The organism is Bradyrhizobium sp. Kon58, assembly GCF_055807455.1.
This window is the reverse complement of record NZ_JBVVOT010000011.1, coordinates 113,548-171,218: the sequence shown is the minus strand read 5'-3', so window position 1 is coordinate 171,218 and position 57,671 is coordinate 113,548. Positions and strand designations below refer to the sequence as shown.

Here is a 57,671-nt window from a genome sequence, read left to right as displayed (position 1 = left end):
GCAACAACGCGGTGGTGGCGAGCACGGAGGATGCCGACCTGAAAGACACAAAACGCATTTGTTTTCCCCAAAATTCTCGACAGGAACGCCAGCAGGACAGGTTAAGAAAGAAGCAAGTTGCGCGCCAGTCTCATGATGCGCTCTTGCGGACGCTTTGTCGCGGCGGCGCATGGACAATCATCGCGATTCCTCCATGTTTCGCGCTGGCCGCGTGACCACGGCCTGCGGCACGTCATAGGCGCGGAGCGAGGCCCAGTGCCGTTCGACATCGGCGCGGAACAGGCCGCGCGTCAGGCCATTGACCAGCTTCGGCACCGCGGTCGTCATCGCGTTGATCGACGATCCCGACGGACCGAAACTCATGGTGGAGGCGATGGCGAAGAGATGGATGTCTGCGATCCACGGCGTCTCGCCCGCGACACACTCGGTGAAGGCGTAGTCGTCGGCGAGATAGGGAAAGCGGCCGAGCCGCGCGCTGCGTTCGCTCTCCGGGGGCTGGTAGCGGTCGGCCCAGGTTGCGATATTGCCGGCAAATGTGCGCAGCTCGCCACGTCCGGAAAAATCCATGTCGACGCCGGTGCCGCAGATGACGAAATCCGCTGCGACGACGCCGCGCGGCGTCCGCAATTCGATGGCCTTGCCGGTCTCGCGCGCGGCCTCAAGCGGCGCGCCCTCGTGCAATGTGAAATTGGCATGGCGCGCGCAGCGATCATAGGTCGGCTGTGGAAAGCCTTCGCGCATCTGGAGGATGGTGCGCATGAAGCGCCAGCGCCAGGCATCGTCGAGATCGCTGAGATGGCGGAGGAAGCCGCGAAATGTCAGCCAGCGATAGGGCTGGATCAGCTGGATCTGCGCCCGACGACACAGCAGATGCACCTCCGCTGCGCCCGCTTCCAGCGCGGTTGCCGCATTATCGAAGGCGGATGCGCCGGCGCCGATCACGGCGACGCGCTTGCCGCGAAGCTTTTCGAAATCGATGTCGTCGGCGACGGTTGCGACCGAGCCGGCCGGCAGTTCGCGCAGCGGCTCGGGGATCATCCAGTTCCCCATCCCCTCCTGCCCCGTCGCCAGCACGATCTTGCGCGCATAGAGCGTCTCGACGCCCTCGCCACGTTTCACGCGTGCAGCCAGTAGACCATCTGCCGCCGGAAGGATTTCCAGAAGCTCGCTGCCGTTGCGCACCGGCAATGCAATCGTACGTCGCAGCCAGAGCAAATACTCGGCCCAGTGCTCCCTCAGGATCAGATTCAGCGTCTGCCAGCTTTCCTTACCGAAGCGGGCTTCGTGCCAGGATTGATAGGTCAAGCTCGGAATGTCGAGGTCAGGTCCCGTATAGTCCTTCGGGCTGCGCAGCGTCGGCATGCGGGCATAGGTGAGCCATGGCCCCTCCTTCCCCTCCTCGGCCTTGTCCAATAGCAGGACATTGCTGACGCGGGACCGCATCAGGCCGAAGCCGATGGCGATGCCGGATTGGCCGGCGCCGATCACGAGCACATCCAGCGCCGGCTTGCCGTCCGGTCCCTGCTTCGGTTCGAGCCAGGCGGCACCGGGATGCGAGATCCGTACGAGATCGGCGCGAACGTTCACTTCGAGCTCTGTCAGCGCATCACTCATGCCGCGAGCCAGCCTCCGTCGACCACCATCACGGTGCCGGTCGTGAACGAGGATGCATCGCTGGCGAGATGCAGCGCGGTCTGCGCGATCTCCTCGGCCTGGCCGAACCGCTTCATGGCATGGCGGTTGCGGGAGGTTTCCCGCACCTCGTCCGCATTGGCGTGACGGGCAAAACTGCGGCGAAGCATCGGCGTGTCGATCGCACCAGGCGCGATCGCGTTGACGCGAATGCCATCGGTCGCGAAATCCACCGCCATCGTCCGCGTCAGGCTGACGATCGCGCCCTTGGCCGCGATATAGGCGCTGTTGCCCTTGCCGCCGGCAATCGCAAGCTGCGACGCCAGCGTGATAATCGAGCCCTTCTTCTGCCGCTGCATCTGCGGCACGGCCGCCCGCGCCCACAGCCAGGTGCCGCCGACATTGGTGCGGAACACCGCATCCCAGTCTGCCGGATGGGTGGTCAGCACCGTGCCGCCACAGGAGAAGCCAGCCGCGGTCATGAGAATGTCGAGCCGGCCGTGCCGTGCTACCACATCATTTGCCACGGCCTCGGCGAAATCGGCATCGCCGACGTCACCGACATAGGTCGTTGCCTCGCCCACCAGGATCAGCGTCTCCTCAAGCCCTGCGACATCGCGATCCACCAGAGCGAGATGCGCGCCTTCGTCGGCAAACAGCTTCGCGCTGGCGCGGCCGATGCCGGAGCCTGCGCCCGTGATGATGGCCGTACGTCCCTGCAGCCGCATCAGAGACTCTCCTTGTGCTGCGTCCACCAGGCGCTCATGGCTGCGGCGGACTCGGTACACCCGAACCGCGCGCGCCAGCCGAATTCCTCCGCCATCCGCGCGACCGAGAGCGGCGCACGATCCGGCCCATGGAGCTTGATGAAGGTGTTCTCTCCCGGTGCCGCCAGCCGGCATTGCAGGCCGGGATGCAACGCCGCAAAGGCCTCGCCCCATTGCAGCGCGGACCACGTTCCGCCGCTGGAGATGTTGTAGAGCCGATGGCGCGGCCGCTCGGCTTCGATCAAGACGGCCACGGCTTCAGCGGCATCGAGGGCGTAAATCCAGTCCTTGACGCCCGCGCCCGGCATGAGCGCCAGCCCGCAGCGGGCGAACTCGGCCAGGATTTGAAACTGAAGGCTTGGCGTATCCCGCACCTTGCCGATCCGCTCCCACGGACCGAACACGGCGCTCAAACGCACACTGAGAAAGTCACCATCCCACAACTCGGCGAGCCGAGCCACCGATCGTTCCGAGGTGAATTTGCTGATCGCGTAGAAGGAGACGGGATCGCAGGGCGTCTCCTCGTCCAGCACTGCATGACGCTGCCCCGCAGCGCCATAGGCGGAAGCGGATGAAAGATTAATCACGCGCCGAGTGCCACGACGGACCGCCGCGCTCAAGATCGGGATCTGAGCCATCACGTTGATCTCGAGGATACTCGAGGTGGCGGTTCGTTCGAGCTGATCCCCGGCCGTTATGGCGGCGCCGAGAACGATCGTGTCAAAACCCTGCTTTAGAAGTGCGTCGATCCTTTCGACGTCAGTGATCTCACCCTGAACAACCGTGCACCGCTCACCATAGTCGGCAAACGATCGCTCCGCTCCCGCCGGCAATTGCTTACGGTCATACAGCGTCACTTCGTGCCCACGCGCCAGCAGCGCCTCCGCAACATTGAGGCCGACAAAGCCGGCACCGCCGAAGATGACGATCTTCATCGCGCGCGATCCGCCGTCACAGCAGTTTTGCCCCGAAATTCCGCTCCGGATCCATGTCGGCGACAAGCCGCCCGGTCGGCTTGGCCGCCTCGCCGCCACTGCGTGCCAGGAACTGGCCGCTGCCGGCGCTGGCGAGGCACTTGTTACCGTCGATGATCACCCGGCCGCGCGACAGCACCGACACCGGCCAACCCTTCAGCTTCCGTCCCGCAAACGGCGTGTAGCCGGCGAGGTCGTGCATCATCTCATCGGCGATCACGGTCTCGCGATCGGGATCCCAGATCGCGATATCGGCATCGGCGCCGACCGCGATCGAGCCCTTGCGCGGATGCAGATTGTAGATCTTGGCCGGCGCGGTCGAGGTCAGCTCGACGAATTTTTCCAGGCCCAGCCGTCCTTTCGACACCATGGCGTCGAACAGCAGCGGCAGGCGCAGCTCCAGTCCCGGCAGGCCGTTGGCGACCTGCTTGAAGTTGGGATTGGGACCGGCGCGCAGCTTGCCGGTCTCGTCGTAACGATAAGGCGCGTGATCCGACGAGATGGTCTGGAGATCGCCGAGCGACAGCGCCTGCCACAGCGCCTCCTGGTCGGCATGCGTCCGCGGTGGCGGGCTGCACATCCACTTGGCGCCCTCGGCACCCGGCTTGTCGAGATCGGCAGCGGTCAGGAACAGATATTGCGGACAGGTCTCGGCAAACACCTTCAACCCCTGCCCGCGCGAATCCCGGATCACCTTGGCGCCCTCGGCGGTCGAGACGTGGAAGATCATGATGGGCTGGTCGATCAGCGCCGCCATGCCGATCAGCCGGGTAAAGGCTTCCGCCTCCGACACGCGGGCGTGGCTGACGGCGTGGTATTTCGGCATCGTATAGCCGCGCGCGAGCAGGCGCTTCACCATCCAGGCGATGATGCCGTGGTTTTCGGCGTGGGCGCACAGCATCGCGCCGGACTGGCGCGCGGCGAGAAGGATGTCCAGCAGCGGCTCGTCGTCCACCTTGAGCCGGTCGTAGGTCATGAAGATCTTGATCGACGCGTGGCCCTGCTTCACCAGCGCCGGAATGTGCTCCTCGACCGTTTCCCTGGTCGCATCCGCAATGATCATGTGAAAGGCGTAGTCGATCACGGCGCCCTTCTTGGCGAGGGCGTGATAATCCTCGACCACCTGCGGCAGCTTCATGCCGACATGCTGGGCGGCAAACGGGATCACCGTGGTCGTGCCGCCAAAGGCGGCCGAGACGGTCGCGCTCTCGAAGGTGTCGGCGTTCATGATGCCGGCAGCGGACAATTGCTCGATATGGGCGTGGCTATCGACGCCGCCGGGCAGAACGAGTTTCCCGCGCGCATCGATTTCCCGCTTCGCGGACGGAAGCCCGCGCCCGATCGCGGCGATGGTCTCACCGGAGATGGCGACATCGGCTTCAAAGACGTCGGTCGTCGTCGCGACGCGCCCACCGCGAATGATCAGGTCGTAAGCGGGTTCAGTCATGAGGCACTCCATGATAGGCTCAAGCCAGGTGATCGAAATTTTGCAGGAAGACCAGCATGTCCCGACCGCGCATCCTCGTCATCAATCCAAATTCCAACCCTGCGGTCACGCAGGGGTTGGAGGACGCGCTGAAGCCGCTCGGCTTCGAAGGCGGGCCGGATCTGGTCTGCCAGACGCTGGCCGAGGGTCCGTTCGGCATTGAAAGCCAGGCCGATGTCGATGGCGTCGCGATGCCGCTGCGGCGGCTGGTCGAGGGCGACAACAGCTCGGCTGCCTTTGTCATCGCCTGCTACAGCGATCCCGGGCTTCAGGTCTGCCGCGAAGGCACCGACCGCCCCGTGTTCGGCATTGCCGAATGCGGCGTGCTGACAGCGCTGGCCCGCGCCGAGACCTTTGGCGTCATCGCGATCGCCCAGCGCTCGATCCCGCGTCACATGCGCTATCTCAGGCAGATGGGACTGACCGAACGGCTTGCCGGCGAGCGGCCGCTCAACATGAGCGTCGCGGAAACTGCCTCGGGCGAAGGCACGCTGGCCAGGATGATCGACATCGGCCGCGCGTTGCGCGACGAGGACGGCGCCCGCGCCATCGTGATGGGCTGCGCCGGCATGGCGCGCCATCGCCGTCCCCTCGAAGACGCGCTCGGCATCGCCGTGATCGACCCGACACAGGCGGCTGTCACCATGGCGCTGGGTACGGTGCAGTTCTCCAATCACTAGGCGTCCTTCAACTCTTTGGCGTCCTGCCGCGCGAGCCATTGTGCGTGGCTCTCGCGGACAAGCGCAAACGTATCCCGCTGCGTCGTGTAGAGATTGCCGAACATGCGGCCGATCGGCCGGTAGGCGTCGAGATCGACATACATGTTGGCTTCGTCGACGAGGCCCTCGCGGGCATGAATCCGGAGCACTTCGCCGACCAGCAGCTCGCGATCGGGCGAAAAGTTCAGCGCGACATGGCGCCGGCATTCGAGCGCAAAGGGTGCCGCAGCGAGGCGCGGCACCTTCACGTCGATTGAGGGAAGGGTCGCGAGGCCTGCCGCAGCGACCTCGCTGTCACCGGACGGAAAATCGACCGCGCAGTCGTTCATCGCCACCGACAACGCCTCGTCCACCATGTGAACGACGAACTCGCCGTCGCGATGGATGTTGCGGGTGGTGTCCTTCGGGCTGTGATCCGGCTTGTGCTGAAGCCCCAGCACGATCAGCGCCGGGCTCTCCGAGAACACGTTGAAGAAGCTGAAGGGCGCGGCGTTGACCGCCCCGTTGGCATCGAGCGTCGTCACCAGCGCAATCGGCCGCGGCACCACCACGCCGCAAAGCAGCTTGTAGCGGTCGCGCGGATCGAGCTCGCGCAAGGATATGCCGGATGTGCTCTGGCCAGTCATCGACGTCACGTCTCCGGCGGCGGCACAGCGCCGGTACGGCTGGTGATCAGGCCGTAATGCTCGATGCGGCGGTGCTGCGCGAAATTGAAGATCGTGGTCTTGCCGAAGGTGGTGGCATCGAGGTCGCAAGCGTGGACCAGCAGTTCGTCCTCCTCCGTCTTCGCTTCGGCGGCGATTTCGCCATTGGGATCGACGATCAGGCTGCCGCCGAAAAGCGGGTGTCCGTCCTCGTTGCCGGCCTTGGCCACCGCGACCACCCAGGTCGCGTTCTGATAGGCGCCGGCCTGCGCCGAGAGGCGGTTGTGGAACAGGCGTTTCTCGACGCCCTCATCGCTCCTCTCCGCATTCACGGACGGCGTGTTGTAGCCGATCAGCACCATCTCGACGCCCTGCAAGCCCATCACGCGATAGGTCTCGGGCCAGCGCCGGTCGTTGCAGATGGCCATGCCGATGATGCCGCCGAGCTCGCGCCAGACATTGAAGCCGAGATCGCCTGGCTCGAAATAGCGTTTCTCCAGATGCTGATGCGAGCGCTTGGTGTCGTATTCCACATGGCCGGGCAAATGGATCTTGCGATATTTGCCGACGATCTTGCCGGATTTGTCGGTCAGGATCGCGGTGTTGAAGTGATGCCCGTCGGGCGTCAGCTCCGCATAGCCGAAATTCATCGCCATCTGGTGCTGCGCCGCGCGCTCGAACAGCGGTTTCGTCGCCACGTTCGGCATCTCGCGCTCGAACCAATTGTCGAACTCGGCCCGATCCTCCACGTACCAGCGTGGGAAGAAGGTGGTGAGCGCCAGCTCCGGATAGACGATCAGGTCGGCGCCCCTGCTTTTGGCCTCGTCCATCAGCGCAATCATGCGCTTGACCACGGCTTCGCGGCTGTCTGCTTTCTGGATCGGACCCATCTGGGCGGCGGCAACATTGACGATACGCATCAGCGATTTCCTGGTGATGTCCTAGGCCAAGCTAAATTTCAATAATGTGCCGGCGCGCGGCAGCATAACGCAGCATCGCCCGGACTTTCCAGCCGGCGCTTGCCGATCGGCATAGTGTGCGTTGCACGATCCACCCTCATGTCTGCTCCTCATCTGCAACATCGAGACCGTGGTCCAGCGCGTCCAGAAGTTGCCCGGCCTCATGCTCGGAGATCACGAGCGGCGGTGCGAGGAACAGCGAGGTCTGCTCGCCGCTGGTTCCGATCACGGCGCCTGCCTCCAAGGCCCGCTCCGCGACGCGCGAGGCAATCGGCACCTCGGTGGTGTCGGCGTGCCAGGAGCGCCAGTCCGGCCCGTGCAACTCCACGGTCCAGTGCAGCCCCTGCCCAGCCACCCGCTGCACGCTCGGATGTTTCTGCGCGATGGCGAGCAGGCGCCGGGTGAACAGTTTTTCGAGGCCCCTCACGTGCCCCAAAATCTTGTCATCGTTGACGACCTTCAGATATGCGCTGACCGCAGCCATGCTGATGGGATGCCCGCGCAGCGTGCCGTAATTCTGCCAGCTCGTGCCCTTGAGCCGCTCGACGATGTCCTTCGACACCACGACCGCGGCAACCGCCGCCGCGCCGCCGCCGAGCGATTTTCCGAGCGTCACGATGTCAGGACGGCTCTCGGCGCCCTGGAACGCGAACCAGCGCCCGGCGCGGCCTGCTCCGGTCACCACTTCGTCGGCGATCCAGTATGAGCCAACCTGCCGCGCGCACCGCGCCACCTCGTCCTGATAGGCGCCGTCGTAGTAGATGCCGCCTTGCGTGTAGTCGATGATCGTCGCTGCGGTATCCGAAAGCAGGCGCGTGGCATGGGCCAGATATTCGCTGGGGGGAACATTGTTGGCCGGCGCGCCGTAGATCGCGCCATCTGGCGCCGGCAATATCCGCACAGGCGCCATCGGCGCCGGCAGCTTTGAGCCGCCTGAGTGCACCGCAAGGCCGCCATGCCATTGCGGCTGCACCGTCATGCTGCGCGACAGGCCCGTAATGCCGTGATAGGCGCGTTCGCGCGTCGCCAGCGCGGACCGCTGCGTCAGGGCCTGACAGAGCGACAGCGCCATGTCGTTGGCCTCGCTGCCGCTGATGCAGAAGCGCACCGCACCGACCCAATCCTCTTCGCCTTTGAACGCGGTGACCATCAAATCGTCAGCGGCCTGCTCGCGGCCGTCCCAGGTCCAGCCCTCGTTCACGACGGGCGTATCCGCGGCGCGGCGGATCGCCTCCACCATCGCGGGATGACGATGTCCGAGGCCGCCGCCGGTGTTGCTGCCGTCGATGAGCTTGCGACCATCCGACAGATGGAAATAGACGCCCTCGCCGCCGACCACGGCCATGGGCGCGCTGTCGCCGGCATTCAGCCCGGTTCGCAACAATCTGCTCATTGCAATCCCTTCATTCCGCAGCCTCGGCACCGTAGCCACCGCCGCCGCAGGTCTCGATCGTGACGAGATCGCCTTCCTGCAGCACCAGGTTCGACTTGCCGTCGATCGCGACGCTCGTACCCTGCCGGATCAGCGAGATGCGGCAGGCCTTGCCGGGTTCGCCGCCCTGCATGCCGAACGGCGCGATCACCATGCGCTCGATGCAGGTGGTCAGATGCATCGACGGCGCCAGGATGCGATAGGTACGAATGACGCCGTCCCCGCCGCGATGGGCGCCGGCGCCGCCGGACTGCCGGCGAATGGCCTGCTGCTCGATTTGGATCGCGTAATTCGCCTCGATCACCTCGACCGGCGTGTTCGAGGTGTTGGACAGATGCACCCGCGTCGCCGAGATGCCGGCCCGATCATGCCGCGCGCCCTCGCCACCGCCGTGGACCTCGTAGAGCATCTTCCATGAACCGTTCTGTCGCGGCTCCGCGAAGAACAGGACACCCGCCGTGGTCGCCCCGCCGGCCGACAGACGTTCGGGAATGGTGTGCTGCATGGCGCGGAAGATCGCATCGACGATGCGCATCGAGGTCTCGTGGTTGCCGGCCGCAACCGAGGCATTCCACCCCGGCTCCAGGATCGAGCCCGGGCGTGTGATGATGGTCAGCGGCCGCAGCGCGCCCGCGTTCTGGTTCATGTCGCGCCCGCTCATGATGCGCGCGGCATAGGCGACCGCCGAACGCGCCATGAACGGCGTGGTGTTGCAGAAATTCGAGACGCGGTCGCAGCTTTCTGAAAGATCGAAGGTCGCTTCGTCGCCTGCGATGGTGATCTTGACATGAATGCGCGCGGGCGCGTCGTCGACGCCGCCGTCGTCCAGGTAATCCTCGCCCTCGTAGACGCCATCAGGCAGATCGCGCAACGCCTCACGCATCTCGATTTCGGAGAGATCGTGCAGGCGCGACTGCGCCGCCGTGAAGACCGCCTTGCCGTGCTCGCGGCAGAGCTCGACGATGCGCTTCTCGCCGGCTTTCGTTGCGGCGATCTGGGCGAGAAGATCGCCCTCGCAGGATTCGGGATCCCGAACATTGGCCTTGAGCAGCTGCACGATCGGCGTGTTGACGCCGCCTGCCGTGGCGATCAGCACCGGCGGAATGCGCATCGCCTCCTGGAAGGTGTCGATGGCTTTCGCAAAATAGCTGCCGGGCCAGGTGCCGCCGATATCGGGCCAATGCGCGAGGCTGACCGCGAACGCGACGATCTCGCCGTCGACGAAGACGGGGCGCACGACCTTGACGTCGTTGAGATGATTGCCGCCGAGCGGGCCGACATTGTAGATCAGTGCGTCGCCGTCGTTCAGGCTGTCCCGCGGCACCACTTTCAGCAATTCGAGAACCGTGTAGGCCATCGCGCCGAGATGGATCGGGATGTCGCGGCCCTGCCCGACCAGGTCGCCGCGGGCGTCCGTGATCGCCGACGACAGGTCGCCGGCCTCACGCAGCAGCGGCGAACGCGCCGAGCGCGTCATCACCAGGCTCATCTCCTCGGCCGCGGCCGAGAGCCCGTGCCTGATGACCTCAACGACGAACGGATCGAGCTTCATGCGGCCCTCCGCGTCAGGAATAGATTGCCTGAAACATCCGGCCTCGCCTGCCAGCCGGGGGGGACCACCACGGTCGACCATGCGTCTTCAATGATGGCCGGGCCGCTGACGATCTCGGTCAGCGAGGCGCGGTCGATGATGCGTGTGGCAATGTCGTGAAAGCCGTTGAACGAGCAGGTGCGCTCGCCTTTGGATACCGTTCTGACCGCGACGGCCGGCCGGCTCACGACGGTCGTCGATGGACGGCGTGCCTGCACCCGCACGGACTCGATGACGCAGCTCTCGCCCGTCGCGTAGCCGAACAGCTCGTGGTGCCGGGCCAGAAAATCCTTCTTCAGCTTGATAACGTCGAGCGGTCGCGCGAACGGCACCGGAATGGCGTCGTTCTGCGCGGCGTAGCGCATCAAGGCTACCAGCTCGACCTGAATCTCGGTCGTGGCCACGCCGTTGGCGACGAGCGGCGCCGAGGCATCGTCAACCAGCACCCCGATCCGCTCCGACACGCGGACGAGGTCGATGCCGTCAAGCGCAGCACGCAAGGTTTGCTGCTGGAGGAAGCTGAAGTCGGCGGTGAGACAGCCCAGCGCCGAAAACGCACTCGACGCGCTGGGAACGACGACCTCGGCAATCCCGTAGAGATCGGCAAGGCCCGCGGCGTGCATCGGGCCGCCACCGCCAAAGGGGAGCAGCGTGCAGTCGCGTCCGTCGATGCCGCGCTCGACGGTGACGCGGCGGAGCGCACGCGCCATTGTCGCATTCGCGACCTTGATGATGCCGAGCGCGGTTTCGGTCAGGCTCAGCCCCAAGGCGCGCGCGATCGGCCCGATGACATCAGTCGCTGCCTTGATGTCGATTCCGATCCGGTCGCCAAGTTTGGTTTCGGGATTGAGATAGCCGAGCACGGCATTGGCGTCGGTGATGGTCGGCTCCGTGCCGCCGCGGCCGTAGCAGGCCGGTCCCGGCTCGGAGCCGGCGCTTTCCGGTCCGACGGTCAGGCCGCCGGGACCATGGCGCACGATCGATCCGCCGCCCGCCCCGATGGAATGAACCGCAAGCATCGGCTGACGCAGCGGCTTGTCACCGAGCATGCGGCCGTCGGTCATCTCGGCCTGGCCGTCAACGATCAGGCAGACGTCGGTCGTGGTGCCGCCCATGTCGAACGTCAGCATGCGCGATGTGCCGAGCTGACGCGCGATGCTGACCGATGCCGAGACTCCGGCCGCAGGGCCCGACATCGCCATCACCAGCGGCCGCCGCTTCACCGCCGAGATCGGCACCATGGCGCCGGCCGAATGAAACACCTGCAGGCCGGGGCCGATCGGCAACCGCTGCTCCAACTCGCTGAGATATTCCACCGCGATCGGCATGGCGGCCGCGTTGAACACGGTCGCCGAAGTCCGTTCGTATTCGCGCGCCTCGGGATTGACCTCGTGCGACAGCGAGACGTGGGCAACGACGCCCTTGAGCCGCTCGCCGAGCATTTTCTCGTGGATGGGATTGGCGTAGGCGTGAAGCAGTGCGACCGCGACGCTCTGCACGCCGGTCGTTTTCAGCCACGCCACCAGGCGCTCGATCTCCGCTTCATCCAGCGCCTTCAGTACCTGCCCCTCGTGATCGAGGCGCTCGGCAAGGCCAAAACATCGTTCCGGCGGCACCAGCGGCGGCGATTTCGGCGGGATGTCGAGACGGTAGAGATCGCGGCGGCGATAGCGCGCGATCTCCAGCACGTCGGCAAAGCCTTCGGTCGCGACCAGCGCCACTTTCGGCAGCCGTCCTTCGACGATGGCGTTGGTCACGCGCGTGGTGCCGTGGACGAAGCGCTTGACCTCGCTCTTGCGCAGGCCCACCGCCTCGATCGCCTCCAGCATCGCCTGAACCGGAGCCTGCGGGCGCGATGGCACTTTCGCGATCCGTGCCTCCGCGGGGGAGTGTCGGATCGCGATGATGTCGGTGAAGGTGCCGCCGATATCGGTGCCGACTTCCCAGTGATTTTCGTCAGCGCTCATGTGTGGGTCAGCTGCGGACGACATTCGAACCGGACGCCGGGTGGTTCCCGTCCGTCGCGAAATTCAATCCCAAGCCGAGAGCGCTCATCATCATCCCCTGTCATGCCACCGCTTGCGAGCGTGCGACAGAGCGATGGGCTCGGGATAGGGTCAGCGTTGTCGCAACGCACTGGAGCAGCCCGCGACCGGCGCAGCCCGCCGAGGCACATTTTAGTGCAGCACTGCCCGCATGGAGAGCAGGTCCGCGTGGATCGTTCCACGCGAGATAAGTGCAGCGCACCACGAGTTTTCCCGGACGAAACGCCACGTCCGCTGCACCGCAATCCATGCGCCGCGCACGGACTGTCTAATTTGCAGGCGATCGACCGGCGCTACGGGTCATGCGATTGCTCATGAGCTATGCATGGCAGTCGGCTCAGCCTCTCTTTATTGTACGATCAGTAAGCGGTGTTTTGCCTGCTCAACGCATCGCGAGCAGGCGACGCGAGCCAATGGCGATGCCTGTGATGGAGAACAGAAAGCCGAGGGTGCAGAGCCCGACGACCAAGCCGTCGCGCAGCAGCGGACGCGCGACGAGGACCGGAAAATCCAGCGTGTGCAGCGCGCCGTAGAACCAGCGATAAGCCCGCCGCGACGAATCCAGCCTTTGCAGCAAATTGCCGTCGGCGCCGTCGATGTCGAACCAGAGGTCGCCGCAGTAGGAGCGGTAGACCGGGGCGCCCGGGACATTGGACCGCGCGGGATAGTCGTCGTTGTCGGCAAGTACGGACGGACCGCTGCAGCCGGCCGCGAGGCGCGCGGTCAGCCCCTGGACCTCGTGCACATCCAGAGATCCCGTCGGTCCATCGCGGGGCGCATCCCCTGCCTCGATCAAGGTCTGACCGGCAAGGGCCGTGCGATCCCGCCGATAGAGAGTGCCGTTGAAGGAGAACCATTCGATCTCACGGGCCGACGGCGACACAGGCTGCCGATCGAGCGATGCAGCCGCCGCCCAGTTCGGTGAAGCGTTCATCACGCTGGATTCAGTGGGGGTCAATTGCCCACGCGAGAACAGCCGTCCGTGATCCATGGAGAGCCAGCCGCTGAAAATCCAGCTCAGTACGAACACCGTGGCCGCGAGGCCGATGAGATGATGCAGCGCATGCCAGCCACGATAGGGCGAGCCGATCAGACCTCCTCGAGGTTTGATCCGCGCAAGCCCGAGCACAGCGCCAAGCAAAGCTGCGATCAGGGCCAGCAGCGACAAGGTCCAGACCACGCGATCCCACAACGACCAATTGGTTCGCAGGACCGTTGGATAGATCCAGTGCAGCACACTCCCGACGAGATTCCAGGTCCGCTCGCTGCGCGTCGTATCCAGAACGATCTCGCCCGTGAGCGAGGAGACATAGACCTCCGTTCCGGCGGAATCGCCCAGGGCAGCCCGAAACAAGGGCCGATGGCGGTCAAAGCCGTTCGGCACGCTCCATTGGTCGTAGTCCGAGCGCGCAACGATCGCGGCCTGCGCGGCATCGAGCCCGCGGCTGCGGGCGTGATCTCGCGCGATGGCCAGCGCGACGTCGGAAGACGCGACCGACGCGTCGGCCCCATCGGAGGCGCGGACTGCGCCCGCGCGCGACGGCCCCGAGACGACATAGACCAGTCCATCGCTGCGCTGGATCAGGCGAATGCGCGTCGCATCCGCGATGCCGCTTGCGGCCACGGCATCGGCGACCGCAAGCTGCCTCGTCTCAGCGCGATCGATCGGCAGGAGCCCGGCAAAGCGTTCCGCTTCCGTCAACGACGGAAACGGAACGAAGTGCATCACGATTCCCGTCGCGAACCACATCGCGAACAGCAGGCAGAACGCGATCCCGAGCCATCGATGCAGCAGGACGATCGCGCGCATCATCGGTCAGCGTCCTACCATTTGAACGCGGCCGAGACTTCATAGGTCCTGGGCGCGCCCAGCAGGATCTGGTCGGGATAGAACGGATCGCCCCAGATCGCATAACGCTTGTCGGCGATGTTGCGCACCCGGAAGGTCAGGCGGGCCTGGTCGACTGCGTTGAATACGGTCTTGGGGATGTCGACGAAGGCGTAGACATCGGCCACAGTGTAGGCCTTCAGCGTCACGGTGTTGGCATCGGCCTTGTAGCGGTCGCCGACGTGGCGGCCGGTGATGCCGAGCTCGACCGCCCAGGGCGTGAAGAACCGGTAGGACGCACCGGCATTGGCGACGACGCGCGGCACGTTCGGCGGCGTGTTGCCGGAGAACGAGCCGCCGACGAAATCATAGTCGGCGTAGCGCGCATCGACATAAGCGATGTTGCCCCAGAGACGCAGGGGATCGATCGGCCGCACGGACGCGGCGAGCTCCACGCCCTTTGATTCCTGCCGCCCGGCGAGGTTGAGCTGCATGCCGCCCGCCGCGGCATAGACGTTCTTGCGCAGGATGTCATAGACCGAGAACGACCATTCCGCCCGATTGTCCCAGAACAGGTGCTTGACACCGGTCTCGTAGGTGCGCGCGGTCGTCAGGTTGAGCGGATCGGTCGGATTGAGCAGGAAGATGTTGTTGGCCGCGATGTCGGCGCCGGTTGCATATTGGCTGAAGAAGGTCAGGCCCGGAACGGCTTCCCAGGTGTAACCGATGCGCCCCGTCGTCGGGACCCAGGATTGCGAGAACGGGAAGTTCGCCTTCTCCAGACCGAACTTGTCGGTCGAATTACGGTCGAGCCCGATATGCTCGACGCGCAGGCCGCCAACCAGCGCAAAGCTGCGCGTGAGCTTCAGCCGGTCCTCGAATGAAAGCGCCTCATTATCGATGCGCGCAGTCTGCTGCTGGATGGTGAGCAGGCCGTAGTACCCGCGAGGCGGATCGACCAGCGGAACGGAATCGCCGGGAAAATTTGCGGCGCCCGGCCGCACGAAATCAAGGTAGCTTGAGGACAGCGTCGTGACCAAGCGGTTGTCAAAGCCGGCGATATTCGCATCCCAGATCAAGTCGGTGATGTTGCCGACCAAGCGTTGGCTGTGTGCGACATAGAAGCGTTCACGGTCCACCATGTTCGTGCCGGAATTGAACGCCTCGACCTCGTTGTTGAGCCACGTGCGCTCTGCGCCATAACCATAGGCCTGGCTCTTCAGCGTCAGGTCGGGCGCCAGCTTCAGCTCGAAACCGCCGCGCAGCCACACTTCCTGTGCGACATTGCGATTGTCGAGAACGTTGTAGTTGGTGTTGAAGGTGCGATCGTCGATCGTGACCGCACCGAGATTGGTTTTGTTGTAGTTCGAGACGTAATTTCCGGACACGATCCCCGTCGTCGCATGCGAACCGCTGAAGGCGATCGGCACCAGCGGCGCACCCCAATAGGCTTTCGAGCGATCCTCGCGGTATTCGATCGCGCCCCAGACCTTGAGGCTATCGGAGATGCGATAGTTGAGCTGGCCCGAGACGTCGAGCGTCTTGGTGTTGGTGTCGTCGGCAAAGCCGTTGAGCGAGGAACGGCTGACATCGAAGCGGTAATCCAGCCCCTGCACATTGGTGCTGCCGCCCGAGCCGTAATGCGCCCGGAACGAGTTCAGCGAATCCCAGGAGAAATCCGCCTCGTTCCGGATCGGACCGGTGTGCGGCTGCTTGGTGACGAAGTTGATCGCGCCGCCGGCGGCGCCCTCGCCCGACATCAGCGACGCCGGTCCCTTCAGGAATTCGACAGCCTCCAGGTTGGCCGTGTCGGTGATCCGCGAGGTCATGTTTTGCGGACCGATCTTGATGCCGTTGTAGAGCGTGTTGATCTGGCTGTTGGTGAAGCCGCGCATGGAGAAAGCCGAGGGCTCGGCCGGATTGTCGCCGGCTGTGACGCCCACCGCTCCCTGGGCGACGTCGGACACGGTGCGATAGCCCTGCTCGCGCATGGTTGCGGCCGAGATCACCTCCACGGTCGCGGGCGTTTCGCGCACGGTCAGGCCAAGGCGCGAGGCGCTTTCGGCGACGGCATTGGTATTGAGCGGCGTCTGTGCTGCCGCAGTCGGCACGACAGGCTTGGGCACTGCGGATGCAGTCTCCGGCCGGCGCGCTGCTGCGCGGCGTGAGCTCTGCATGTCCCGTCCGGCCGGCCTGGCCTGCCTGCGGGATTGTGGCGCCGACACCTCGACGGGCGGCAGTGGCTCGCGGGCCTGCTGCGCCAAGGCCGCTGGCATGTCGATGGCGACGAAAGATGTGAGAGCGGCGGATGCCAGTAGGAAACGGCGTGGTCGTACGATACGAAGGGAATACACGGTCTTGGACCTCGGAGTGACGTCAGTGGCACGTCACCGCGAACCAGGGTCCCATCTTCCGGCTTATAAGCCTTCCGATGAAGCCGAATGTCTGTACTCCCCGACCGACATCTTCGCGTGTGACCACGGCTGACGGCAGGTCTCCTGGCTCGCGGGTCAATACCTTGCGTCGCCTTCCCGGGACCGAGATACCCAGTGGCATGTGATGCAAGATTCGCCGCTTACAGTTGCGGGGGCAGCCACGGCATTGGGGACAATGTCCCCGCACCGCATTCCCTTTTCATCCCCTCTCGGGGAAACCGTCACGAGCATCTAGGATTACGATCCAGACAGAGTCAATGTGCCAGTTGCGGCGTTATTGCCACAACGACCAGTTTCCTTGGAGATAAGCATGGGAGGCGAGACCTTCCTCTGGCTGATACGGCACGCGCCCGTCGATGGCGTCGCGGGGACGATCCATGCAGCCGACGCACCGGCCGATCTCGGCGCTCGGGCGCAGCTGGAGGCGCTGCGGCAGCGCCTGCCGCGCGACGCCGCGAGCTATGCGAGTCCGTCGCGGCGCACGGTCGAGACGGCCCGCGCGCTGGGGCTCGAGCCGCTGCAGCTGGACGAATTCAGCGAGCAGAACTTTGGCGACTGGACCGGCCGTCGGCACGACGAGCTCGCCGCGACCGGTGGCGAGGCCTATGCACGGTTCTGGAGCGATCCTGCGCGCGGACGGCCGCCGGGCGGCGAAAGCTTTGAGGAACAGGTCGCGCGCGTCCGGCTGGGTCTGTCAAGGATCGGCGCCGGGGCCGCGACGCTCGTCGTGCATTCCGGCACGATCCGCGCGGCGCTGTGCATCGCGCTCGATCTGACCCCACAAGCCGCCCTGCGCTTTGTGATCGATCCGCTGTCGCTGACCCGGATCGACCGGCTCGCGACCGGCTGGCGCGTCGTCTGCGTCAATCAGCCGATGATTTGATCAGGCCGGACGATCAGGCACATTGGCCTGCGCAAAGGTCGCCATGCCGTTGTGGAGCGCGCAGGCCGACCGCACCAGCGGCAGCGCGATGGCCGCGCCCGATCCTTCGCCGAGCCTGAGATCGAGGCTGATCAGCGGCTGCACGTTCAGCGCGCGAAGCACCAGCCGATGCCCCTGCTCCGCCGACTGGTGCGAAGCCAGCAGGAACGGCTGGCACGAGGGGTTGAGCCGCGCCGCCGCCAGCGCCGCCACCGACACGATAAAGCCGTCGATCAACACGGGGATGCGGCGCTGTGCAGCCGCGATAGTTGCACCGCAGATGGCCGCGATCTCGAGACCGCCGACGGCGCACAGGATCTTTTCCGGCGAAGCGCCCGCAATGCCATGGCGTGCAATCGCAGCGTCGATCACCCGCGCCTTGTGCGCACGGCCGGCCGCGTCGATGCCGGTCCCGCTGCCCGCGATCTCCTCAGCGCTCACGCCGAGCAAGCCGGCCGCGATCGCCGCCGATGTCGTGGTGTTGCCGATGCCCATCTCCCCGAAGATCAGAAGATCGGGCTGCCCGGCCTGCGCGCGCGTCACCGCACGTCGGCCGGCTTCGAACGCAAATGCCAGCTCTGTGGGGGTAAGCGCAGCTCCAATGCTGAAATCGCGCGTGCCGCTGCGCGGCTTGTCGGTCACGATTCCAGCCATCTCCTCCTGCGCCAGCGTGCCGGCATCGACGACCTCCAGACTGGAGCCCAGCTCACGCGCGAGCACCGAGATCGCGGCACCGCCGGAGGCGAAATTCGCCAGCATTGCGATGGTCACTTCCTGCGGATAGGCCGAGACGCCCTGCGCGACGATGCCGTGATCGCCGGCGAAGATGATGATCGGCACCCGCGCCGCGCGCGGTTGTTCGGTTGCTTGGAGGCCCGCGAGTTCGATCGCGAGCTGCTCGAGCCGACCGAGCGCGCCGGTCGGCTTCGTCAGTTGCGCCTGCCGCGCCACCGCCGCCTCGCGATGGACTGCGGAGATGTCGGGGCATTGTTGGGTGACCCATTCGGGGAGCATGCTGCCTCGCTTGCCTCACAGCCTGCGCTTGAGGATGTAACTGTCCATGATCCAACCGTGCCGGTCGCGCGCCTCTTGCCGCACCGCGACGATACGCGGGCCGATCTCGGCCAGCGCGCCGGACATGATGATCTGATCGGGCATGCCGAGATAGGCCCCCCACCAGATGTGCAGGCCTGCCGGATCAAGCGGCTGGAACGCGGTGCCGCCGTCGAGCATCACCACCACCGTATCGACGCCTTGCGGCCAGCCGCCATCGCGCAAGCGACGTCCCGTCGTGACGAGAAAAGGCTCGCCGATGTCGTTGAGCGGCAGCGCATGCGCCGCGCACAGCGCCTGGATCGAGGTGATGCCGGGCACGACCTCGATCTTTGGCGAGGGATTGAGCCGCCGCGCAATGCGCAGCGAGGAATCATAAAGCGACGGATCGCCCCAGATCAGCAGCGCGACCTTGCCCTCGCCTTCGAGATGATCTGCGATCGTCTGCGACCAGGCAGCGGCGACGGCGTCGTGCCAATCGTCCACGCCCTTGCGATAATCGGCTTCAGCGGCGTCGCGGACGGGCAGATCGAACTCGGCAATGCGGGTCGTGTCACTGGCGAGCACATCCGCGCAGATCGTCCGCCTGAGATCGGCGAGATCGGATTTTGCGGTTCCCTTGCGCGGGATCAGGACGAGATCGGCCGCGTTGATGGCAGTGATCGCGGCGCGCGTGAGCTGCTCGGGATCGCCGCAACCGATGCCTATCAAGGAGAGCGTGAGCATCTTGGCTGCGAAGGGCGGCCACAGCGGCCGCCCTTTCGCTTGTCTCTAGGCCGCGTTGTGCAAACGCGGCGTGACGAGGCCGGCCGCGGTGACGCCGCGCAGCGACTTCGCCAGCGCCAGCACGCCGAGATCGGCGAGCGGCTCGATCACGATGACGAGCGCATAGGACGCCGCGAATGTCGCGATGTTGCCGAGGTTGGTCGCACCGAAGCCCGATCCATAAATCGCCCAGAACGCCACCCAGGCGATGACGCCGGCCTGATAGGTCGTCGAAAGCGCCAGCGCCTGGCGGTACTTCAGATCGACATAGGCCGTGTTGCTCGAAATGATCCGCGTGGCGATCGCCTGGATCCCGAACAGCGGCACCAGCAGCGTGGTGACGTTCATGCCATATTGCGGCAGGTCGGGCGGCTCGAAGAAGATGCCCTGGAACAGCAGGCCGAACGCGAGGCCAAAGGCCGCTGGCGCAGCTCCGAACAGCAGGAACAAGGTCGAGCCGAGGATGAAGTGCACTTCGGAGACGCCGACCGGGAAGTGCGGCAGGATCTCGAAGAAGATAAACACGAGTCCCGTGGTGGCGAGCGTGCGCGCCGCGAACGAAATGATGCCCTGCTCGCGCACGGTCTCGACCGCGAGCTTCAAGGCAACACCGCCCACGGCGATGCCGGTTGCGTAACTCAGCACGAGCTTGGCGTCCGAGACTAGTCCGGGTTCGATATGCATGGCTCAGATCCTTCTTGCCGTCACACCCGACGGCCTTGGCCTCAAAACGTGCACGGCCGGTCTCCTGGCTCGCGGTTCACTGGGAGTCTCCGGCCTTCCCGAACCTTGCGGCCCAGTGGCTGATCGAAGTCCCTCACCGCTGACAGTCGCGGGGGCGGCTGGGGTTTTGGGCGCCGCAACTGGGTCCGCCCATCCCCATTCCCGATTATGCTCCGGCGCTTTGCGCCGCGTCGAGCACCATGCGTCCCCTGTGTGCCCCTTTCGCCAGCCGGGCGTCAAGGGGCGAAGGGCGGACGAGGCGGTCATGACCGATAATCCCCCGCCAGCGCGCCGAACAGGATGACGGCCGCCGTGGAGGCCGCCCCGCCCCGCGCAAGCTGCTCGGCAAGTTCCGAAATGGTGGTGCGGACCAGCCGCTCATCGGGACGGCCGAGCGATTCGGCAAACAACGCCGGCGTGGTTGGGGCGAGCCTCTGCTCGATCAATTTGACGACAAGCGCCGGAAACGTCCGCCGGCCCATATAGACCACGGTCGTCGCCTCCGGATCGGCCAGCGCCGCCCAATTGAGGTCTGGTGGCAGCTCGCCGGTGACGTCCGCCCCGGTCACGAACTGCACGCGGCGCGAGGTGTGACGCCGGGTCAGCGGAATGCCGGCTTGCGCGGCGGCGACACAGGCCGACGTGACGCCGGGAATGATCTCGTAGCCGATGCCGGCCTCGCGCAGCGTCTCGAGCTCCTCCTCGAGCCGGCCAAAGATGCCGGCATCGCCCGACTTCAATCGCACCACGCGCGCGCCTGTTGCGGCGTAGTCGACCAGCAATCGATTGACGTGGTGCTGCTTGGTCGAGGCCCGTCCTGCCCGCTTTCCCACCGCGACGAGATTGGCGCCGGGCCGGGCCAGATCGAGGATCGCGCCTGAAGCAAGGTCGTCATAGAGCACGACGTCGGCCTCGCGCAGCCGCGCGGCGCCCTTGAGCGTGAGCAGCTCGGGATCGCCGGGGCCGGCGGAGACAAAGGAGACAAAACCGCTCACCGGTCCTCCGCGATCAGGTGGAAGAACGTACCGGTGGCTTGCCCCCGCCGCGAGCCGGTCTCGGCGATGACCGCGCCTGTCGCGTCGTGCACGACCGCCAGCGGCGTATCGGGCTGCGCGAGGATCGTCGAATAGTGGAATTCGTGGCCACGCAGGCGTGCACCGGCTTGATGACCCGGCATCGGCGCGGCGAGCTCGGCCAGACGATAGCCCAGATGCATGCGGCGTTTGGCGAAGCTCGTCTCCAGGCCGAGCAGGCCCGTCATCTCGTGGCGGATGCCGTCGGCGTCGGTCAAAGCGGTGCCCAGCACCATATAGCCTCCGCATTCGCCATGCACCGGGCGCGTTTCGGCGAAGGCGCGCAATCCGCCGCGGAAGCGCGCATTGGCAGCGATCTTGCCGGCCTGCAGCTCGGGATAGCCGCCAGGCAGCCAGCACACATCGGCACCCGGATCAGGACCTTCGTCAGCCAGCGGCGAGAATGTCGAGATCTCCGCACCCGCCGCGCGCCACGCTTCCAGCATATGCGGATAGACGAAGGAGAATGCAGCGTCACGGGCGAGCGCAATGCGCTGGCCGGGCGGCGTTACGTTCACGCCGCTTGCGGCAGGTTGCGGCGACCAGGTGGCAGCCGAACGAAGCACCGCGTCGAGATCGACATGCTCGGCAACGAAGCGTGCGGCCTCGTCGATCAGCTTGCCGATTTCCGCCTGCTCCTCGGCCTGGACCAGCCCGAGATGCCGCTTCGGCAGGCTGATCTCGGCATGGCGCGGCAGCGCGCCGAACACGGCGATGCCGGCATCCAACAGCGCGCGCCGCACGAGGGCTTCGTGGCGCGGGCTGGCAACGCGATTGAGCACGACGCCCGCAAGGCGCACACCGGGACGGTAGTCGCGAAGGCCCGCGACAATCGCCGCCGCCGTTTGGGCCTGTCCTGAGGGATCGATCACCAGCAGCACCGGCCAGTCCAGCATCTCCGCGATGTCGGCGGTCGCCCCGGTGCCGCAGACGCCACGCGCGGCGACGCCGTCGAACAGACCCATCGAGCCTTCGGCCAGCACGACATCGGCGTCAGTGCCGCGACTGACGAGATGCGAGATCGTCCCGCGATTCATCGCCCAGCTGTCGACGTTGACCGAGGCGCGTCCGGTCGCGGCGGCATGAAACGCGGGATCGATGTAATCGGGGCCGCTCTTGAAGCACTGCACCCGCAATCCGCTATTGCACCAGGCGCGGGCGAGCGCCAGCGTCAGCGTGGTCTTGCCGACGCCGGAGGCCGGCGCGGAGATGACGAGCCCCGCTGCCATCACGACACCTCCGGAAAGCGCGGCTCGGCGCCCACGGGGCGATAGCGGCGGTCGTAATCGCCGGCATAGAGACGGCTTTCGGAAAAATCCGCCGCGCCCAGCGTCCTGCCGACCAGGATGAGCGCGGTGCGCTCCATCTCGCTGCCGACAGCAACGTCGAGCGTTGCGAGCGTGGCGCGGATGATGCGCTGGTCGGGCCAGCTCGCGCGCCAGACGATCGCGACCGGGCAGTCCGCGCCGTAATGCGGCGTCAGCTCGGCGACGACCTTGTCGAGCAGATGGATCGACAAATGAATCGCGAGCACCGCGCCGGTGGCGGCGAAGGCGGCGAGCTTCTCGCCTTCCGGCATCGCGCTGGCGCGGCCCGGCGTGCGCGTCAGCACCACCGTCTGGGCAAGGCCGGGCAGCGTCAGCTCAGCCTCCAGCGCAGCCGCGGCGGCCGAGAAAGAGGGAACGCCGGGCGTGACCGTGTAGGGAATGTCGAGCGCGCGCAGGCGGCGAAGCTGTTCGCCCATCGCTGACCAGATCGAGAGATCGCCCGAGTGCAGCCGCGCAACGTCCTTGCCGTCAGCATGTGCGGCGGCGATCTCCGCGACGATCTCATCGAGCGACAGTGGTGCGGTGTTGACGATCCGCGCCCCGGGCGGGCAATGCGCCAGCACGCCTTCGGGGACAAGCGAGCCGGCATAGAGGCAGACCGGACAAGCGGCGATGAGGTCTCGGCCGCGCAACGTCAGCAGGTCAGGAGCGCCCGGCCCGGCACCGATGAAATGCACCGTCATGCGCCGTCTCCTTCCGCGATCGCCGCGGTCGCGGTGCGATCCAGCGAGACCACCCGCGTCGCGATCAACCGCGCGCCAGGTCCAGCTGCCGCGAGTGCTGCGGCCTCGGCGACCGATCCTGTTCCGAATTTTTCGGCGACGAGTTTTGATTTTGTCGGCGTGTCGATGCTAACAAGCATTTCGGCGGCGATCGCCTTGATCGGCACGCCGCATTCGCGCGCAAGCTGCTTCAGCACCTCCGCGTCGGCCTTGTCGCTAACGGTTGCCACCGCTGTGAGGCCTTCGGAGCCGCCGGCCGCCAGCAGCGCCTGACGCAGCGAGGCCAGCGTGACGTCCCGCTTGAATCCGAGCCCGGCGACCTTCATCGGACCGCACTCCATTGCACCACGGGCCGCGCCGCCTCCCAGGACCGGTAGCGGCCGAGCGGAGTGGCATGCGCAATCTCGACCCGCATCAAGTCGCCGCCGTGGCACTGGTGCAGTTCGCCCAGCACCGCTTCCGTCTCCAGCGTCACGGCATGGGCAACCAGCCGCGTTCCGGATCCGAGCCGCGACCAGACCGCGTCGAACATCGCGATGTCGAGACCGCCCCCGATGAAAACGGCGTCAGGTGCGTCCAGCGCAGCAAGGGCTTCAGGCGCTTCGCCTGTAACGATGGTGATCCGATGTGCCAATCCGAACGCCGCTGCATTGCTGCGAATGTTCGCTGCGCGATCCTCGCGCGCTTCGATGGCGATCGCCGTCCCGCCGCACAGCGCCCACTCAACCGAGATCGAACCGGAGCCGGCGCCGATGTCCCACAGCTGTTCGCCGGGACGCGGCGCCAGCGCCGAGAGCGCCAGCGCACGGACCGGACGCTTGGTGATCTGACCGTCATGGACGAAGAGTTCGTCCGGCAGTCCCGAACTGCGGGGAAGGCCCTGCGCTCCTCTCGCCTCCACGGCCACCGTGACCAAGCTCCCGGCAAGATCGCCTGCAAAACTGTCGGCGCGATGCGCGTTGATACTTTCGCGCGGTCCGCCAAGCGCGGTGAGTGTCCAGAATGTCGAGGCACCCCATCCGCGCGCCGTCAGCCATTTCGCAAGGTCACGGACCGCCTTGCCATCGCGCACGAGGCAAATGATGCGTGCATCGTGCGCCAGATGCGGCACGAGACGCTCGAATGGCGCGGCGTGCAGGCCAAGGCACGCCACGGACTCAAGGCGCCAGCCCAAGCGCGCGGCTGCGAGCGAAAACGTTGACGGCGCGGAATGCGCAATCCACTCGCCGGCATCCAGCTTTTCGGCAAGGCTCGCGCCGGCGCCAAACCAGAACGGATCGCCGGAGGCGAGCACCGCCGTCGGGCGACCACGGCAGTTCAGCACCACATCTGCATCGAACGGCACTGGCCATGGACGGCCGCGCCCGGTTATGCCGGCAAGCGCAAGATGCCGTTCACCGCCAAAGACAGTTTCGGCATCATCGAGCGCCTTTCGGCTTGCCTCGGACAGCCCGGCAAGGCCATCTTCGCCGATACCGATGATGGTCAGCCAGGGATCAGCCATGACGCACGCCCTCATTCTGGGCGGGACGGCCGACGCGAGCCTGCTCGCGGCGGAGATCGCGCGCTGCGGCATCGACGCCGTGTATTCCTATGGCGGCCGTACCCGCGCGCCAGCCGGTCAGCCGTTGCCGACCCGTATCGGCGGTTTTGGCGGCGTCAGCGGTCTTGCCGATTACATTCGCCGGGAAGACATCACGCATGTGATCGACGCGACGCATCCCTTTGCCGCCGAGATGAGCCGCAATGCGGTCGCGGCATGCGCGGAAACCGGCACGCCGCTGATCGCTCTCGAGCGTGCGCCCTGGACCAAAGCGCCCGGCGACGACTGGATCGAAATATTTGATGTCGACGCCGCGGTCGCCGCACTGCCCGAGGCGCCGGCAAATGTGTTCCTCGCCATCGGCCGCCAGCACATCGCGCCGTTCGCGACCAGGCCGCAACACGCCTACACGCTGAGATTCGTCGATCCGCCCGAAGCGCCCCTGCCCTTCGCCGCGGACGTGATCGTCTCGCGTGGGCCGTTCACGCTCGAGGGCGAGCTGGAGATGCTGCGCGCGCGAGGCATCACCCGGATCGTCGCCCGCAATTCGGGTGGTGACGGCGCGCGCGCCAAGATCGACGCAGCCCGCAGGCTCGGCCTGCCCGTGATCATGATCGCACGACCGCAACTGCCGGAACGATTGCGGGTCGAGAGCGTGGCCGAGATCATGCAGTGGCTCGGTCATCGCACCTGCCTCGGCGCATAGACCCAGCGGCCGACGCGGCGCGTCTGCGAGTTGCCGACGATCACCAGCGTGCGCATGTCGGCCATTTCAGGTGTCGCTTCCTTCAGCCTGACGGTCTCGATCTTTTCATCGGCGGCGCTGATCGCGCGCGCGAAGATCACGAGGCGCTCGCCGCAGCCGGCCTCCTTCAGCACCGCGAGCGCACGGCCAAATCCTTCCGGCCGGCTCACTGAGCGCGGATTATACATCGCAATGGCAAAGTCCGCTTCCGCGGCGAGCCGCAGGCGCTTCTCGATCACCGCCCACGGCTTGAGATTGTCGGAGAGATTGATCGCACAGAAATCATGGCCGAGAGGCGCGCCGGCGCGCGCGGCAGCCGCCAACATCGCAGTGATGCCGGGCAGCACACGGATCGGCAGCTCCTGCCATTGCGGCGCCTGCTCGAGCGCCTCGAACACGGCGGACGCCATCGCGAAGACGCCGGGGTCGCCCGAGGACACGATGACGATCTGACCGCCTTCGGCCGCGAGCCGCAGCGCCTCGCTCGCGCGCTGCAGCTCTTCGCGATTGTCGGAGGGATGCAGCTTGAGTCCCGATCGCGGCGGCACGCGCGCGACATAGGGCGCATAGCCCAGAATGTCGGTCGCGGCGGCAAGCGCGGCGGAGACTTCGGGCGTCACCAGCGCATCGCTGCCCGGCCCGAGGCCTGCAATGGTCAGCGTGCCCGTCATTCGGCGGCGTCCGGATGCCGGCCCTTGCCGTGCACGAGCACGATCGCGAAATAGGGGCAGTCGGCGGCATCGATCTCCGCGAGCCGCACCACGCGCTCGCCGGGCATGGTGCCGCGCTCGACCAGCCAGGCATCGTCCAGCCGTCCGGCGGCAGCGAGCGCGCGGCGCACCTTGGCGAGATTGCGCCCGGTCTTCATGATCACGAGCGCATCGGAATCGCACATGCGGCGTTCGAGCTCGTCTTCAGCGAGCGTGCCCATGAGCACCGTCGTCACGTCATCACCGAGCGCAATCGGCTGTCCCACGCCATTCCAGCAGCCGACCATGCCGGGAATGCCGGCGATCACCTCGATCTCGACGCGGCCTTGCAGGCGCGTGTGCAGATGCATGAAGGAGCCGTAGAAGTAAGGATCGCCCTCGCAGAGCACGACGACGTCGACCGCGCGCGCCAGCCGCGCCAGACGTTCGGACCATTCGTCGTAGAAGCCGGCAAGCAGCTGGACATATTCAGGCGTGTCGAAGGCGATCTCTGTGGTGACCGGATATTCCATCGGATATTCGGTGGCGTCGGCAGCCAACATGCCCTCAACAATACGGCGCGCCTGGCCGGGCCGGCCCTTCTTGCGGAAATACGCGACATGCCTCGCGCCGCGCACCGTGCGGTCGGCGCGCACGCTCATCAGATCGGGATCACCGGGGCCGAGACCGCAGCAAATGATGCGTCCCATCGCTATTCGCTCCGGCTCGCCAACGCGTTCACGGCGGCGACCGTGATCGCGGACCCACCGAGGCGGCCTTCGACTGTGAGCGCGGGGACCTTCGGATCTGCCATCAGCGCCGCCTTGGACTCCGCGGCGCCGACGAAGCCGACAGGACAGCCGATGATCGCCGCGGGCCGTGGGCAGCTCCGGTCCTCCAGCATGTTGAGGAGATAAAACAACGCGGTCGGCGCGTTGCCGATCGCCACGATCGCGCCGTCGAGATGCGGGCGCCATAGCTCCAGGGCCGCAGCCGAACGGGTGTTGCGCATGGACTGCGCGAGCGCGGGAACAGCCTCGTCGCCCAACGTGCAGATGACAGCGTTGGCGGCGGGAAGCCGCGCCCGCGTAATTCCTTCGGAGACCATGCGCGCGTCGCACAGGATCGGTGCGCCCTTCTGCAGGGCCGCGCGCGCGGCGACCGCCATGCCTGATGTGAAGCGGATATGCGCTTCGAGGCCCACCATGCCGGCCGCATGGATCATCCGCACCACCACCTGCTCCTCGTCCGGCGTGAAGCGCGCAAGATCGGCTTCAGCCCGGATGGTCGCAAAGGACTGCCGGTAGATCGCCGCGCCGTCGGTCTCGTAAATGTGCGGCATCAGTGCCCTCCCATCAGGATGGAGGGATCTTTGACGATGTCGTCGCGGTTCAACCCCCGCAGGATGGGCTCATCGCGCGTCGACCCGGCGCGCACGAGGTCGAAGCCGGCGCCGGTCGCAACCAGAGTGATGGCGGCGGGACCGGAATGGGCGCAGCCCTTGGCACAGCCGGAGACGTGGAGCCGCGCGGCCGCGCCGATGTTCGGCGCCAGGGCCGCGGCAAGGCCGCGGGTATCGGCATGCGCCTCGCGACAGCGCGGCGCACCGCTACAGGCGATGACGCGCAGCGCAGGGTCGTAGGCCTCGGTGATGAGACCGGTCGCGTTCGGCATCGCGCGCTTGCCTTCGCTCAAAACCATCCGCCATGGCGTCATGCGTAGCGCATGTCCGCAGCCGGCGAACTGGTCGAGGGTCGGATGCGCCATCTGCCCGAAGGCGACGCCGACCATCGCACCTTGCGAATAGAGGCCGGGACGCGCCGCCGCCATGATCGGCGCCGGCTCGGCCTCGCCGCACAATGCCTCCGGCAGGATTGCACCGGCGGCAAGATGCGCCGCCATCCGCCCTCGCCCGCCTCTGGCGCCGCCTGAGGTCACGAACCAGTTGGCGAATGCGAGCGCCGTGGTCACGGCCTCGCCGCGCGCGACGGAGCGGCCGAGTTTGTCGCCATCAGCCCGCACCAGCAGTCCGCCGGAACGATCGCGCTCGATCCGCACGTCGGCGGAATCGCCCGCAAGCACGCGTGAGGTGCCGTCATCGATCGCGAAGCCGAACTTGGTTGGAAGTTCGAGCGTGCTATCGGCAAGCGCCTCCTCGAGTTCGGCGGCGAGCGATTGAGTCGCGTCGCCGGCACGCCAGAACGGCGTCACAAGAATGTTGCGACGGGATTCGGTGTCAGCGTCCGGGTCGAGCAACGCCAGTTGCGAAAGGCCGTCGAGCAGCAGCCTGTGGCTGGTCTCGTTGACACCCCTGATCTGGAGGTTGGCCCGGCTGGTCACGTCGATCAGGCCGTTGCCATGGCGTTCGGCAAGATGGGCCAGTCCGGAGATCTGTGCCGCATCGAGCCGTCCGCCGAACGGACGCACGCGGACCACGAGCCCGTCGCCCGATTGCATCGGGCGCAGCGCGCCGGGACACCAGCCCTTGACCACCGAAGCGCTCATGACGCCTCCCGCAGCGCCGCCGCGATCGAATTGCGGCGCGTACGCCAGAGCGAGGCTTCATGCAGGCGCGTGAAACACGTCTCCATCGCCGCCAGGGCCGCCGGATTCTCGTGGGCCATGAAGGCGCGGACGTCCTCACTGCCGAGCGTCGCATCGTAGTAGAGGTCGAACAGATGCGGCGGCACCGCGCCGGCCAGATGCGCGAAGGCGGCCATGTGCTCGAGCGTCGCGGTGATCTCGGCCGCGCCGCGAAAACCGTGGCGCATCATGCCGGCGATCCAGGCCGGATTGGCCGCGCGCGCGCGGACGACACGGGAGATTTCCTCGGTCAGCGTACGCGCATGCGGCTGCTCGGGGCGCGTCGCGTCGAGATGATAGAGCGATGGTCCGGCCGCACCGAGATAGGCTGCGGCAGCCGCAATGCCGGCCTCATGCGCGGCATAGTCGGCCGCGAGCAGAAGATCGGTTTCAGGCAAATCCTGCACGTGAACAAAAGCATCGGCCGATAAGAGCCGCTTCTCGATATCGGCACGATCGAGCTTGATCTCGCCGTCGGCCGAGAACGCCCATGACGATGCCGAGAGCCATGCTTCGCCGGCGGCTTCGCGCGTCTCGGGCGTGAAGGCGTCCGGGATTGCCGAGAGGCCGACGCCGTATTGTCCGGGACGCGGCGCGAACACGCGCGATGTGCGATGGCGATATGGATTTTCGTCGCCCTCGTCCTCGCGGGCCGACAGCGCCTCGGCTGCCGCCTCGAACAATTGCGCAAGGCCCGAGAAGACGTCGCGGAACAGGCCCGAGACACGCAGCGTGACGTCGATGCGGGGCCGGCCAAGCTCGGCAGGCGCGATGATGGCGTAGCCGGTCACACGGCCGGAGGCGTGATCCCAGCGCGGCGCGAGGCCGGCCAGATGCAACGCCATGGCAAACTCCTCGCCCGCGGTGCGCATCGTCGCCGAGCCCCAGAGATCGACGACGAGGCCCTTTGGCCAGTCGCCGTGATCCTGCAGATGACGACGTAGCAATTCTTCGGCGAGCTTAATGCCTTGCGCATGCGCCGACGGCGTCGGCACCGCGCGCGGATCGACGGCAAAGAGATTACGCCCGGTCGGCAGCACGTCCTGCCGGCCACGATAGGGTGAGCCTGACGGCCCCGGCGCGACGCGGCGTCCAGCAAGCGCGGCCCGCAAAGCGTCCCGTTCCGCATCGCCGCAGACGCCGCGGCCGAACACGTGCAGGCCGTCGCCGAACTGGCTTTCCTTGAGATCGCAGACGAAGCGGTCGATCCGCGGGATCGCTTCGGCCGGAGCGGCGGCTGCATCGAGGCCAAGATCGTCTTCCAGGCCAGCCGCGCGTGCCTCGTCGCGGATCGCGGCAATCAGACGCTGGCGGCGGGCAGGATCGAGGCCATCAGCCGTCGAATATTCGTCGAGGAGCTGTTCGAGCCTGCGTAGCCCGTCCGGCACCGCTGATGCCGCGAGCTGCGGCGGCAGATGGCCGATCGTGACGGCACCCAGGCGCCGCTTGGCCTGCGCGGCCTCGCCGGGATCGTTGACGATGAAGGGATAGATGACGGGCAAATCGCCGATCAGGGCTTCCGGCCAGCACGCCTGCGACAGCGCCACGGATTTTCCCGGCAGCCATTCCAGCGTGCCGTGCGCGCCCATGTGCACGACGGCATCATAGCCCTGCTGCCGGAGCCAGAGATAGAACGCGACATAGGCATGGCGCGGCGTGCGGGCGAGATCGTGATAGTCGGCATCGCGCGCGGTCGCATCGCCACGCTCCGGCTGAACCGCGATGATGGACCGGCCGCATTGAATCGTGGCGAAATGGAACGCGCCGTCGCGACAACCCGGATCGGTCTCCGGCGCGCCCCAGGCTTGCACGAGATCATCCTGCAAGACTTGCGGAAGGCGCGACAGCGCAGCGCGGTAATCGGCAACGCTCCAGCTCAAGGTCTGCTCGAGCAGCGAGTCGCCGAGTCCATGGACCGGCGCAACATCGAAGCCGGCCTCCGCGAGATCGGACACCAGGGCCTCGACCGAGGCCAGCGCATCGAGACCCACCGCATGCGCAATCTGATGCGGACGGCCCGGATAGTTCGAGAGTACGAGTGCCATCCGCTTTTCGGCGGCCGGCTTCACCGCAAGGCGATGCCAGGCCGCAACGCGCGCGGCGACGGCCTTCACGCGCTCGTCGTCGGGCCTGTGTGCCAGATGCGAAAATTGCAAATCGGGATCGCGCATCGCGGCCGATTTGAAGCTGACCACGCCCGCAAACAGGCGACCGTCGACCTCGGGCAGCACCACATGCATCGCGAGGTCGCCGGGCGACAGGCCGCGGAGCGAACTCGCCCAGTCCTCGCGGCGTGCCGTGGAGAGCGCGACCTGGAACACCGGGCAGGATGCGGCGTCGAACGGCGTCGTGCCGTCGTCCCCCATCGCCGAGAACGCCGTCGCATTGACGATCGCGGCCGGAGGATTTTGCGCCAGATACTCGCGCAACCAAGCCGCAACCCCCGCGGCTTTCAGCGAGGTGACGAACACACCATGCGCGTCGAACTCCTTCTCGCGCAATGCGCCGATCAGGGCATCGACCGGGCCAGTGTCGGCCGCGGTGAGATAGGAGCGATAGAAGATCACCAGTGCGTGCGGCTTCCCTTCGCGGGCCTGCGGCATCGCCATGACACCGCGCGCCGGATCGTAAAAGCCCATCTCGGGCACGGTCATCTCGCCGATAACAGGTCCCGCATAGAGGCCCGAAGCCAGCGCAAGCTGCGCGATCGCGGCTTGCGATGCGACGGGGCCGCCGGTGTCGCAGAGCACCTTGAGCCGTCGCAGCGTCGAGACCGGCAGGGTCGAATACGCATCCAGCCGCGTGTCATCGCGGCCGTCGGCCGGCAGCACAGCCAGCACGATGCCGCGCTCCTTCGCCAGTTGCTGCAGGGCCGCGAGCCCATACGACCAATAGGACTCACCGCCGATCAGACGCACGAGGATGCCGCGCGCCTGCGCAAGCGTGCGCTCGATATAGGTGTCGACCGAGAGCGGATGACGGAGTTCTGCGAGATTGACGAGCCGTAGCGACGGCAGGCTGTCGCGGCCACGGCGCCAGCCGGCCGCGAAGGCGGCAAGATCGGAATCCGAATACGAGAGCACCACGAGATCGGCCGGGTCCTGGCCGATGTCCCTTGGTATCGCGGTCTCCTCGAGACCGCGGCTCTCGCGGAAGACGACGTGCATCAGATACTAGTTCCTGAAAGACCGAGTCCCGCCTTGATCGCGGCTTCATCAATGTTTCCGTGCTCGCCGATCACCACGAGCTTTGACCGCCTCCCGCCCGCGCCCCAAGGCTTGTCGAACTGGTGCCGCACGCGCTCGCCGACCGCTTGCAGCAAGAGGCGCATCGGCTTGCCTTCCACCGCGATGTAACCCTTGACGCGCAGCACATTCTGCTCGCGCGCCAGACGCTGAACGGATGCAACCAGCGCGTCGATGTCGGTGACCTCGGGAAGATCGATCACGACGGACGCAAAATCGTCGTGCTCGTGATCCTCCTCGCCGTCGTGATGCGAGGGACGCGCGGCGAGATCGTTCTCGGCGGCAGCACCGAGACCGAGGATGACGCGCGCGTCGATCGCACCGTCGGTGATCGCCAGCATTGGCACGCGGCGCGGCATCTCGGCGGTGATCGCCGCCTTGGCTGTCTCGAGCCCTGCCGCGCCCGCAAGATCCGCCTTGGTCAGCAGCACGATATCGGCGCAGGCGATCTGGTCCTCGAACACTTCCGACAGCGGCGTCTCATGGTCGAGACTCCCGTCCGCCGCGCGCTGCGCTTCGACGGCAATTGGGTCGGGCGCGAAACGGCCGGCGGCAACAGCTTCGGCGTCGGCGAGCGCGATCACGCCGTCGACCGTGATGCGCGAACGGATCTCCGGCCAGTCGAACGCCTTCAGCAGCGGCTTGGGCAGCGCCAGGCCCGAGGTCTCGATCAGGATGTGATCGGGCCGCACTGGCCGCGACAGCAGCTTCTCCATGGTCGGAATGAAATCGTCAGCGACGGTGCAGCAGATGCAGCCATTAGCGAGCTCGATGATGTTCTCTTCCGGGCAATTCGCATCGGCGCAGGATTTCAGAATCTCGCCATCGACGCCTTCGCTGCCGAACTCGTTGACGAGCACCGCGAGCTTCTTGCCGTTGGCATTGGCGAGCAGATGCTGGATCAGCGTGGTCTTGCCGGAGCCGAGAAAGCCCGTGACGACCGTGACCGGGACTTTTGCGAGCGAATTCATTCGGCGGCCTCCGGCACGACGGCCAAGGGGGAAATGGGGGGAATGCGGGCAAGCGATTGCTTGCGGAAGATCTCGGGACGGCTGCGCCAGGGCACGAGGCCGTCGGGCGCGGCCGCATAGGCCGCGGCGCCCGCGACCACATCGCTCGCATGCGCATCCGAGAGGCGACCATAGACATAGGACCAGCGGCCGGGCGCGCTGAGCGCGACCGAGCAACCCTGGTTGCATGCAGACAGGCATTCGACGGGAACCACGCTGACGCCATCGGGCACGCCGGCCTCGAGGATCGCACCATGCAGGCGCTTGCCGGGCGTCGTCTCGCCCTCGCCAAGCGTCTCGCCGGCGCGGCAGGTGATGCAGACATGAAGTGTGACGGTCATCGCTTCTTCCAGAATAAACAGCGGGAAGCGAAGAGGCCCACGAACCGTTCTTGCGAAGGCCCGTTTCCCCGTCGCGGAACACCCCGTCCGCCGGTCCAAAATCGTCCGCGCTGGCAGGTCTCCCGGCTTCCGGAGCAGGGTTTCCCCTTCGATCCCCGCCTTCCCGATCCCATGGGGGTCAGTGGCTTCGGGCATCTCTCCGGTCACGGTCGCGGGGGCGGCTGCATTTTGGAACCAAATCTTGCCGATTCGGACCCTATCGCATTCCCTCTTCGCCTGTCGTAGGACAGGAACCAACGTCGGGCCACCATTTGCCCCCGACCGCCTCTTGTCAAGCCGAAGGACCCCGTCCGATGACGTCAGAACCGGATACCCAGACGGCCGACGAAACCGACGCCCGTCACGCCTCGAAAATGGCGAAGAAGAAGGTCGCCCGCGACAAGATCATGGCGACCAAGAGCGGCGAAAAGGGCCTCATCATCGTCCACACCGGCGCCGGCAAGGGCAAGTCGTCCTCGGCCTTCGGCATGATCGTCCGCTGCGTCGCCCATGGCTTCCCCTGCGCGGTCGTGCAGTTCATCAAGGGCGCCTGGGATACCGGCGAGCGCCGCATGCTCACCGGCCATTTCGGCGACCTCTGCCAATTCCACGCCATGGGCGAAGGCTTTACCTGGGAGACGCAGGACCGTGCCCGCGACATCGCGGCCGCCCGCGCCGGCTGGGAGAAGGCCAAGGAGCTGATCCTCGATTCGAATCTCCGCATGGTCGTGCTCGACGAGATCAACATCGCGCTGCGCTACGACTATCTCGACATCGCCGAAGTCGTCGATTTCCTGACGACGCAAAAGCCGCCGATGATGCATGTCGTGCTCACCGGCCGCAACGCCAAGGACGAGCTGATCGAGATCGCCGATCTCGTCACCGAGATGACGCTGGTCAAGCACCCCTTCCGCTCCGGCATCAAGGCGCAAGCCGGCGTCGAGTTCTAAGAAACTCGCGATGGCGCGCGCATTGATGATCCAGGGGGCCGGCTCGGACGTGGGCAAGTCGCTCATCGTCGCCGGCCTCGCGCGCGCCTTTGTGCGACGCGGCCTGCGCGTCCTTCCGTTCAAGCCGCAGAACATGTCGAACAATGCGGCCGTGACCATCGACGGCGGCGAGATCGGCCGCGCTCAGGCGCTCCAGGCGCTCGCCGCCCGCGTCGAGCCGCACACCGACATGAACCCGGTGCTGCTGAAGCCCGAGACGGATGTCGGCGCGCAGGTGATCGTGCAGGGAAAACGCATCGCGACCGCGCGTGCGCGTGAATATGCGGCGATGAAGCCGTCATTGATGGGCGCGGTGCTGGAGAGCTTCGAACGGCTGAAGGGGCGCGCCGATCTCGTGCTGGTGGAAGGCGCCGGCAGCCCGGCCGAGGTGAACCTGCGCAAGGCCGACATCGCCAATATGGGTTTTGCGCGCAAGGCCGATGTACCGGTCGTGCTGGTCGGCGACATCGACCGCGGCGGGGTCATCGCGCAACTCGTCGGCATCAAGACGGTGATCGACCGGGATGATGCCGCGATGATCCAGGGATTTGTCATCAACAAGTTCCGCGGCGATCCCACGCTGTTCGACGACGGCTATCGACTGATCGAAGAAAAGACGGCATGGGGCGGCTTCGGCGTGCTGCCCTGGTTCGCGCGCGCCGGCGAGCTGCCGGCTGAGGATGCGCTGGGCCTGAGCGATGCGCGCAAGCCGGGCCAATGCAAGATCGCCTGCCTCGCGCTGTCGCGGATCGCCAATTTCGACGATCTCGATCCGCTCAAGCTCGAGCCTGGCGTTGATCTCGTGATGGTGCGGCCGGGCGAGGCAATTCCCGGCGACGTCAGGCTCGTCATCATCCCCGGCTCGAAATCCACGCGCGGCGATCTCGCGTTCCTGCGCGCGCAGGGCTGGGACATCGATCTGCTGGCGCATCACCGCAGAGGCGGCCATGTGCTCGGCCTCTGCGGCGGCTATCAGATGCTCGGACACAGCGTCACTGATCCCGAGGGGATCGAGGGCCCCGCGGGCGACACAGCGGGTCTCGGGCTTCTGGATGTCGAGACGGTGATGAGCCCGCAGAAGACGCTGACGCGTGTCGCGGCCGTACATGCCGCGACGGACCAGCCAATCGAAGCCTACGAAATTCATATCGGCCGCACCGACGGCCCCGATTGCGCGCGGCCATTCGCAAGGCTGAACGGCGAACCGGAAGGCGCGATCTCGCGCGACGGGCGCGTGCAGGGCAGCTATCTGCACGGCCTGTTCACGTCGGATGAGTTCCGCAAGGCCTTTTTGGCGAAGCTCGACATTCCTGCAGGCCGCGAGCCCTATCACGCCAAGGTCGAGAGCGCGCTCGATGCGCTCGCCGATCACATCGAAGCCCATTTCAACGTCGAAGGCCTGCTCGCGCTAGCGCGCTAGAGCCTCGGCCAGGCGCGACCATTCGGGTTCCTCGCCCGGAAGTCCGAGGCGCAGCCATGTCGGCTCCCGCGCGAACACGCGCGACCAGATATGGCGACGCGCCAGCTTCTCCTGCGCGGCAAGCGCGTCAGGCGTCTCGTAGAGACGAAACAGCTGCGTCCCCCCAATGACCGTCCGGCCTTGCGACTGCACCATGCCGTCGAGGCGAGCGCAGTCTCGCGCGAGCCGCGCGGAGGTGGCCTCGGCCCAGGCATCGTGATGCAGAGCGCGGCAGCCGATCGCGATCGCCGCTCCCGAGACCGGCCATGGCCCCGACATCGATGCGATCCTGGCGATGTCGGACGCATTGCCGAGCGCGAAACCGAGCCGCAGGCCGGCAAGGCCGTAAAACTTTCCGAAGGAGCGCAGGATCAGCAGCCCCGGCCGGTCCTCGGATGCAAGTGACAGCTGCGGGGCCGCATCGGCGAAGCTCTCGTCGATGACGAGACGGCCGACGCGCGGCAGCAGTGACAGCAAATCCCTTGGTGTGTGGCATCGTCCGTCAGGGTTGTTGGGATTGACGACAATGGCGACGTCCGCGCCGGCCAGCGCCTCGAGCGCGCTGACCTCTTCCACCTCCCAGCCCGCGGCCGAGAGCACCCCGGCATATTCGTTGTAGGTCGGCGCGAGGATGCGCGCGTGGCCGGGCGGCGCAAGTTGCGGCAGCAGTTGAATCGCGGCCTGGGCGCCGCCAAGCGCAACGACCGCCGCGCTCGTGCGGTAAGCGTGCCGCGCCGCCTGATGCAGCGCCTCGATCTCGCCGCGGGACGGCAACGCGCTCCACGCGCGCGAGCTCACCTCGCCCACGGGATAAGGCAGGCGGTTGATCCCGGTCGACAGATCGATCCAGTCCTCCGCGCGACCGCCGAAACGCTGCTGGGCCTGATCGAGATTTCCACCGTGCTCGCGCATGCGCTGTTCTTTCACGCGAAGGCCAGGATCGCAAGGACGCCGGCGAGCAGCAGCATGGCGCGGCGGTAAACCGTCAATCCCGGATCGATGTCGGCGGCAAGCGGATCGCGCGCAGCTTCATTCAACCATGGCTCGTTGGTGGTGCTGCCGTGATAGATTCGCGGACCGCTGAGCCGCACGCCGAGCGCACCCGCCATCGCTGCTTCCGGCCAGCCGGCATTGGGCGAACGGTGACGGCGTGCATCCCGCCTCATGCACGACAGCGCCTCCGATCGCTGTGGCGCCAGCAGCACGAACAGAAATCCGGTCAGCCGCGCCGGAATGAAATTGGCGACATCGTCGATGCGCGCCGCGGCCCAGCCGAAGGCTTCGTGGCGTTCGGAGCGATGGCCGATCATGGAGTCCAGCGTGTTGATCGCCTTGTAGCCCAAAATGCCGGGCAGACCGAACAGCGCGCCCCAGAACACCGGTGCGACGATGCCGTCGGATGCATTCTCGGCCAGGCTCTCGATCGCCGCACGTGCGATCCCGGCCTCGTCGAGCGTCAGGGGATCGCGGCCGACGATGCGCGAGACGGCGTCGCGCGCGGCGGCGATGTCACCGGCCCGCATGGGATTTGCGACGGCAGCAACGTGGTCGTGCAAGGAGCGCAGCGCGACGAGCGGCCAAGCCACGACGCCGACCAGCACGATCTGGATCGAACCCAACGGAAGCAGAGACTGAAGTGCCCAGCCGAGCGCGACGGAGAGCCCGATCACCGCGAGCGCTCCGGCGAGACCAGCGGCGCGGCGAAATGCCGGCGGATCAGACGGTCGATTCCAGGCGGTGTCGATGGCAGAAATCAGCCAGCCCAGCCAGGTGACGGGATGGCCGATCCGCGCGAACAACCACGACGGCCAGCCCAACAGGGCATCCACCACCATCGCCACCGCCATCGCGCCCGCAAAACCCACACCCGCCTCCTGTCCTGCCCCTGTTGCGCAAAGGGTGGCCGGAGCGCAAGCCCCTGATTGGCGGATTTCGGCTTTGTTTTTGGCCGCGTTTGGTGATTAGTGCAGGCCCACAGGAGACCTTTATGGCCGTCATCTTGATCACCGGCGGAGCGCGATCGGGCAAGAGCAAGCGCGCGGAAATGCGCACGCGCGCCTTTCCCGGGCAGCCGGTCTATCTCGCGACGGCCGAGGCTCTCGATGCTGAAATGGAGGCGCGCATCGCCAGACATCGCGCGCGCCGCGGAACCGACTGGATCGAACGCGAGGTGCCGCTCGGTCTCGTGCCCGCGCTGCTCGCCACCGACGCCGGCGGCGCGCGGCTCGTCGATTGCCTGACGCTGTGGCTCTCCAACCTGATGCATGCGGAGCGCGACTGGGAACGCGAGATCGAGGAGCTTGCCGGCGCCCTGCCCCGGTTGCAAAGCCCCGTCGTTCTCGTCACCAATGAAGTTGGCCTTGGCATCGTGCCCGACAACGCGCTGGCGCGCAGCTTTCGCGACGCCGCCGGGATCATGAACCAGGTCATCGCTGAAGTCGCCGATGAAGTCGAATTCGTCGTCGCCGGCCTGCCGATGAAACTGAAATGATGCCGCGCGACCAATTCTTGCGAGACGTCATCGCCGATCTCAGGATGGCGGCATCGTTCGTGACGATCCTCCCCGTCGCATCGTCGAAGCCCGCAGCCGACGGCGCTGTCGCACGCGCGACATGGGCGTTGCCCGTCGCAGGACTGCTGGTCGGCCTTGCCGGCGCCTTGGTCTACCAGGTCGCGAGCCGGTTCGGACTGACATCGAGCCTCGCCGCCCTGCTCGCGCTGGCCGCGACCGCCCTCGTCACCGGCGCACTGCACGAGGACGGCCTTGCTGATACCGCCGACGGGCTTGGAGGCGGCCGCACGCGCGAACGCAAGCTCGAGATCATGCGCGACAGCCGGATTGGCACCTATGGCGTCTGCGCGCTGATCCTGTCGTTCGGCCTGCGTTGGAGCGCGCTCGCGGCGATCGCCAATCCGTGGGCCGTCGCGCTCGCGCTGTGCGCTGCGCATACTGCGGCCCGCGCGGGCTTGCCGGCCTTCATGTCGCAGGTCGCACCTGCACGACCTGACGGCTTGTCGGCGAGCGCCGGATCACCGCCGGGCCGCAGTGTTGCAATCGCATTCGCTGTTGGAATCCTCACGCTCACGCTCGCGCTTGGGCCCGGCAAGGCGCTGGTGAGCCTGATCCTGCTCTCCCTCGCCGGCCTGATGCTGGCGCGACTTGCCATCCGCCAGATTGGCGGGCAGACCGGCGACATCCTCGGCGCGTTCGAGCAGACTGGCGAGATCCTGATCCTGCTGGTTGCCGCAGCTTTCCAGATCGGAGGGTGACGCGATGGTCGAATTCGACGACACCTTCCGCCAGCACTTGCGCGAACTGTTCGTGTGGCGCCGCGACGTGCGCCGCTTTCGCGCCGATCCGTTGCCTGACGGCGCCATCGATCGCCTGATCGAGACGGCCTGTCTCTCGCCTTCGGTCGGCCTCAGCCAGCCCTGGCGCTTCGTCATCGTCGACGACGCCGCACGGCGTCGCGCAGTGATCGACGATTTCAAAGCGTGCAACGTCGACGCGCTGAATACCTATGCCGGTGAGCGCGCAGCGCGCTATGCCACGCTGAAACTGTCGGGTCTCGAACAGGCCCCCGGCCACCTCGCCGTGTTTGCGGACAAGGCCAGCGACGTCGGTCACGGCCTCGGCCGCGCGACGATGCCGGAGACGACGGAATATTCCGTGGTCGCGGCGATCACCGCGATGTGGCTGGCCGCGCGCGCCGATGGCGTCGGGCTTGGCTGGGTCTCGATCCTCCATCCGGATCGCATCCACGCCATTCTCGACGTGCCCGACACCTGGAAATTCATCGCCTATCTCTGCATCGGCTATCCGGAAGTCGAATGCGAGCAGCCTGAGCTCGAGTTGGCGAAATGGGAGCATCGGCGCGGCGCGGACGCGTTCACCCTGAAGCGCTAGACGACTCAATGTCCGCTACGGTAGCTCAACGATTCTGCGTTGCGTGAGCACTTTCAACGCCGCACCCACACCACATCGCGTATCTTTCAGATTTGGATCATACGTAGCGTCACGTCCGAACTTTCCGGAAACGTACAAATTGGTGCACCCCCAGATATACGGCGATCTGGCATTGTGATTCCGATAACCGAGCCCGTTGTAGGTTTCCAGCCGGAATAGGACAGTTCCGACGCCGGACCAATCGATGCCTTGCCAACCAACGAGGGTTAGGAGGTCGATTGTGCTATCCTCCCAAGGGAACGGCGGATCACCCTGCGAAGGATGCCCCTTCGGCACATTCACAGTTCTGGCGGACAGCGGGTCGCCGTTCAAATGACGCGAAAAATCGAAATTGACGTCACCGTGAAGCAACGCCACGACGTACCATGGCACACTGGTCTTGGTTTCAATGGCTTGGTATCGCTCCTTGTTGGCCTGGATGCGCCCAACCATCTTATCGACATCGGACATGCGCTGAGGATCAATGATGGCCTGGTCAAAGAGTTGCTCAGCCTCCGATTGAATGGCTCTCGAATCGAACCGCGGGGCAACGGCCGGTAGGCTCGGCACAGTGATATTGCTGTCCTGCCTTGCGTATCCGACCTCCGCGTAATTCCAATAGAGCTCTCTTCGCAAGGCCGCCATTTTGATCTGTTCGGCCTCGCTCGGTTTAGGAAGCGCGCTCAGATGCGCCGCGTCCATCTCCTTGTCATTGATGCTCTTTCTTATCGCGTCGCGCCGCTTCTCCAGCTCGTCATGATACAGCCTCCATTGGTCTCTGCTCTCTTTGTCGGAAACATAGGAGAAGTATTCCGAGAAGCGCAGACGCAGCTCGATGTCCTGGTTCAGAGCCGTGTCGATGAACTTCGAGATGTAGGTTTGGTGCAGATCCTGGGCCTTGCCCTCGATCTCCTTTTGCTTGAGAGCAACCTCCTGCTCGGCTTTCCTGAGATCGAGCCGCGCTTTGTAGGCTTCGACCGCGGCCGGAATGGCGACAGCCACGCCGCCACTGATCAGCGTGCCCCAGATGGCCTGCCAGAAGCCGAGGCGCAGGCGATAGCGCTCCAGGCTCTGCACGACCGGCTCGGTTGGTTCTGTGGCGGCCATCTGCGTTCGCCCGTCCAGTAGCGGAACTGGCCTATGCAACCGCAAGGCGTCGATTTAATCAACCCCGGAATGCTGATCCGGGCGGCCAGGTGCTGCCGAACCACTCCGCCGAAATCACTACGACTTGCTCCTGCCAGCAACCGCCGCCAAAGGCGCGGGGCTTTCCTGCTTCTGGAACATCAACAACGGCCGGAGAATGACACGGCCATAGGCCTCGTAGTGGTGCTGGGTCGAGACCGCCATCTTGAGCGGTGTCGCGTAATTGGCCTCGAAGGTCATGAACGACGCGTAAGTCCAGGAGAAGCCGACGCCGACCGAGCCCAGCTCGGTGATCCCGGGGAACGTCGAATACACCGCACCCCAGTCGGTGAAGATGTAGGTGTCGAAACCCCTGAGCCATTGCGACCAATTGTAGTGCAGCTCGGCGTTGAAATAATAGCCGCTGTCACCGGACGCCGAGTTGGAGGGATAACCGCGCACGGTGGTGGGGCCGCCGATCGAGAAGATCTGGTCGCCCGGCAGCAGCTTTTCCTGCGTGTACTGCCAGCTCGCCAGCACATTGGTGCTGAAATTTGCAGGCCCTGCGGCGCTGGTCGCGAACATCGAGCCGGTATAGGTGTTGAACGTGCGATTATTGCCGAGCACGTGGTCTTGCCACGTGATGTAGTTCACCGCCGGCGAGACCGTGATCGAATAGGTGTTGCCGGAATTGGTCACCGAGAGGCCCGCCGTGGCCTTGTCGTAATGATCCTGAGTCACGGCGACCGTGGCGAAGCGGCTGACCGTCTTGCCCTCGGTCTCCGCGGCGTTGAGCAGCACCAGCCAGTTCTGCGTCACCCAGACCGGCTGGCTGAAATTGACCGCGGCCTGGCTCGAGCGTCCGGTGACGTCGAGCGCGACGAACGGTCCCTGGATGATCTTGATCTTGCCTTCGGTATAGCTGACACCGGCGCGGCCGCCCCAGGGATTGACCGGGATGCTGTAGGCGACATTGCCGTTGAGGTTGCCGTCGGAGCGAACGCCGTAGAAGGTCAAGCGGTCGTCGACGCCGAACAGGCCATGACGCTTGTAGAAGGCCCCACCCTCCCAACGCCCGGTGTTTTCCGCGCCCTGGTTGTCGGTGAAGAGCTGCAAGGTGTCGACCGGCGGCTCGATCACGGCGAACTGGAGATCGGTCAGGCCGAAGCTCGTGCCGGGCTGCAGCAGCGCCTTGATCTGCACGTCGTTGGTACGATTGAACCAGATCACGTCGCGATTGAGTTTTGGAACGTCGAGGACCTCGCCTTCGGGCTCCTTCACGCGCTGAAGGATGTACTCGGTGCGGGTCTGCTTGTTACCCTCGATGGTCGTCTTCTGCAGCCGGCCTTCGGTCAGCTTGACGCGGACGATGCCGCCCTTGGCATCCTGCTCGGGCAGCGTCGCGATGCCCGTGACGATGCCGCGCTCGTTATAGATGGCGTTGATGTCGGCGACGAGCTGCAGCAGCGAGGCGATGTCGACGTTCTTGCCGACATACTTCTTCGCGATCTCGTCGAGCTCGGCCGGCGTGATGAACTTGGAGGCGTCGAACTCGACCTTGCGCAGGCGGAATTTCGGCCCGCCCGGCTTCAGGAGCTGGGACTTCTCCCGCTCGCCGCCGATCACCGCCGGCCCGTTGAGCTTGGGCGGCGCGCTCTGCTGTTCGAGCTGCCGGCGTTGCCGGTCGACATCGTTCTGGATCACGCCGGGATTGATCGACGGAATCTGCGCCCGCGCGGGGCCAATGCACGACGCTGCCAGCCCAAGCCCTAACGCTGCCCCCCAAATCCGCATCCTTGGTCCCGTTACCATGCCTGTGCGAGACGGCCGATGGCCGGCTTCGCCGCCTCGATCGCCGCGTCCTTCCAGCCGACGCGTCCCACGCGCTGGCCCTGCCGGCGCAGCTTGCGCATGTCGCTCAGCCCCTCGATGTTGACGGCGGGACCAGAGCCGATGGTTTCGATCGGCAGCGGCGTCAGCAGGGCATCGAGCCGCGCCTTGCCGGAGAGACCGAGCAGGTAGAACGTCCCTCCGTCCTTCTTCGCGAGCCAGGTCTCGATGCTCTCGGTGCCCTCGCCGTCGACGGAGATGTTGCGGACCATGCTGGCGCCGGTGAAGTCGTTGCAGCAGGTGTGGGTCGGCCCGTAATTGGTGACGGTCGCGGAGACGTCGCCGGTGTAGAACACCACATACGCATTGCTGACATTGGCATTCCCGACCTGGCTCATCGTGAACACGCCACCCGGCTGGTAGAGCTGGAGCGACGGCCAGTTGGACGGCGCCGGCGTACGGTTGTTGAGCAGCACCTGCTGGGTTCCCGTGGTCAGCATCAGCTGACCCGGCACATAGCCGTTCAGGATCGCGACGGCGTGGGCGTCGGTCCAGAAGTTCGCATCCACCACCCTGAACTGGTTGATGATGATGCTGTCCGGATCGATCGAGACGTTGGCCGAGGTCGCGGTGCCGCCGTTATGGCCGGTGATGTTCATGATCAGCGGAACCGACGGGTTCGAGCGGACCTGCTCGCCCTTGACGTTGATGGTATCGGCGGCGAGATCGAGCTCCCTGACCACGCTGACCCAATCGATGGTCAGGTCGCCCGACGAAGTCAGCTTGATCACATTACCGCTGACCCGGTCGAGCGAGACCGATCCGGCCACATCGAAATGCGTATCTCCGCTGGCCGAGATCGATCCGCCACGGAGCGAGCCGGTGTCGGACTTGACGTTGAGGTCGCCGGCGTCGCCCGGGATGCCTGTCGTGGTGAGTTGGCTGAAGACGATGTCGTTGACGGCGTGCAAGGTCTGTGTGCCGCCGCTGATGGCGGTGCCAACGGTAATCCCCCCGGCGGTCGCAGTGACGTCGAGTGTGCCGCCGGCCGTGAGATTATCCCAGTGGACCACGGTGCCGCTCAGGACCGCGGTGCCTGTCCTCGCCGTGAGGTTATGACCGGTGTTGCTGCCCGCCGCGATCAGCCTTGCCGAGCCGTTGGCGGAGACCGAGCCGAGCGTCGTCACGCCGCCTGACATCACCGTCTGCGCCAGGATGAAGCCGTTGTCCGCATTGACGTTGATGCTGCCGGCATCGCCGCTGTAGCCGGTGGACGTGAGCGACTTGAACGTCACGTTCTGGGTGGCATGGACCGTCTGCGAGCCGCTGCTGTCGGCGGTGCCGATGACGATGCTGCCATTGTTCGCGACGGCGCTGAAGGAGCCGCTTGCGCCTGTATCCGCACCTGCCAACACCTGGTCGAGCGTCAGGCTGCCGCTGCCGAGGATGTCCACGCTGCCCTTGACCGCCGAGAGCAGGCTCGCCTCGGTGTCGGTCAGAGACTTCAGATAGATGTCGCCGGCACTCGTGCTTGCCGACAGCCGCGCGGCACTGAGGATGAACCGGCTCGTCGCGTTGCCGATGCCGTTGGATGCGCTCAGCGAAACTTCGGCGCCGGAGCCGGACGCGACGAATTTGGTCTGGCCGTCGCCATTGTCGATGATCGCTCCGAGCGAGGCGATACCGCCGGCGGTGACGATGATCGAAGCTGCATTCGAGGCCGCCGCATAGAACAGCGACGAATTCAGCCGGCCGATGGTCGCGTCGCCGGTGGTGGTCAAGGAGATCACGCCGGCCGCGTTGATGGCGGAGTAAGCTCCCATCGACAGTGTCGCGGCTACCAGCGTCACCCCGCCGGCGCTGCTGGTCGCCGTCACGGAGGCCGTGCCGGTGCCGGCCGCGAAGGTCATGCCACGGTTGGCGAGGAGCTGCATCAAGCCGCCGCTGGCGAGGTCGGCATTGATGTTGAGCGCGCCGCGCGCAACGTTCAGCGTCAGTGCGCCGCCGGATGTCAGCGTCCCATAGGCGCCGCTGGTGCCGACCACGAGATCGCCGGTGACCGCGAGGATGCTGAGATCGCCGACCGCCGAGCCGATCACGGCGCCGGAGATATTCACCTGCATCGGCTGGAAGGTCGAGCCGTTGAAGCCGATGCTGCCGCCGGCGCGCAGATCGAGGTCGGTGCCGAGAATGTGGATCGCGGCACGATCCGTGAAGTTGGACTCGGCGTAGATGCTGCCCGTCGCCGCGAGCTGGATGGCATTGCCGGCGGCAATGTTGCCGAGGATGAGATCGCCGGTGGTCTGCTTCACATAGATGCCCTGCGCCGACGAGACCTGGTCGAGCTGGTCGTTGCTCGGATCAGCAAAGGCGATCTGGATCGCGTTCGCGTTGGTCGCGGGATTGCTTCCGGCAGCGCCGGGGGCACCGACATTGCCGTGCTCGGCGATCAGAGTCAGATTGCCGATATCGCCGGAGATCACGGGCGTACCGGTCACGCCGGCGGCGGCGGTGATGCTGGTCACGGCGTCGAGCTTGACGTCGCCGCGGCCGGTCACCTCGATGCCGTTGGCCTGCGCGGCCGCGATCGGGCCGTAATTCGCGGTGATGCCGCCGAGCGTGAGGCTGTTCTTGCTGCCGAGATAGACGTTGGTCAGCGCCTTGGCCGAGATCGCGATCGGGTTGTCGACAACGACGAGGTTCTGCTGCGACAGGCTGACCGTATAGGTCACGACGTGGGTGGTCGGATCCGTGACCGCGCCGACGGTGAGCTGACCCGGACCGGCCGTCGCGAGCAATCCCCTCTGCGCCGGTGTCAGCGACGAGGAATCGACGCTGGTAAACGTGAACGTCTGAGGCGCTGCCGAATTGCCGACCGAGCCGTGCGGCGCGTAGAGCATGATCTGGTTGGCGCTGACATTGGCCACGACGTTCTCGTCGATCGGCGGCGGTGCGGCGCCGACGGCCGACGAGGACACGGTGTAGGCGAGCTGGCTCTGGGTCCACTGCGCGCCCGCGGTGATGATGCCGTAGACCCGCTCGGTCGACGCGAGCGTATAGGCGTAATTCGCATTGTAAGTGTTCAGTGCCGTTTGCAGCGCCGTATTGCTCGGCAGGCGCTGATTGGCTGTCGTTACGCCGTCGAACAGCTTCGTGAACAGCGTCGACGACAACGAGCTGCCGAACACGGTCCCCAGCGGATCTGCCGGTGCCGTGCCGAGCAATGTCGTCAGTGAAGTCTTGAGCTCGTCGGTCGTGATCTTGCCGAGCAGGAACTGGTCCCTCAGGAACCGCGTCGTGGCCTCGACCTTCATGTCCGTCGTCGAGACGTTCGCGGGATCGATGCCGAGCTTGGCCGCCACCTGCGCCCGTAGCACCGTCAATCCCACCGAAGTCGGGTTGTAGGTGCTGCCGTTCGCGAAGGCGATGTTCTTGAGCTGGAAGTAGTCGTTATAGGCCGACGTCACCATCGACTGGTAGCTGTTGACGGCGTTGGTCGCGGCGTTGCCGCTGAGCAGGTCGAGGCTGGTCCAGACGTCCTGGAGATGCTGGCTCTGCGCCTGGGTGAGACCAACCGCCGCCCTTCCGTTCAGGATGCTGGCCTGGTTGCCGTCCGAGCCGGCCGCCTCGAGGAACACCGGGCCGCCGCTCGACTGGACCGTGCCGAGACGCAGATCGCCCTTGGACTGCACGATGTAGGTGCCGGTCGCCGATGCGCTGTCGAGAACCCCGCCGTCGACGGTGCTGCCGGCCTGAATCGTGCCCGTCGCCTGGATCACCAGCGGATTGATATTGGTCAGGGTGCTCGCGCCGTTGATGACGGCGCTCGTCGCGCCGATCGCGCCGGCGGTGGAGTTGATCTCGACGTTCTTGCCGATAACGACGGGGTTGGCGACGTCGTAGGGCGAGGCCGAGTTGATGTCGCCGGTCGCCGAGATAAAGACGCTGCCCTGCGGCGTGCTTCCTGCCGAATTCACCTTCACCTGGTTGATCGAAAGCGAGCCGACGGCCGCGATCGCGATGTCGTGGTCGATCGAACTGGCCGTCAGGCTGCCGCCATAGACCTGCACCTGGACGGGAACGCCGTTCGCGCCGATCGTGCCGATGCCGCCATCCGCCGAGAGAATGACGCTCCGGCCCGATATCATGGGATTGTTCGCGTTCGTGCCGCTGGTGATGGCCGAATTGGCCCCGGTGGCGCTGACCGTCGTCGTGCCCGAGAGGTTGTTGATCGGACCGTTGACGACGATGCCGGAATTGGAAGTGACCAGAACCGTGCTGTTGCCGCCGCCGCTGAACGAGATGTTGATCGGGTTCGACGCCTTGACCGTATTGGTCAGCGTCAGGGTCAGGTGATCATAGATATTCTGGTACCAGTTGTATTGGTTGTCCGTGCCGCAGCACTTCTCGGGATGGGTGTTGCCGCCACCGGTGTGATAGGAACCGGTCGCGGTGACGACTTCCTGGAAGTTCGATGTCTGTGGGCCAGTGCTGCCGCCGCCGCCCTGGGCCTCCTGCACGTCCGAAACCAGGCTGATGGTGCGGGTCCAGTTCTGCCCGGTGGCCGAGTTGGGCGTATAGTGCCATCCGTAGTCGAACTGTGTCGAGCTGGTCGGACGATCCAGCGTAGCCGTATCGACCCACTGGTAGAACATGTTTGCCTTGGTCGCGTACTGGATGCCTGCCGTGCCGCTAAGGCTGGTCAGCATCGTGTCTGTGTACTGGCTCGCATTGACGCCGCTCGTCTGATACGTCGACACCTGCTGGCCGCCCGCAGCGGACGGATTGTAGACGTACCACGTCGTCTGCTGCTTGAGCTGATCGACGATCTCGATCACGCTCGGCGCGCTGACGCCGGTATTGATGGTGTTGGTGACGAGCTGCAGCCCGGTTGTGTTGTTGACCGTGATCGAGCCGGCGCCGCCTTTGACCGCGATCGTGCCTTGGGAGACACCGTCCTGTGTCGAGGTCGAGATGATCTTGCCGTTCAGATAGACGTAGCCGCCCGAGCCCTGCACCACGCCGTTCACGAGGATCTGGTCGGTGAGAGCGTTGTACTTCACCCCGATCTTGATGTCGCCGGCGGCCTCCGTCGTCGCAGACGCCGTGATGTCGTAATAGCTGCCGTTCCGGGCGTTGACCTGGGCCTGGGCAAAGTCCGCGCCTGCATTGCGGCTCTTGAGGTCGTTGATGGCGGTCAACGTGGAGCCGCCGATGTCGACCGAGTAATCGCTGCTCGTGCCGCTCTGGATAGTGCCGTTGATGTTGATGACCCCCGCCGAGATGATGATCGCCTTGCCGAAGATGAAGGGCGCGTTAGCCGGCGGGTTGGTCCCCGTACTCGAGTTCGCGGCTGAGTTCGAAGACGCAGTCTTCGGCGTGATCACGTCGGGCTGGATATTAACCACCTGGAAGTAGGCAGAGCACCCCGCGCAATTGAATGGCGAGTAATACGTAGCCGTGTGGTTGGTGGTGGTGGTGTTGCCCTGCGCATCTGTCGAGGTCGTGGTGTAGTCGTAGGTCGAGTTGCTGTAGACGCCTTGGCCGGTATAGGTATTCCGCTCCCACGGCGCGGTGGAGATGGTCTGAGCCGTCGGCCCCTCCATGATCGCGAGCGTAGCAGCGTTCGGCACGCCGCCGGCGTTCGGGTTACCGTTGCCGGGCGCCCCCTGGCCCATCGGCAGGAAGATCGCCGAATAGAGCGACAGGCCGTCGTAATACAGATCCAGCATGCGCGCGGTGAAGATGGTGCTGTTGCTCGCCGTTTGCTGAACGCCGTTATTGCCGTCGACGCAGCAATAGTACGAATACGGGTGGCCGCCACCCGCGCCGATGTGCGGGCTGTTCGCGTAGTCGCCATAGGCGCCGAGATAGGTCGCCGCCGCCATCACGGCCGTCAGCGTGTCGTCGTCACCCGGCTTGAACTCGACACCCGACCATTGCGAGAGAACATCGTGGTTGGAGGTGTAGAAGCTGCCGATGCCGCCGAGGAAGACGAACGAGCCGTTGGGCGCCACCATCTGGACGGTCGCGGCGTTGAGCGACTGCGACGCGACGATGCTGCCGAGATTGTTGGTGATCTTGAGCAGGCCGTTCTCGTTGTTGACGACGCCGTCGAAATAGATGTCGGGCGTGCGGGTCAGCTGGTTGCCGTTCTGGTCGACGCCGAGTCCGCTGGAGGGATCCAGGCGGTTGTAGGTGGCCGAGATGTCGATGATCGGCGTCGCGCTCGGCGTGGCCGTGAAGGTCACATTGGAGTGCGAATCCGGGTCGACATGGTCGATCTGGCGGTAGGTGATGTTTCCTCCGGTGATATTGGTGACCGTGAGGTTGGCGAGGTCCATGAAGTCGAGACCTCTGTTCTCGATCTTGATCATCGGCGAGCTGCGCGCGATGACCGCCGGCGCAATCGGATTCGTGCCGCTGTTTCCGGTCAGCTTCTGCGCCAGGATCGAGACGTTGCCGGCGGACACCAGCATATCGCCGAACGCGAAGGCGTTGCCTGCGGCGTCGGAGGTATACGGCGCCTGCTGGATCAGCGCGTTGATCTGGCGCTGGAAGTCGCCGGTCGGATCGGTGCCTGACGGCGACATCGTGGCAGGCGCGGCGGGCGTCGCCGCCGCGAGCTGTGTGCGGATCTGCGTCGCGGTCAGGCCGGTCAGCGCGGCGAGCTGGTTGACGACGCTCTGATAGGGATTGAAGCCGCCGACGATGGTGTACTGGACCACCTGGTGGTTCCAGCTCATCATCGGGTTGAAGTGATCGACGTCGGCGACATATTCGAGCGTGGGTGTCGACGAACCGCCGGACAGCAGTGACGAGTAAGGACTCGTCGTGCTCGCGGTCGGTGTGCCCCCACCAACGTCGATCGTAATGGTGATATCATTGTTGATGCCCGCTACCACCAGGCCATTGAGCGCGACATCGCCGGTTCCGCTGGTGTGGCTGTGGTTGTCGCTGTTCTTGGCGCTGAAGATGTCCAGATACGGATTGTAGTTGCTGCCGTTGCCGGAGGCCGTGACCTGCCCCTGGGTCGCTCCCAGGGAAATGTTCTGGACGCCGAGCACGCTCGAGGTGTTGGCGAGCGTCAGGCTCGTAGTGTCATCGGCATTGGCCGTGCCGCGGTAGAGCGTGGAGATCGGAATGGCGGTGTTGTTGTAGACGACCGTCGTCGCGCTTGCCTGTACGCTGCTGAAGATGATGGTGTCGCCCGACATGCCGGCATAGATGTTGATCTGGCCCCAGGCCTCGACCTTGGCGTTGTTGCCGACGGTGACCGCCTGGTTGGCATGAACCCAGCTGTTGGTGCTGGCGCCGACGCCGGCGATCGCGCCGTAGAGACTGGCATTGGCGTTGTTGGCCGCCGCCATCTTCGCAGCCGTGCCGATATAGATCTTGCCGGCGCTGAAGAGTTCGCGGGCATTGATGTTGACCGCAAGCGTGGCGTTCGCCGTCATGTTGGATTCGGCGCCGCCGCCGGCGAAGAAGGCGGCCGTGGCCAGGCTCGCCGTGTCGTTGGTATTGAGCGTGTTGTAGGCCTCGATGTTGATCACCGCCGCCGATGTCCGCGGATCGCCGTTGAGGCTCAGCACCGTCCCGGCGCCGATATTGGTGGTGACGGTCTGGGTGACATGCGTGTTGCTCAGTGCCGCAGCACCCGCGAACACGCCACCGGAGCCCGACCGCGCGCCGCCACCAACCTGGTTGACGATGTCGTTGGCGATGACGACCATGTCGCCGCCGGCCGAGTTGATGATCAGATGAGGTCCAATGTCGACGGTCGTGGTCGCGTTGACATCGTTCTGCGCGCTGCCTCCGGAGACGCCGGCCGTGGACGCCTGGTACGCATCGCCGCTAGCGGCATAGTTCGTGGTGTGCTTGGCCTGGATGTTGAGGCCGCCGAAGAACAGCGTGTCATCCGTCGTGCCGCCGTCGAACCGCGCATTGGTCACCGCGGTCGAGCTGGTCGTTGCGACCGCGGCAGCGCCGGCATAAGTGCCACCCGCGCCAACGGTCGCGTTGGAGACGTTGATGTCCTTGCCGGTCGCCGTGATCTGGAGGATGCCGGTGTAGTCGGCGTGATTGAGATGGGTCGCGTCCATATCGTCGGGGGCGCCCAGATAAGCGTAGGTGTGCGCGCTCGACGACGTCTGGGCAACCGTCGCACCCACTGCCAGGAAGCCGGTCGAAAGGCCGGTCGCCTGGGCGTATTGGCTGCTGTCGTTCTGGGCTGTGATGACCACGTCGGCGTTGGGAAGCGTAATCCCGGTGCCGCCATACGCGCTCACCGTCGCGTTCTCGGACGCCCTGGCGTAGCTGCCTTGTGCGCCGATCAGCGAGCCACCGCCGCCAGCGAGCGACCAGGCATAGGTCGTCGTGCCGCCCGTCGGCACCAGCGCCATCGCGGTTACGGCGAGCGCACCGCCCGAGAAGCTGGTGTTGTCGCCGACATCGGCCGTGACGGTGGCCGTCACCATGGATTCCGCGACGGACACGCCGATGGCGCCGCCACCGACCGCGACGCCGATCGCTTCGCTCGAAAGATTGGGGGTGAGCGATGCCGACACCAGCGTGCCGACGCCGGCCGCGGAGGTGGTGATCGAGGCGCTGGAACCGATCTCGGCCAGAACAGTCGAATTTTCCTTTGCCGTGGCGACTGCGCCGTCACCGGCGACGATACCACCGGCGACCGCGGTCGCGGACGCCGACATTGCGCCGGCCTCGCCTGCGCCAACCGCAAGGGTCGAGCTGTTCACCGTCGCGTTCGACAGCACCTTTGCCGCGACCGAACTGGATCGTCCCGTGGTCGCGATCGACACCCCGATGGCCGCAAGGCCGCCGGTGCCGCCTCCCGCGGTCACGCTCTGGGTCGAGCTGTCCATCGCCATCACGGCGACGCCGGTGCCACCCGTGCCAGTGACGGAGCCGCCGAGCTGGGCTGTCACGGTATTGGCGACGTTGCCGACCGCCACGGCAGCATCCGCGCCGAAGTAGAGCGCTGCACCGCCGGCGATCGCCTCGCTGTCGACGGTCTTGCCCGAATAAGGGCCGGTGTCGGCGTCCTTGACCCGGGCGGCGACCGTCACGGAAGGCGCCGCAACGATCGCGCTCAGATTGGCGAGCACGCTGCTGTTGACGCTGGTGTAGCCGATGCCGGCACCGATCCCGACATTCTTGGCAAAGCCGGCGCCGAGCAGGAACATCTTGGTCGCGTTGGCGCTGGTAGCAGCGACGTTGACCTGCGTGCCGGTGACGTTGCCGCCCGCGATCTGGGCGGTGACGCCGTCATTGCCGCCCGTCAGGACGGTGCTGACGTCGTAGGTCGAGGTCGCGTTGGCGTTGCCCGGATTGCCCGAGGTGCCGCTCGCGACCGCGTCGCCGCCGTGCGAGGAATTGGTGCCGGCGTTCACCGACGCGAGGGTGCCGTTGTTGCCCTGGTTGAGCTGGCCGGTCTGCTCGCCCTGCGTATCCGGATCCGCGGTGTTGGTGCCGACGATGATGACGCCGACGGTTGCGCCGATGCCGACGCTGCCGCCGATGCCGGCGGTGACCGCGTAGGACAGCACTTCCTTGGTGCTGAGCGCGCCGACATTGATCGCACCGGAAGAGTTGAGGTTGCTGTTGCGGCTTTCCGCAATGGTCTGGCTCTTGAAGACGATGACGTTGGCCGCCGCGCCGACGCCGACGCCGGATCCGCTGGCGGCAATCGAGAGCGCGCCTGCGATCTCCTTGATCGCGACGTCTTCGGTGGCGTTGATGGTGACCGCGCCAGCCGCGCCGGCCGTGGGCGATTGCAGCGTGGTGTCGTAGACGCCCGCGATGGTGGTGTTGTTGGCGATCTCGATGTTGGCCATGCCGGCGATCGCCGCCGTGCCGGTCGAAAGCGCCCCGCCGATTGAATAGGCCTGGAAGCGGTTCTTCGTCGTTGCCTCGACGTCGAGCGCGCCGCTCAGATTGACCGCGGTCGTGTGCGCCGCGCCGTTGCCCTGGTAGTGGAACTCGTCGCCGACATAGGCCTCGGTCCGGTTCGCCGAGACCTGAACCAGGAACGCCGCGCCGATCGCGGCCTGGCTGCCATAGGCGCCCGAGCCGTTCGCCGACGCGATACCTGTGGCATCGTAGGCATTGACCGTGAGCGAGGACGCCGTGAGGGAGCCGCCGTCGACATAGGCCTCGGTAGTTGCGACGAAGACGTTCAGCCCAACCGAGCCGGTGCCGAAACCGACCGCGATCGACGATGCGTCCTGCTCGGCATTGGCTTTCACGGTGACGGCGCCCACTGTTGCGCTCGTCGACTGCACGCCGCCAACGGTCGCATTGGTGATGTACGCCTCGGTGTCACGCGACATCGTCGTGCTGAGAATGGTCGCACCGCCGCCCCCGCTCCCGGTTGGCGGCACCACGCCGGCGCCGAACGCGCCCGAATAGGAGAAGCTGCTGGCGGCCACGTCGATCTGCGGGTCCAGCGTCGAACTTGCGAGCCGCGTGTCGATCGCGGCGCCGTCGATATAGGCCTTGGTGGATCCGCTCATCACATTGGTGATCGGATTGATCATGATGGAGATGCCCGAGCCCGCAGACAGGGTGGCGACGTTGGTGACGACGGCCTGGTGCGAGCTGGCAACGACGGCGAGGCCGCGTACGCTCTCCTGGGTCTCGCTCAGATCGGGCGTGGTGTCGGTGGGCGCGCTGAAGCCGCCGAGATCGATCGCGTGCGCGAGCGTGCCGCTGTTGACCGAAAGCACGTCGCTCGTGCTGGTTCCGAGCGCATCCACTTTCGTCGTCGTCCCGCTGATATAGGCCGCGGTGGTGCCGGTGATCTTGTTCGTGACCATCGAGCCCGCGCCGCCGGCCGCGCCCTTGCTGATGGACACGGCGCCGGCAAAAACACCCGCTTTGTCATTATTGCCGGCAATCACGGCAACGTTGTCGTTCGCGGTGACGTCGGCCCCGCCGGCAATGCTGGCGGTGACGTTGGTTCCCATCAGATTGGTGGCGACCGAACCGGCAAGGCCGATCTGCGAGGAAATCGCAATACCGACGGCAACCGTCGAGATATCGGCATTCGAGTTCGCGTTGACGACGACATTGCCGGAGGCGGTCAGCTTGGAGCCGGTGACACCGGCACTGACGTCGTTGGCAATGCTGCTGTAGACGAGGGCCAAGCCCGCTGCGCTGCCTTGCGTCGAGGCGCCAGCGACGGCGGCGGCGCCGGTGATGCTGGAATTGTCGGTCGCGGTGACGGAGATGTTGGAGGCCGTCACGGTCGATTGCGTCGTGTCGGACTGGTTATTGCCGATTGCCGCCGAAACATTATTGGCGATCGAGCTGATTGTCATGCCGCCGACGCCGGCAAACTGGCCGGTCGCCAGGCCGAAGCCAATCGTGACCGACTGGATCTTCGTGGTGTCGACCGCATTCACACTGACGCTGCCGATCGTCGACATCCGCACGTTGGCGATATAGGCCGAATGCGTCGTCGCGATGGTATCGTACACCATCGAGGCGCCGACATTGTTCTTGCCGGCCTGGATAATGCCCGCAACGGAAATGATGCCGGCGCCCGGACCGTTCGCCGCGCCGTTGTTGAGCGCCGCCGCGCTGAAATCTATGCAATTCGCCGTGCCGTTACCGGCGGCGGCCGTGCAGGTGTCCGAGGCCAGGTGATTGTTGTTCGACTTCTTGACGAGATTGCCGAGCGCCGTATCGAGGTCCGACACAGCGCCGCTGTCCGCCAGCACCGTCACGCGGCCGACATTGATGTTCACCGTCGAGTTGCTGCTGATATAGGCGGTTGTCGTGGACGTGATTTCGTCGACGACGATCGAACCCGACAGGCCGTTCGACCCTGCCCCGGCCGACGCGGCACCGGCCGCGATGATGCTGGCATTGTCGGCGAGCACCAAAAGCGAATCGTAATTGCTGATCGAGGTGGACTTGATGTGCGCGTCAGTCGCGTTGCCGCCGGAGGGATCGCCGATCGAAGCATACGTCATGGCGACGCCGAAGCCGCCCTGTCCGCCGGAAATATAGAGCGAACCGCCGCCGACCGCGATGTTGCTGGTCTGGTAAGCATCGACCTCGAGAGCCCGCAGGACGCCTGTGCTCCCGCCGGCGATCGTCGAGTTTTCGATATAGGCCTGCGCACTGTCGGTGATGATGCCGACGGACAGCGCGATCGAGGCGGCGTTGGACCGTGTTGACGCGGCAAGGCCAATCGCCACGACCGTTTCCGATCCGCCGTTCAACGCCTGCACGGTTACGGACTGCTGGTTGTTGACCGTGGAGTTGGAGATGAAGGCTTTGGTCACATTGTTCGAGATCGCCGCGGCGATGGTGCCGTCGACGGCCACGCTCGTCGAGCCGGCGCTGCCTCCCAGATTGGCGGCGGCGCCGCCCGAGCCGTTGTTGAGGATGGTGTCGTTGAGCGCCTGGACCAACAAGGTGGCCGTTGGGCTCGGCGAGTAGCGGTTGATCGTGACGCCGGTGATCGAGGCGGTCGTGCCAAGGCTCACATCGCTGATGGAGGAGCTGCCGGCAAGATCGATCGTGAAGCCGCTGCTGGAGGCGCCCGACGACGACCCAACCTTGGCCAGCGCGGTTGAAATCCCGCCCGCTCCGCCGGTCGCGGCTGCGCCGACGGCACCGGCCTTGGTGCCGAAGTCCGAAACCGAAGGTTCCGAGATCGCAGCCGCAATCGACGCCGCGGTGATCCGGCCCGCGGTCGTCGCGGAAATCGCCAGATGGTCGGCCGTGACCGACCCGTTACCGCTGCCAGTTCCCGAGAACGGATCGTCCGAACTGAACGGGCCCGGGCGGATGTCGCTGTGATTGTCACCGACATAGGCGGCGGTGTCGGTGGTCGCGCCGAGATAGGCGACGGCGAGGCCGACGGCAGAGTTACCGCCGGCGGACACCGCGCCGGCAACCGACAGCATCGAGAGATCCTGCTGGGCGAGCACATTCACCGTCGGAGCCGACACCGTCGCGCCGATGCCTATCGAGGCATGCGTCGTGTTGTTCACGAGCGCGATCGAGGTGATGCCGTTCAGCGCCAGGGCGCCGGCCGCCTTGCCGGACGTCGGCGCGACGCCGAAGAACTGGTCGGTCGTCGATGCCGTGACGGAGACGTTGTCGGTCGCGCCGAGCGACGCGCCGGACGCCACGCCGGCGACCGTGTTATTCCAGAACTGGACCAGATTGAGCGCGCCGCCCAGCGATGAGCCACCCGAGGTGTTGCCGGGAAGGAAGCCGAGCGTGCCGACATTGCCAGCAGCGTCAATCGAGGCCGAATAAGCCGTCGCCGCGATGGCGAGCGTCGCGTCGAAGGCCTGCATCGCCCCGCTGTCCAGCGCGGCCGTCCACGCGCCGCTGCCGCAACTCGCAACGGCGCAGGTCGACGTCAGGCTGGCGCCGGTCGCAACCCATGCCGTGGTGTTGTTGTGAACCATGAAATTGTTCAGCGACCCCGAGATGCCGACGGTGTCGCCTGCGTCAGCAGTCGCATTGGCGTAGCTGGTCAGGATGCTGCCGCCGACGCCGAGATTTCCGTTGAGATGCCTCAGCACGTCGGTCAGCGAGGCCCATTGCAACCAGGTGTTGGTAATCGGCATATAGGTGTTTGCCGAGACGCCGATCTCCGGCGCATTGATCAGGGTCCCGCCGCCGATATAGGCGTTCGAATTGTGCGTGAAATCGCCCCATGCGACCGCGGCGGCGACGGCCGTCGATTGACCATCGACCGGGCTTGAGCTGATCGCCGAGGCCGTGGCAATGCTGCGCACGCCCACGTCGATCACGTTGCTGATGACGGCGACGTTGCCCGAGGTATAGATCGACGGTGCACCGCCGCTGGGGTTTTGCGCAATCGCTGCCGTCGCGCTCTCCGTGCTGCGCGCGATCGTCAAGGCTGCTGCTGCCTTCAGGTTCAGATCGGCGGTGAACAGCGTGCTGAACTGCTGCGAGAACAGGCCTGGATCCATCGTGCCCACGACCAATGCCCCTTGCAGACCGGCGATCAGCGCCGGCGTGCCGGTAATGGTCGAGGACATCGTCGAATTCGATGTGGTGTTCGAGGTCGCCTCGACCGTCACCGAGCCGGTCATCCGGTTCGACGTGCCGGACCCCAGCGACGACCCGAGGGTCGCTGTTGCCGAGGTGTTGATGTTGCTCATCGCGACGGCACCGCCGACGCCGCCGTTCAAGGCCGGATTATCCAGTCCCACGGAGGTCGCAGACGTTGAGAAGCTGTTGTTATTCAGCGCGCGCACCGCGAATCCACCGTTCGATCCGATCGCCGTGCCGACGCTCAGGTGGGCGCCGGTCGCGACGTTTGCCGTGGTCGTCACCGACGCCGTCGAATAGGCCACCGTCGCCACGAGAATCGCGCTCGAGGTCAGCGATACGGCAGTGACGTTCATCGTGGCATCGTTGGTGGCCTTGATGTCGAGGGTACCGCCCGCGCTGATCGTCGCGTTGCTTGCGACATTGGTGGTGACGTTGCCGGCGATGTTCCCGACCACGACCGCCGCGCCGACCGGCGATACGCCGAAGAGCGACGCGGCGATAACGGGATCCTCGGCCCTCTCCGATCCGTAAGCGCTGATCGAGACGTTGCCGCTGCCGGAAATATTGGCATGGCCGTTGATGTTCACGGTCGCGGTTGAGCTCGCCGCGACATAGCCTCCGTTGAGGCCCAGGATCATGCCGGGGACCGACTCGCCGATCAGCGCGAACGTCGAAGCGAGCGAACTCGTGAAGCTCGCGACTGCGGTGGAGCTCGCGCTGATCGAGATCGCGCCGCCGGTGATCGTGCCGTCAACGGTGATGCCCGTGGTCGCATGGGCGTGGCCGGACATCAGGGTCTGGCTTGCCGTGGCTGCAAGCGTGACGCTACCGCTGCTGTAGGTCGTTCCACCAGTATTGATCGCCAGGGCGAGGATCTGTGCTCCGTTGACGATGCTGATGGTGGGCGCGTCGATCTCGACATTGATCGCGTTGCCGACGGAATGAGTCTTGGTGGCGTCGAG

40 protein-coding genes and 3 riboswitches (2 of these 43 only partly in view) are annotated in these 57,671 nt (G+C 65.8%); of the genes, 8 read left to right on the top strand and 32 right to left on the bottom strand.

Features of this window, described 5'->3' with window-relative positions; genetic code table 11:
- The 5 genes from AC0L20_RS20205 to hydA form a co-directional block, all read right to left on the bottom strand.
- A protein-coding gene (locus AC0L20_RS20205) for an ABC transporter substrate-binding protein (protein ID WP_473291305.1) crosses the window boundary here: on the bottom strand, positions 1-58 show its 5' end (the start). Its footprint begins 1,562 nt before the window's first position; only the first 58 of its 1,620 coding nucleotides appear in the window; it begins with the start codon at positions 56-58; its stop codon lies off the left edge, out of view.
- 119 nt (positions 59-177) lie between these two features.
- Positions 178-1,614: an NAD(P)-binding domain-containing protein gene (locus AC0L20_RS20200; protein ID WP_473291303.1), complete on the bottom strand. Its 1,437-nt coding sequence runs from the start codon at positions 1,612-1,614 to the stop codon at positions 178-180.
- Complete coding sequence (locus tag AC0L20_RS20195) at positions 1,611-2,360, bottom strand: SDR family oxidoreductase (RefSeq protein WP_473291300.1); 750 nt, start codon at positions 2,358-2,360, stop codon at positions 1,611-1,613. Before AC0L20_RS20195 ends, AC0L20_RS20200 begins: the two co-directional genes overlap by 4 nt.
- Entirely contained in the window at positions 2,360-3,334 is a 975-nt protein-coding gene (locus tag AC0L20_RS20190) for an NAD-dependent epimerase/dehydratase family protein (RefSeq protein WP_473291298.1), read from the bottom strand. Before AC0L20_RS20190 ends, AC0L20_RS20195 begins: the two co-directional genes overlap by 1 nt.
- A gap of 16 nt (positions 3,335-3,350) precedes the next feature.
- Positions 3,351-4,820 (bottom strand): dihydropyrimidinase, encoded by a 1,470-nt coding sequence (gene hydA, locus AC0L20_RS20185; protein WP_473291296.1) that lies wholly within the window; start codon positions 4,818-4,820, stop codon positions 3,351-3,353.
- Between the two features lie 56 nt (positions 4,821-4,876).
- Between hydA and AC0L20_RS20180 the strand changes: the two genes are divergently transcribed.
- Positions 4,877-5,539, top strand: a complete 663-nt coding sequence (locus AC0L20_RS20180; RefSeq protein ID WP_473291292.1) for an aspartate/glutamate racemase family protein — start codon at positions 4,877-4,879, stop codon at positions 5,537-5,539.
- Here the strand turns inward: AC0L20_RS20180 and AC0L20_RS20175 are convergent.
- From AC0L20_RS20175 to AC0L20_RS20145, 7 genes are all read right to left on the bottom strand, one after another.
- Positions 5,536-6,204, bottom strand: a complete 669-nt coding sequence (locus AC0L20_RS20175; RefSeq protein ID WP_473291289.1) for a flavin reductase family protein — start codon at positions 6,202-6,204, stop codon at positions 5,536-5,538. The two genes, AC0L20_RS20180 and AC0L20_RS20175, sit on opposite strands and share 4 nt — an antisense overlap.
- Before the next feature lie 5 nt (positions 6,205-6,209).
- Positions 6,210-7,142 carry an N-carbamoyl-D-amino-acid hydrolase gene (locus tag AC0L20_RS20170; protein WP_473291286.1) on the bottom strand — a complete coding sequence of 311 codons (933 nt, stop codon included), beginning with the start codon at positions 7,140-7,142 and terminating at the stop codon, positions 6,210-6,212.
- A 136-nt stretch (positions 7,143-7,278) separates the two neighbouring features.
- Positions 7,279-8,574 carry an aminotransferase class III-fold pyridoxal phosphate-dependent enzyme gene (locus AC0L20_RS20165; RefSeq protein ID WP_473291283.1) on the bottom strand — a complete coding sequence of 432 codons (1,296 nt, stop codon included), beginning with the start codon at positions 8,572-8,574 and terminating at the stop codon, positions 7,279-7,281.
- Positions 8,575-8,584: 10 nt separating this feature from the next.
- Positions 8,585-10,165 carry a hydantoinase B/oxoprolinase family protein gene (locus AC0L20_RS20160; RefSeq protein ID WP_473291281.1) on the bottom strand — a complete coding sequence of 527 codons (1,581 nt, stop codon included), beginning with the start codon at positions 10,163-10,165 and terminating at the stop codon, positions 8,585-8,587.
- On the bottom strand, positions 10,162-12,171 hold the full coding sequence (locus tag AC0L20_RS20155; protein ID WP_473291278.1) for a hydantoinase/oxoprolinase family protein: 2,010 nt from the start codon (positions 12,169-12,171) through the stop codon (positions 10,162-10,164). Before AC0L20_RS20155 ends, AC0L20_RS20160 begins: the two co-directional genes overlap by 4 nt.
- A gap of 460 nt (positions 12,172-12,631) precedes the next feature.
- Entirely contained in the window at positions 12,632-14,062 is a 1,431-nt protein-coding gene (locus AC0L20_RS20150) for a PepSY domain-containing protein (protein WP_473291276.1), read from the bottom strand.
- Between the two features lie 11 nt (positions 14,063-14,073).
- Positions 14,074-16,431, bottom strand: a complete 2,358-nt coding sequence (locus AC0L20_RS20145; protein WP_473291275.1) for a TonB-dependent receptor — start codon at positions 16,429-16,431, stop codon at positions 14,074-14,076.
- Between the two features lie 117 nt (positions 16,432-16,548).
- Positions 16,549-16,750: riboswitch (cobalamin riboswitch) on the bottom strand.
- A 72-nt stretch (positions 16,751-16,822) separates the two neighbouring features.
- Here AC0L20_RS20145 and AC0L20_RS20140 point away from each other — a divergent pair.
- Complete coding sequence (locus AC0L20_RS20140; RefSeq protein ID WP_473291272.1) at positions 16,823-17,395, top strand: histidine phosphatase family protein; 573 nt, start codon at positions 16,823-16,825, stop codon at positions 17,393-17,395.
- On the opposite strand, the gene cobT is transcribed toward AC0L20_RS20140, so the two are convergent.
- The 8 genes from cobT to cbiT all read right to left on the bottom strand — a co-directional run bounded on the left by cobT (position 17,396) and on the right by cbiT (position 24,602).
- A complete protein-coding gene (gene cobT, locus AC0L20_RS20135; RefSeq protein ID WP_473291270.1) occupies positions 17,396-18,448 on the bottom strand; it encodes a nicotinate-nucleotide--dimethylbenzimidazole phosphoribosyltransferase in 1,053 nt (350 codons plus the stop codon).
- Positions 18,449-18,463: 15 nt separating this feature from the next.
- Positions 18,464-19,213 (bottom strand): precorrin-6A synthase (deacetylating), encoded by a 750-nt coding sequence (gene cobF, locus AC0L20_RS20130; protein ID WP_473291268.1) that lies wholly within the window; start codon positions 19,211-19,213, stop codon positions 18,464-18,466.
- A 45-nt stretch (positions 19,214-19,258) separates the two neighbouring features.
- Positions 19,259-19,936 carry an energy-coupling factor ABC transporter permease gene (locus AC0L20_RS20125; RefSeq protein WP_473291265.1) on the bottom strand — a complete coding sequence of 226 codons (678 nt, stop codon included), beginning with the start codon at positions 19,934-19,936 and terminating at the stop codon, positions 19,259-19,261.
- A 37-nt stretch (positions 19,937-19,973) separates the two neighbouring features.
- Positions 19,974-20,193: riboswitch (cobalamin riboswitch) on the bottom strand.
- 45 nt (positions 20,194-20,238) lie between these two features.
- On the bottom strand, positions 20,239-20,970 hold the full coding sequence (gene cobA, locus AC0L20_RS20120) for a uroporphyrinogen-III C-methyltransferase (RefSeq protein WP_473291262.1): 732 nt from the start codon (positions 20,968-20,970) through the stop codon (positions 20,239-20,241).
- The gene (locus AC0L20_RS20115) at positions 20,967-22,277 is read right to left on the bottom strand and encodes a cobyrinate a,c-diamide synthase (protein ID WP_473291260.1); all 1,311 of its coding nucleotides are present in this window, start codon (positions 22,275-22,277) and stop codon (positions 20,967-20,969) included. The genes cobA and AC0L20_RS20115 overlap by 4 nt, the downstream gene beginning before the upstream one ends.
- Positions 22,277-23,059, bottom strand: coding sequence for a precorrin-4 C(11)-methyltransferase (gene cobM, locus AC0L20_RS20110; RefSeq protein ID WP_473291258.1), 783 nt, complete (start codon positions 23,057-23,059; stop codon positions 22,277-22,279). Before cobM ends, AC0L20_RS20115 begins: the two co-directional genes overlap by 1 nt.
- Complete coding sequence (locus AC0L20_RS20105) at positions 23,056-23,424, bottom strand: cobalamin biosynthesis protein (protein ID WP_473291256.1); 369 nt, start codon at positions 23,422-23,424, stop codon at positions 23,056-23,058. Before AC0L20_RS20105 ends, cobM begins: the two co-directional genes overlap by 4 nt.
- Positions 23,421-24,602, bottom strand: coding sequence for a precorrin-6Y C5,15-methyltransferase (decarboxylating) subunit CbiT (gene cbiT, locus AC0L20_RS20100; protein WP_473291254.1), 1,182 nt, complete (start codon positions 24,600-24,602; stop codon positions 23,421-23,423). Before cbiT ends, AC0L20_RS20105 begins: the two co-directional genes overlap by 4 nt.
- Between cbiT and AC0L20_RS20095 the strand changes: the two genes are divergently transcribed.
- Complete coding sequence (locus AC0L20_RS20095) at positions 24,601-25,347, top strand: cobalt-precorrin-6A reductase (RefSeq protein WP_473291252.1); 747 nt, start codon at positions 24,601-24,603, stop codon at positions 25,345-25,347. The two genes, cbiT and AC0L20_RS20095, sit on opposite strands and share 2 nt — an antisense overlap.
- Here AC0L20_RS20095 and cobJ read toward each other — a convergent pair.
- Genes cobJ through AC0L20_RS20060 form a run of 7 tightly spaced genes read right to left on the bottom strand, consistent with a single transcriptional unit; the run spans position 25,323 to position 33,254 of the window.
- On the bottom strand, positions 25,323-26,057 hold the full coding sequence (gene cobJ, locus AC0L20_RS20090) for a precorrin-3B C(17)-methyltransferase (RefSeq protein WP_473291250.1): 735 nt from the start codon (positions 26,055-26,057) through the stop codon (positions 25,323-25,325). The genes AC0L20_RS20095 and cobJ overlap by 25 nt on opposite strands.
- Complete coding sequence (locus AC0L20_RS20085) at positions 26,054-26,785, bottom strand: precorrin-2 C(20)-methyltransferase (RefSeq protein WP_473291248.1); 732 nt, start codon at positions 26,783-26,785, stop codon at positions 26,054-26,056. The genes cobJ and AC0L20_RS20085 overlap by 4 nt, the downstream gene beginning before the upstream one ends.
- 2 nt (positions 26,786-26,787) lie before the next feature.
- Positions 26,788-27,417, bottom strand: coding sequence for a precorrin-8X methylmutase (locus AC0L20_RS20080; RefSeq protein ID WP_473291246.1), 630 nt, complete (start codon positions 27,415-27,417; stop codon positions 26,788-26,790).
- Positions 27,417-28,580 (bottom strand): precorrin-3B synthase, encoded by a 1,164-nt coding sequence (gene cobG / locus AC0L20_RS20075; RefSeq protein WP_473291244.1) that lies wholly within the window; start codon positions 28,578-28,580, stop codon positions 27,417-27,419. The genes AC0L20_RS20080 and cobG overlap by 1 nt, the downstream gene beginning before the upstream one ends.
- Complete coding sequence (gene cobN, locus AC0L20_RS20070; RefSeq protein WP_473291242.1) at positions 28,577-31,825, bottom strand: cobaltochelatase subunit CobN; 3,249 nt, start codon at positions 31,823-31,825, stop codon at positions 28,577-28,579. Before cobN ends, cobG begins: the two co-directional genes overlap by 4 nt.
- Positions 31,825-32,874: a cobalamin biosynthesis protein CobW gene (gene cobW / locus AC0L20_RS20065; RefSeq protein ID WP_473291240.1), complete on the bottom strand. Its 1,050-nt coding sequence runs from the start codon at positions 32,872-32,874 to the stop codon at positions 31,825-31,827. The genes cobN and cobW overlap by 1 nt, the downstream gene beginning before the upstream one ends.
- Positions 32,871-33,254: a DUF1636 family protein gene (locus tag AC0L20_RS20060; RefSeq protein ID WP_473291237.1), complete on the bottom strand. Its 384-nt coding sequence runs from the start codon at positions 33,252-33,254 to the stop codon at positions 32,871-32,873. The genes cobW and AC0L20_RS20060 overlap by 4 nt, the downstream gene beginning before the upstream one ends.
- Before the next feature lie 95 nt (positions 33,255-33,349).
- Positions 33,350-33,567, bottom strand: a riboswitch (cobalamin riboswitch).
- A 40-nt stretch (positions 33,568-33,607) separates the two neighbouring features.
- Here AC0L20_RS20060 and cobO point away from each other — a divergent pair.
- Together cobO and AC0L20_RS20050 are read left to right on the top strand one after the other, a co-directional pair.
- Positions 33,608-34,243: a cob(I)yrinic acid a,c-diamide adenosyltransferase gene (cobO, locus tag AC0L20_RS20055; protein WP_473291235.1), complete on the top strand. Its 636-nt coding sequence runs from the start codon at positions 33,608-33,610 to the stop codon at positions 34,241-34,243.
- A gap of 10 nt (positions 34,244-34,253) precedes the next feature.
- Positions 34,254-35,702, top strand: a complete 1,449-nt coding sequence (locus AC0L20_RS20050; RefSeq protein ID WP_473291233.1) for a cobyric acid synthase — start codon at positions 34,254-34,256, stop codon at positions 35,700-35,702.
- Here AC0L20_RS20050 and cobD read toward each other — a convergent pair.
- Positions 35,691-36,653 (bottom strand): threonine-phosphate decarboxylase CobD, encoded by a 963-nt coding sequence (gene cobD, locus AC0L20_RS20045; RefSeq protein WP_473291230.1) that lies wholly within the window; start codon positions 36,651-36,653, stop codon positions 35,691-35,693. The two genes, AC0L20_RS20050 and cobD, sit on opposite strands and share 12 nt — an antisense overlap.
- An 11-nt stretch (positions 36,654-36,664) precedes the next feature.
- Positions 36,665-37,606 (bottom strand): adenosylcobinamide-phosphate synthase CbiB, encoded by a 942-nt coding sequence (cbiB, locus tag AC0L20_RS20040; RefSeq protein WP_473291228.1) that lies wholly within the window; start codon positions 37,604-37,606, stop codon positions 36,665-36,667.
- A 122-nt stretch (positions 37,607-37,728) separates the two neighbouring features.
- On the opposite strand from cbiB, the gene cobU reads away from it, so the two are divergent.
- From cobU to bluB, 3 genes are read left to right on the top strand one after another with little or no spacing between them, the layout of a single operon-like run.
- Positions 37,729-38,232, top strand: a complete 504-nt coding sequence (gene cobU / locus AC0L20_RS20035; protein WP_473291225.1) for a bifunctional adenosylcobinamide kinase/adenosylcobinamide-phosphate guanylyltransferase — start codon at positions 37,729-37,731, stop codon at positions 38,230-38,232.
- Positions 38,229-39,011 (top strand): adenosylcobinamide-GDP ribazoletransferase, encoded by a 783-nt coding sequence (cobS, locus tag AC0L20_RS20030; protein ID WP_473291223.1) that lies wholly within the window; start codon positions 38,229-38,231, stop codon positions 39,009-39,011. Before cobU ends, cobS begins: the two co-directional genes overlap by 4 nt.
- Positions 39,012-39,015: 4 nt before the next feature.
- On the top strand, positions 39,016-39,648 hold the full coding sequence (bluB, locus tag AC0L20_RS20025; protein ID WP_473291219.1) for a 5,6-dimethylbenzimidazole synthase: 633 nt from the start codon (positions 39,016-39,018) through the stop codon (positions 39,646-39,648).
- A gap of 15 nt (positions 39,649-39,663) precedes the next feature.
- Here the strand turns inward: bluB and AC0L20_RS20020 are convergent, their stop codons facing one another.
- From AC0L20_RS20020 to AC0L20_RS20010, 3 genes are all read right to left on the bottom strand, one after another.
- On the bottom strand, positions 39,664-40,794 hold the full coding sequence (locus tag AC0L20_RS20020) for a hypothetical protein (RefSeq protein ID WP_473291215.1): 1,131 nt from the start codon (positions 40,792-40,794) through the stop codon (positions 39,664-39,666).
- Positions 40,795-40,911: 117 nt separating this feature from the next.
- The gene (locus AC0L20_RS20015; protein WP_473291212.1) at positions 40,912-42,606 is read right to left on the bottom strand and encodes a ShlB/FhaC/HecB family hemolysin secretion/activation protein; all 1,695 of its coding nucleotides are present in this window, start codon (positions 42,604-42,606) and stop codon (positions 40,912-40,914) included.
- A gap of 11 nt (positions 42,607-42,617) precedes the next feature.
- Positions 42,618-57,671, bottom strand: the 3' portion of a protein-coding gene (locus AC0L20_RS20010; protein ID WP_473291210.1) for a leukotoxin LktA family filamentous adhesin. It continues 1,269 nt past the right edge of the window; the window shows 15,054 of its 16,323 coding nt (coding positions 1,270-16,323); the start codon falls outside the window, past its right edge; it ends in the stop codon at positions 42,618-42,620.

What these genes read in the sequence shown, in the direction of transcription:
- hydA (WP_473291296.1), bottom strand. Translation starts at nt 4,820, where the DNA reads ATGACTGAACCCGCTTACGACCTGATCATTCGCGGTGGGCGCGTCGCG.
- AC0L20_RS20175 (WP_473291289.1), bottom strand. Translation starts at nt 6,204, where the DNA reads ATGACTGGCCAGAGCACATCCGGCATATCCTTGCGCGAGCTCGATCCG.
- AC0L20_RS20150 (WP_473291276.1), bottom strand. Translation starts at nt 14,062, where the DNA reads ATGATGCGCGCGATCGTCCTGCTGCATCGATGGCTCGGGATCGCGTTC.
- cobD (WP_473291230.1), bottom strand. Translation starts at nt 36,653, where the DNA reads ATGCGCGAGCACGGTGGAAATCTCGATCAGGCCCAGCAGCGTTTCGGC.
- AC0L20_RS20155 (WP_473291278.1), bottom strand. Translation starts at nt 12,171, where the DNA reads ATGAGCGCTGACGAAAATCACTGGGAAGTCGGCACCGATATCGGCGGC.
- AC0L20_RS20020 (WP_473291215.1), bottom strand. Translation starts at nt 40,794, where the DNA reads ATGGCCGCCACAGAACCAACCGAGCCGGTCGTGCAGAGCCTGGAGCGC.
- AC0L20_RS20165 (WP_473291283.1), bottom strand. Translation starts at nt 8,574, where the DNA reads ATGAGCAGATTGTTGCGAACCGGGCTGAATGCCGGCGACAGCGCGCCC.
- cobU (WP_473291225.1), top strand. Translation starts at nt 37,729, where the DNA reads ATGGCCGTCATCTTGATCACCGGCGGAGCGCGATCGGGCAAGAGCAAG.
- AC0L20_RS20095 (WP_473291252.1), top strand. Translation starts at nt 24,601, where the DNA reads ATGACGCACGCCCTCATTCTGGGCGGGACGGCCGACGCGAGCCTGCTC.
- AC0L20_RS20180 (WP_473291292.1), top strand. Translation starts at nt 4,877, where the DNA reads ATGTCCCGACCGCGCATCCTCGTCATCAATCCAAATTCCAACCCTGCG.
- cobO (WP_473291235.1), top strand. Translation starts at nt 33,608, where the DNA reads ATGACGTCAGAACCGGATACCCAGACGGCCGACGAAACCGACGCCCGT.
- AC0L20_RS20105 (WP_473291256.1), bottom strand. Translation starts at nt 23,424, where the DNA reads ATGAAGGTCGCCGGGCTCGGATTCAAGCGGGACGTCACGCTGGCCTCG.
- cbiT (WP_473291254.1), bottom strand. Translation starts at nt 24,602, where the DNA reads ATGGCTGATCCCTGGCTGACCATCATCGGTATCGGCGAAGATGGCCTT.
- AC0L20_RS20170 (WP_473291286.1), bottom strand. Translation starts at nt 7,142, where the DNA reads ATGCGTATCGTCAATGTTGCCGCCGCCCAGATGGGTCCGATCCAGAAA.
- AC0L20_RS20115 (WP_473291260.1), bottom strand. Translation starts at nt 22,277, where the DNA reads ATGGCAGCGGGGCTCGTCATCTCCGCGCCGGCCTCCGGCGTCGGCAAG.
- AC0L20_RS20195 (WP_473291300.1), bottom strand. Translation starts at nt 2,360, where the DNA reads ATGCGGCTGCAGGGACGTACGGCCATCATCACGGGCGCAGGCTCCGGC.
- AC0L20_RS20050 (WP_473291233.1), top strand. Translation starts at nt 34,254, where the DNA reads ATGGCGCGCGCATTGATGATCCAGGGGGCCGGCTCGGACGTGGGCAAG.
- AC0L20_RS20060 (WP_473291237.1), bottom strand. Translation starts at nt 33,254, where the DNA reads ATGACCGTCACACTTCATGTCTGCATCACCTGCCGCGCCGGCGAGACG.
- cobG (WP_473291244.1), bottom strand. Translation starts at nt 28,580, where the DNA reads ATGAGCGCTTCGGTGGTCAAGGGCTGGTGTCCCGGCGCGCTGCGCCCG.
- AC0L20_RS20125 (WP_473291265.1), bottom strand. Translation starts at nt 19,936, where the DNA reads ATGCATATCGAACCCGGACTAGTCTCGGACGCCAAGCTCGTGCTGAGT.
- cobM (WP_473291258.1), bottom strand. Translation starts at nt 23,059, where the DNA reads ATGACGGTGCATTTCATCGGTGCCGGGCCGGGCGCTCCTGACCTGCTG.
- AC0L20_RS20160 (WP_473291281.1), bottom strand. Translation starts at nt 10,165, where the DNA reads ATGAAGCTCGATCCGTTCGTCGTTGAGGTCATCAGGCACGGGCTCTCG.
- AC0L20_RS20140 (WP_473291272.1), top strand. Translation starts at nt 16,823, where the DNA reads ATGGGAGGCGAGACCTTCCTCTGGCTGATACGGCACGCGCCCGTCGAT.
- cobN (WP_473291242.1), bottom strand. Translation starts at nt 31,825, where the DNA reads ATGCACGTCGTCTTCCGCGAGAGCCGCGGTCTCGAGGAGACCGCGATA.
- AC0L20_RS20080 (WP_473291246.1), bottom strand. Translation starts at nt 27,417, where the DNA reads ATGCCGCACATTTACGAGACCGACGGCGCGGCGATCTACCGGCAGTCC.
- AC0L20_RS20015 (WP_473291212.1), bottom strand. Translation starts at nt 42,606, where the DNA reads ATGCGGATTTGGGGGGCAGCGTTAGGGCTTGGGCTGGCAGCGTCGTGC.
- cobJ (WP_473291250.1), bottom strand. Translation starts at nt 26,057, where the DNA reads ATGACGGGCACGCTGACCATTGCAGGCCTCGGGCCGGGCAGCGATGCG.
- AC0L20_RS20190 (WP_473291298.1), bottom strand. Translation starts at nt 3,334, where the DNA reads ATGAAGATCGTCATCTTCGGCGGTGCCGGCTTTGTCGGCCTCAATGTT.
- AC0L20_RS20085 (WP_473291248.1), bottom strand. Translation starts at nt 26,785, where the DNA reads ATGGGACGCATCATTTGCTGCGGTCTCGGCCCCGGTGATCCCGATCTG.
- AC0L20_RS20200 (WP_473291303.1), bottom strand. Translation starts at nt 1,614, where the DNA reads ATGAGTGATGCGCTGACAGAGCTCGAAGTGAACGTTCGCGCCGATCTC.
- cobT (WP_473291270.1), bottom strand. Translation starts at nt 18,448, where the DNA reads ATGCTCCCCGAATGGGTCACCCAACAATGCCCCGACATCTCCGCAGTC.
- cobW (WP_473291240.1), bottom strand. Translation starts at nt 32,874, where the DNA reads ATGAATTCGCTCGCAAAAGTCCCGGTCACGGTCGTCACGGGCTTTCTC.
- cobF (WP_473291268.1), bottom strand. Translation starts at nt 19,213, where the DNA reads ATGCTCACGCTCTCCTTGATAGGCATCGGTTGCGGCGATCCCGAGCAG.
- cobS (WP_473291223.1), top strand. Translation starts at nt 38,229, where the DNA reads ATGATGCCGCGCGACCAATTCTTGCGAGACGTCATCGCCGATCTCAGG.
- bluB (WP_473291219.1), top strand. Translation starts at nt 39,016, where the DNA reads ATGGTCGAATTCGACGACACCTTCCGCCAGCACTTGCGCGAACTGTTC.